This is a genomic window from Ensifer sp. (genome assembly GCF_035999185.1).
In the GTDB taxonomy this organism is placed as follows: Bacteria; Pseudomonadota; Alphaproteobacteria; order Rhizobiales; family Rhizobiaceae; genus Ensifer.
This window is the reverse complement of the sequence record NZ_DASYHB010000124.1, coordinates 1-41,649: the sequence shown is the minus strand read 5'-3', so window position 1 is coordinate 41,649 and position 41,649 is coordinate 1. Positions and strand designations below refer to the sequence as shown.

At 62.9% G+C, this 41,649-nt stretch carries 43 protein-coding genes; 26 read left to right on the top strand and 17 right to left on the bottom strand.

Translation table 11 applies throughout. The annotated features are described in order from the left end of the window. Positions 1 to 117: 117 nt before the first annotated feature. From VGO04_RS16285 to VGO04_RS16265, 5 genes are all read left to right on the top strand, one after another. The gene (locus VGO04_RS16285; protein WP_327497005.1) at positions 118 to 2,055 is read left to right on the top strand and encodes a bifunctional 5-dehydro-2-deoxygluconokinase/5-dehydro-2-deoxyphosphogluconate aldolase; all 1,938 of its coding nucleotides are present in this window, start codon (positions 118 to 120) and stop codon (positions 2,053 to 2,055) included. Positions 2,056 to 2,131: 76 nt separating this feature from the next. Beyond that, positions 2,132 to 3,985: a 3D-(3,5/4)-trihydroxycyclohexane-1,2-dione acylhydrolase (decyclizing) gene (iolD, locus tag VGO04_RS16280; protein WP_327497004.1), complete on the top strand. Its 1,854-nt coding sequence runs from the start codon at positions 2,132 to 2,134 to the stop codon at positions 3,983 to 3,985. Between the two features lie 99 nt (positions 3,986 to 4,084). Beyond that, entirely contained in the window at positions 4,085 to 4,984 is a 900-nt protein-coding gene (iolE, locus tag VGO04_RS16275) for a myo-inosose-2 dehydratase (RefSeq protein WP_327497008.1), read from the top strand. Positions 4,985 to 5,201: 217 nt separating this feature from the next. Further along, positions 5,202 to 6,002 carry a 5-deoxy-glucuronate isomerase gene (iolB, locus tag VGO04_RS16270; protein ID WP_327497003.1) on the top strand — a complete coding sequence of 267 codons (801 nt, stop codon included), beginning with the start codon at positions 5,202 to 5,204 and terminating at the stop codon, positions 6,000 to 6,002. Between the two features lie 138 nt (positions 6,003 to 6,140). Continuing rightward, a complete protein-coding gene (locus VGO04_RS16265) occupies positions 6,141 to 6,560 on the top strand; it encodes a GFA family protein (RefSeq protein WP_327497002.1) in 420 nt (139 codons plus the stop codon). A 33-nt stretch (positions 6,561 to 6,593) separates the two neighbouring features. Here VGO04_RS16265 and VGO04_RS16260 read toward each other — a convergent pair whose 3' ends face one another. After that, positions 6,594 to 7,289, bottom strand: coding sequence for a DUF2268 domain-containing putative Zn-dependent protease (locus VGO04_RS16260; RefSeq protein WP_327497001.1), 696 nt, complete (start codon positions 7,287 to 7,289; stop codon positions 6,594 to 6,596). Between the two features lie 202 nt (positions 7,290 to 7,491). Here VGO04_RS16260 and VGO04_RS16255 point away from each other — a divergent pair, with 202 nt between their 5' ends. The 3 genes from VGO04_RS16255 to VGO04_RS16245 all read left to right on the top strand — a co-directional run bounded on the left by VGO04_RS16255 (position 7,492) and on the right by VGO04_RS16245 (position 10,041). Then, entirely contained in the window at positions 7,492 to 8,298 is an 807-nt protein-coding gene (locus VGO04_RS16255) for an AraC family transcriptional regulator (RefSeq protein ID WP_327497000.1), read from the top strand. Between the two features lie 87 nt (positions 8,299 to 8,385). Next, positions 8,386 to 9,309: a DMT family transporter gene (locus VGO04_RS16250; RefSeq protein WP_327496999.1), complete on the top strand. Its 924-nt coding sequence runs from the start codon at positions 8,386 to 8,388 to the stop codon at positions 9,307 to 9,309. A gap of 33 nt (positions 9,310 to 9,342) precedes the next feature. Continuing rightward, positions 9,343 to 10,041 (top strand): B3/B4 domain-containing protein, encoded by a 699-nt coding sequence (locus VGO04_RS16245; protein WP_327497007.1) that lies wholly within the window; start codon positions 9,343 to 9,345, stop codon positions 10,039 to 10,041. Between the two features lie 85 nt (positions 10,042 to 10,126). Here the strand turns inward: VGO04_RS16245 and VGO04_RS16240 are convergent, their stop codons facing one another. Continuing rightward, on the bottom strand, positions 10,127 to 11,710 hold the full coding sequence (locus tag VGO04_RS16240) for a peptide chain release factor 3 (RefSeq protein ID WP_327496998.1): 1,584 nt from the start codon (positions 11,708 to 11,710) through the stop codon (positions 10,127 to 10,129). Positions 11,711 to 11,801: 91 nt separating this feature from the next. Here VGO04_RS16240 and dut point away from each other — a divergent pair, with 91 nt between their 5' ends. Further along, positions 11,802 to 12,275 carry a dUTP diphosphatase gene (dut, locus tag VGO04_RS16235; protein WP_327496997.1) on the top strand — a complete coding sequence of 158 codons (474 nt, stop codon included), beginning with the start codon at positions 11,802 to 11,804 and terminating at the stop codon, positions 12,273 to 12,275. 13 nt (positions 12,276 to 12,288) lie between these two features. Here the strand turns inward: dut and VGO04_RS16230 are convergent, their stop codons facing one another. Beyond that, positions 12,289 to 12,726, bottom strand: coding sequence for an Lrp/AsnC family transcriptional regulator (locus tag VGO04_RS16230; protein ID WP_327496996.1), 438 nt, complete (start codon positions 12,724 to 12,726; stop codon positions 12,289 to 12,291). A gap of 132 nt (positions 12,727 to 12,858) precedes the next feature. Here VGO04_RS16230 and VGO04_RS16225 point away from each other — a divergent pair, with 132 nt between their 5' ends. Continuing rightward, positions 12,859 to 13,773: a DMT family transporter gene (locus VGO04_RS16225; protein ID WP_327496995.1), complete on the top strand. Its 915-nt coding sequence runs from the start codon at positions 12,859 to 12,861 to the stop codon at positions 13,771 to 13,773. Continuing rightward, a complete protein-coding gene (locus VGO04_RS16220; protein ID WP_327496994.1) occupies positions 13,770 to 14,075 on the top strand; it encodes an NIPSNAP family protein in 306 nt (101 codons plus the stop codon). Before VGO04_RS16225 ends, VGO04_RS16220 begins: the two co-directional genes overlap by 4 nt. A gap of 26 nt (positions 14,076 to 14,101) precedes the next feature. Here VGO04_RS16220 and VGO04_RS16215 read toward each other — a convergent pair whose 3' ends face one another. Then, positions 14,102 to 14,734, bottom strand: a complete 633-nt coding sequence (locus tag VGO04_RS16215) for a LysE family translocator (protein WP_327496993.1) — start codon at positions 14,732 to 14,734, stop codon at positions 14,102 to 14,104. A gap of 271 nt (positions 14,735 to 15,005) precedes the next feature. On the opposite strand from VGO04_RS16215, the gene VGO04_RS16210 reads away from it, so the two are divergent. Next, the gene (locus tag VGO04_RS16210; RefSeq protein ID WP_327496992.1) at positions 15,006 to 15,623 is read left to right on the top strand and encodes a LysE family translocator; all 618 of its coding nucleotides are present in this window, start codon (positions 15,006 to 15,008) and stop codon (positions 15,621 to 15,623) included. A 139-nt stretch (positions 15,624 to 15,762) separates the two neighbouring features. Then, positions 15,763 to 16,731 carry a cysteine synthase A gene (gene cysK / locus VGO04_RS16205; RefSeq protein WP_327496991.1) on the top strand — a complete coding sequence of 323 codons (969 nt, stop codon included), beginning with the start codon at positions 15,763 to 15,765 and terminating at the stop codon, positions 16,729 to 16,731. A 263-nt stretch (positions 16,732 to 16,994) separates the two neighbouring features. Here cysK and VGO04_RS16200 read toward each other — a convergent pair whose 3' ends face one another. Both VGO04_RS16200 and VGO04_RS16195 read right to left on the bottom strand, forming a co-directional pair. Then, the gene (locus VGO04_RS16200) at positions 16,995 to 18,527 is read right to left on the bottom strand and encodes a YifB family Mg chelatase-like AAA ATPase (protein ID WP_327496990.1); all 1,533 of its coding nucleotides are present in this window, start codon (positions 18,525 to 18,527) and stop codon (positions 16,995 to 16,997) included. A gap of 178 nt (positions 18,528 to 18,705) precedes the next feature. After that, complete coding sequence (locus VGO04_RS16195; protein WP_327496989.1) at positions 18,706 to 19,707, bottom strand: zinc-dependent alcohol dehydrogenase family protein; 1,002 nt, start codon at positions 19,705 to 19,707, stop codon at positions 18,706 to 18,708. A 106-nt stretch (positions 19,708 to 19,813) separates the two neighbouring features. On the opposite strand from VGO04_RS16195, the gene VGO04_RS16190 reads away from it, so the two are divergent. Further along, positions 19,814 to 20,671 carry a LysR family transcriptional regulator gene (locus tag VGO04_RS16190; RefSeq protein ID WP_327496988.1) on the top strand — a complete coding sequence of 286 codons (858 nt, stop codon included), beginning with the start codon at positions 19,814 to 19,816 and terminating at the stop codon, positions 20,669 to 20,671. 64 nt (positions 20,672 to 20,735) lie between these two features. Here the strand turns inward: VGO04_RS16190 and gshB are convergent, their stop codons facing one another. The 8 genes from gshB to rsmI form a co-directional block, all read right to left on the bottom strand. After that, the gene (gene gshB / locus VGO04_RS16185) at positions 20,736 to 21,683 is read right to left on the bottom strand and encodes a glutathione synthase (protein WP_327496987.1); all 948 of its coding nucleotides are present in this window, start codon (positions 21,681 to 21,683) and stop codon (positions 20,736 to 20,738) included. 147 nt (positions 21,684 to 21,830) lie between these two features. Further along, positions 21,831 to 22,820 (bottom strand): endonuclease/exonuclease/phosphatase family protein, encoded by a 990-nt coding sequence (locus tag VGO04_RS16180; protein WP_327496986.1) that lies wholly within the window; start codon positions 22,818 to 22,820, stop codon positions 21,831 to 21,833. Beyond that, positions 22,817 to 23,929, bottom strand: coding sequence for a sn-glycerol-3-phosphate import ATP-binding protein UgpC (locus tag VGO04_RS16175; RefSeq protein ID WP_327496985.1), 1,113 nt, complete (start codon positions 23,927 to 23,929; stop codon positions 22,817 to 22,819). Before VGO04_RS16175 ends, VGO04_RS16180 begins: the two co-directional genes overlap by 4 nt. Before the next feature lie 65 nt (positions 23,930 to 23,994). Then, entirely contained in the window at positions 23,995 to 24,837 is an 843-nt protein-coding gene (gene ugpE, locus VGO04_RS16170) for a sn-glycerol-3-phosphate ABC transporter permease UgpE (protein WP_327496984.1), read from the bottom strand. Positions 24,838 to 24,847: 10 nt separating this feature from the next. Further along, a complete protein-coding gene (locus VGO04_RS16165; RefSeq protein WP_327496983.1) occupies positions 24,848 to 25,849 on the bottom strand; it encodes an ABC transporter permease subunit in 1,002 nt (333 codons plus the stop codon). A gap of 5 nt (positions 25,850 to 25,854) precedes the next feature. Further along, the gene (locus VGO04_RS16160; protein WP_327496982.1) at positions 25,855 to 27,153 is read right to left on the bottom strand and encodes an extracellular solute-binding protein; all 1,299 of its coding nucleotides are present in this window, start codon (positions 27,151 to 27,153) and stop codon (positions 25,855 to 25,857) included. A gap of 160 nt (positions 27,154 to 27,313) precedes the next feature. Then, positions 27,314 to 27,682, bottom strand: coding sequence for a YraN family protein (locus VGO04_RS16155; protein WP_327496981.1), 369 nt, complete (start codon positions 27,680 to 27,682; stop codon positions 27,314 to 27,316). Then, positions 27,672 to 28,619 (bottom strand): 16S rRNA (cytidine(1402)-2'-O)-methyltransferase, encoded by a 948-nt coding sequence (gene rsmI / locus VGO04_RS16150; RefSeq protein ID WP_327496980.1) that lies wholly within the window; start codon positions 28,617 to 28,619, stop codon positions 27,672 to 27,674. Before rsmI ends, VGO04_RS16155 begins: the two co-directional genes overlap by 11 nt. A 236-nt stretch (positions 28,620 to 28,855) precedes the next feature. On the opposite strand from rsmI, the gene dnaN reads away from it, so the two are divergent. The 7 genes from dnaN (at position 28,856) to VGO04_RS16115 (ending at position 34,011) form a co-directional block, all read left to right on the top strand. Then, positions 28,856 to 29,974, top strand: a complete 1,119-nt coding sequence (gene dnaN / locus VGO04_RS16145) for a DNA polymerase III subunit beta (RefSeq protein ID WP_327496979.1) — start codon at positions 28,856 to 28,858, stop codon at positions 29,972 to 29,974. A 235-nt stretch (positions 29,975 to 30,209) separates the two neighbouring features. After that, positions 30,210 to 30,812, top strand: coding sequence for a phospholipid N-methyltransferase PmtA (gene pmtA / locus VGO04_RS16140; RefSeq protein WP_327496978.1), 603 nt, complete (start codon positions 30,210 to 30,212; stop codon positions 30,810 to 30,812). Between the two features lie 4 nt (positions 30,813 to 30,816). Further along, positions 30,817 to 31,410 carry a histidine phosphatase family protein gene (locus VGO04_RS16135; protein ID WP_327496977.1) on the top strand — a complete coding sequence of 198 codons (594 nt, stop codon included), beginning with the start codon at positions 30,817 to 30,819 and terminating at the stop codon, positions 31,408 to 31,410. Continuing rightward, positions 31,407 to 32,111, top strand: a complete 705-nt coding sequence (gene pyrF, locus VGO04_RS16130; RefSeq protein ID WP_327496976.1) for an orotidine-5'-phosphate decarboxylase — start codon at positions 31,407 to 31,409, stop codon at positions 32,109 to 32,111. Before VGO04_RS16135 ends, pyrF begins: the two co-directional genes overlap by 4 nt. A gap of 114 nt (positions 32,112 to 32,225) precedes the next feature. Further along, the gene (locus VGO04_RS16125; RefSeq protein WP_327496975.1) at positions 32,226 to 32,513 is read left to right on the top strand and encodes a DUF1330 domain-containing protein; all 288 of its coding nucleotides are present in this window, start codon (positions 32,226 to 32,228) and stop codon (positions 32,511 to 32,513) included. Positions 32,514 to 32,634: 121 nt separating this feature from the next. Then, complete coding sequence (locus VGO04_RS16120) at positions 32,635 to 33,615, top strand: complex I NDUFA9 subunit family protein (protein ID WP_327496974.1); 981 nt, start codon at positions 32,635 to 32,637, stop codon at positions 33,613 to 33,615. 234 nt (positions 33,616 to 33,849) lie between these two features. Continuing rightward, positions 33,850 to 34,011 (top strand): hypothetical protein, encoded by a 162-nt coding sequence (locus tag VGO04_RS16115; RefSeq protein ID WP_104662576.1) that lies wholly within the window; start codon positions 33,850 to 33,852, stop codon positions 34,009 to 34,011. A gap of 204 nt (positions 34,012 to 34,215) precedes the next feature. On the opposite strand, the gene VGO04_RS16110 is transcribed toward VGO04_RS16115, so the two are convergent. Next, positions 34,216 to 34,884: a MarR family winged helix-turn-helix transcriptional regulator gene (locus VGO04_RS16110; RefSeq protein WP_327496973.1), complete on the bottom strand. Its 669-nt coding sequence runs from the start codon at positions 34,882 to 34,884 to the stop codon at positions 34,216 to 34,218. On the opposite strand from VGO04_RS16110, the gene VGO04_RS16105 reads away from it, so the two are divergent. Then, on the top strand, positions 34,838 to 36,064 hold the full coding sequence (locus VGO04_RS16105; RefSeq protein ID WP_327497006.1) for a bifunctional alpha/beta hydrolase/OsmC family protein: 1,227 nt from the start codon (positions 34,838 to 34,840) through the stop codon (positions 36,062 to 36,064). The genes VGO04_RS16110 and VGO04_RS16105 overlap by 47 nt on opposite strands. A gap of 74 nt (positions 36,065 to 36,138) precedes the next feature. Here VGO04_RS16105 and VGO04_RS16100 read toward each other — a convergent pair whose 3' ends face one another. Together VGO04_RS16100 and VGO04_RS16095 are read right to left on the bottom strand one after the other, a co-directional pair. Next, positions 36,139 to 36,633 (bottom strand): DUF417 family protein, encoded by a 495-nt coding sequence (locus tag VGO04_RS16100; RefSeq protein ID WP_327496972.1) that lies wholly within the window; start codon positions 36,631 to 36,633, stop codon positions 36,139 to 36,141. A 258-nt stretch (positions 36,634 to 36,891) separates the two neighbouring features. Further along, positions 36,892 to 37,698 carry an undecaprenyl-diphosphate phosphatase gene (locus VGO04_RS16095; protein ID WP_327496971.1) on the bottom strand — a complete coding sequence of 269 codons (807 nt, stop codon included), beginning with the start codon at positions 37,696 to 37,698 and terminating at the stop codon, positions 36,892 to 36,894. Positions 37,699 to 37,858: 160 nt separating this feature from the next. Here VGO04_RS16095 and VGO04_RS16090 point away from each other — a divergent pair, with 160 nt between their 5' ends. The 4 genes from VGO04_RS16090 (at position 37,859) to VGO04_RS16075 (ending at position 41,430) form a co-directional block, all read left to right on the top strand. Beyond that, on the top strand, positions 37,859 to 38,551 hold the full coding sequence (locus VGO04_RS16090; RefSeq protein ID WP_327496970.1) for a glutathione S-transferase family protein: 693 nt from the start codon (positions 37,859 to 37,861) through the stop codon (positions 38,549 to 38,551). Continuing rightward, positions 38,532 to 39,734, top strand: coding sequence for a tRNA epoxyqueuosine(34) reductase QueG (gene queG / locus VGO04_RS16085; RefSeq protein WP_414650552.1), 1,203 nt, complete (start codon positions 38,532 to 38,534; stop codon positions 39,732 to 39,734). The genes VGO04_RS16090 and queG overlap by 20 nt, the downstream gene beginning before the upstream one ends. Continuing rightward, positions 39,722 to 40,597 carry an SDR family oxidoreductase gene (locus tag VGO04_RS16080; protein ID WP_327496968.1) on the top strand — a complete coding sequence of 292 codons (876 nt, stop codon included), beginning with the start codon at positions 39,722 to 39,724 and terminating at the stop codon, positions 40,595 to 40,597. The genes queG and VGO04_RS16080 overlap by 13 nt, the downstream gene beginning before the upstream one ends. 458 nt (positions 40,598 to 41,055) lie before the next feature. Continuing rightward, on the top strand, positions 41,056 to 41,430 hold the full coding sequence (locus VGO04_RS16075; protein ID WP_327496967.1) for a septal ring lytic transglycosylase RlpA family protein: 375 nt from the start codon (positions 41,056 to 41,058) through the stop codon (positions 41,428 to 41,430). Positions 41,431 to 41,649 lie beyond the last annotated feature (219 nt).

The following is a 41,649-nucleotide window of genomic DNA, read 5'->3' as shown; positions in this document are numbered from 1 at the left end:
GGAACAGATAGAATGAAAATTCCATATTGACGAAACGTCGGAATTTATGTTTCATACCGCCATCACCCACAGTACGAAAATGGTCGGGCCCGCCAAGGTGTCCGCGGGGAGGAAGCAGTGAGCCAGAACGTTTCGGCACAGGGAGCAAAGCCGCTCGACCTGATCACCATCGGCCGGGCCTCGGTCGATCTCTATGGCCAGCAGATCGGCACGCGGCTTGAAGATGTTTCGAGTTTTGCCAAGTCGGTCGGCGGCTGCCCGTGCAACATCTCCGTCGGCACCGCCCGCCTCGGTTTGAAGTCAGCACTTCTGACCCGCGTCGGCGACGAGCAGATGGGCCGCTTCATTCGCGAGCAGCTCACCCGCGAGGGTGTCGAGACGCGCGGTATCGTCACCGACCCAGAACGGCTGACGGCGCTTGCCATCCTCGCCGTCGAAAACGACAGGTCTTTCCCGCTGCTCTTCTACCGCGACAACTGCGCCGACAATGCGCTTTGCGAAGACGACGTATCGGAAGAGTTCATCCGCTCTGCCCGCGCCGTCCTCGTTTCCGGCACCCATTTCTCCAAGCCGAACACCGACGCTGCCCAGCGCAAGGCCATGCGCCTTGCCAAGGAAAACGGCGCCAGGATCGTCTTCGACATCGACTATCGCCCGAACCTCTGGGGGCTCGCAGGCCATGACGCCGGCGAGAGCCGCTACATCGCCTCGGATCGTGTTTCGGCACATCTCAAGACCGTTCTTGCCGACTGCGACTTGATCGTCGGCACCGAAGAAGAGGTGCTGATCGCGTCGGGCGAAAGCGACTTGCTTCAGGCGCTGAAGACGATCCGCGCGCTGTCGAAAGCGACGATCGTTCTGAAGCGCGGCCCGATGGGCTGCATCGTCTATGACGGGCCCATCTCCGACAATCTCGAAGACGGCATCGTCGGCAAGGGTTTTCCGATCGAAGTCTACAACGTGCTCGGCGCCGGCGACGCTTTCATGTCCGGCTTCCTGCGCGGCTGGCTTCGTGACGAACCGCATGCCACCTCCGCCACCTGGGCCAATGCCTGTGGCGCCTTTGCCGTCTCGCGCCTGCTCTGCGCACCTGAAATCCCGACCTGGACGGAACTCAAGTTCTTCCTCGAAAAGGGCAGCAAGGAACGGGCGCTGCGCAAGGACGAGGCGATCAACCACGTGCACTGGGCGACCACCCGCCGCCGCGACATTCCGCTTCTGATGGCTCTTGCGATCGACCACCGCAGCCAGCTCGAAGATATCGCCGCCGGCGACCAGGCGCTGCTTGCCCGTATCCCCGCCTTCAAGGTGCTGGCGGTCAAGGCTGCCGCACAGGTTGCTGCCGGACGGTCCGGTTTCGGCATGCTGATCGACGACAAATACGGCCGGGACGCGCTCTATGCCGCCGGCGCCCACCGCGATTTCTGGATCGGCAAGCCGATAGAGCTTCCGGGCTCGCGGCCGCTGCAGTTCGAGTTCAGCCAGGATCTCGGTAGCCGGCTCATCGACTGGCCGGTCGACCATTGCATCAAGGTGCTCTCCTTCTACCACCCGGACGATCCGGCCGAACTCAAGGCACAGCAGGTGGCAAAGCTGCGTTCGGCCTTCGAGGCGGCCCGCAAGGTCGGCCGTGAAATCCTGATCGAGATCATCGCCGGCAAACACGGCAAGCTCGACGACCAGACCATTCCGCGGGCGCTCACCGAACTCTACGACGCCGGCCTCAAGCCGGACTGGTGGAAGCTCGAGCCGCAGGCAAGCCGCGGCGCCTGGGCAGCGATCGATGCCGTCATCGAGGCACGCGACCCGCTCTGCCGCGGCGTGGTGCTCTTGGGCCTCGAAGCGCCCTATGAGCAGCTGAAGGACGGCTTTGCGGCTGCCCGCACCTCGAAGACCGTCAAGGGCTTCGCCGTCGGCCGCACGATTTTTGCCGATGCCGGCAAGGCCTGGCTCGGTGGCACGATGACAGACGAACAGGCGATCGCCGACATGGCTGGAAAGTTTGGGGCCTTGGTCGATCTCTGGCTGCAACTGGGTGAAACGAAGGCCGCATAGGATCGACGCCAAGCGTCGGACAATGCAGCAAGCAGGGTGGAACGGGACGATTTCGCCCACGAGGAGGAAACAGACAATGAGCCAGAAGACCGTGCGCCTGACCATGGCCCAGGCCGTGGCGCGGTTCCTGACCCGCCAGATGACCGTGATCGACGGCAAGAAGGTACCGATCTTCGGCGGCGTCTTCGCCATCTTCGGCCACGGCAACGTCGCCGGCGTCGGCGAGGCGCTGCACGCAATCAAGGACACGCTGCCGACTTACCGCGCCCAGAACGAGCAGGGCATGGCCAATGCTGCAATCGCCTTTGCCAAGGCGAGCTTCCGCCGCCGCTTCATGGCCTGCACCACCTCCATCGGTCCCGGCGCGCTCAACATGGTCACCTCGGCGGCCCTTGCCCATGTCAATCGCCTGCCGGTCCTGTTCCTGCCCGGCGACGTCTTTGCCAACCGCCGCCCCGATCCGGTGCTGCAGCAGGTCGAAAGCTTTGGCGACGGCACGATCTCGGCGAATGACTGCTTCCGTCCGGTGTCGCGCTACTTCGACCGCATTACCCGCCCCGAACAGATCATCCCGGCGCTCCGCCGCGCCATGCAGGTGCTGACCGATCCGGCCGATTGCGGCCCTGTGACGCTGTCGCTTTGCCAGGACGTCCAGGCGGAAGCCTATGATTATCCGGAAAACTTCTTCGACGAGAAGGTCTGGGTGCCGCGCCGCATCGAGCCCGATCTCGACGAACTGGCAACAGCAATCGCAGCGCTGAAAGCAGCGAAGAAGCCGATCATCATCGCCGGCGGTGGCGTGCTCTATTCGGAAGCGAGCAAGGACCTTGCCGACTTCGCCGAGCGACACGGCATTCCCGTCGTCGAGACGCAGGCCGGCAAGTCGGCGCTGCCGCATTCGCATTCGCTCAACATGGGCTCGGTCGGCGTGACCGGCACGTCAGCCTCCAACGCGCTTGCCGAGGATGCCGACGTGGTTCTCGCCGTCGGCTCGCGTCTGCAGGACTTCATCACTGGCTCGTGGGCGCTGTTCAAAAATGAAGGGCTGAAGATCATTGGCCTCAACGTCCAGCCGTTCGATGCCGGCAAGCACAATGGCCTGCCGCTGATCGCCGACGCCCGCGCCGGCCTCAACCGGATCTCCGGCGGTCTCGGCGGCCACAAGGCCGACCCGAGCTGGACCGCGAAGGCCAAGGCCGGCAAGGCCGAATGGCTGGCGACCGCCGACAAGGCGACGGCGACGACCAATGCTGCCCTTCCCTCCGACGCCCAGGTGATCGGCGCCGTCCAGCGCGCCCGCGGAGCCAAGAACACGACGCTCGTGTGTGCGGCAGGCGGCCTGCCAGGCGAGTTGCACAAGCTCTGGCAAGCGGAAGAGCCCGGCGGCTATCATATGGAATACGGCTTCTCGACCATGGGTTACGAGGTCGCCGGCGGTCTCGGCGTCAAGCTCGCCAGGCCGGAGAGCGACGTGATCGTCATGGTCGGCGACGGCAGCTACATGATGTTGAACTCGGAGATCGCCTCCTCGATCATGCTCGGCGCCAAGTTCACAATCGTGCTGCTCGACAATGCCGGCTACGGCTGCATCAACCGGCTGCAGATGGGCACCGGCGGCGCCAACTTCAACAATCTCCTGAAGGACACGCACCACGTCGAACTGCCGCAGATCGACTTTGCCGCCCATGCCGGCGCCATGGGTGCCGTCACCCGCAAGGTCGGTTCGATCTCCGAGCTCGAAACGGCGCTCAAGGAGACCGCAAGCGAGACGCGAACGACTGTCATCGTCATCGACACCGACCCGCTGATCACCACTCAGGCCGGCGGCCACTGGTGGGACGTGGCGGTGCCCGAGGTGTCGGCCCGCAGCCAGGTCAACGAGGCGCGCAAGGGCTATGAGAAGGCCCTCTCCGCGCAGCGCTTCGGCTAAGATTGCGCCTTCGGCGTCCGCGTTTTCGGCGCGGGCGCTTTTCCCGTTTATGGTCACAGAGCATCCGCCTTCCACGGATGGCATATGAAAGTAAAAGACATGATCCGCTACGGAACCAACCCGATCGCCTGGAGCAACGACGACGATCATACGATCGGCGCGCATCTGACGCTTGAGGACTGCCTGTCCGATTGCCAGAAAATCGGCTTCGACGGCATCGAGAAGGGCCACAAGATGCCAACCGATCCAGAGGCGCTGAAGCAGAAGCTCGGCTCCTACGATCTCGCTTTCGTGTCCGGCTGGCACTCGACCAACCTGCTCACCCATGACGTCGAGGCTGAGAAGAAGGCGATCCAGCCGCATCTCGACCTCCTGAAGCACAATGGCTGCAAGGTGGCGATCGTCTGCGAAACCTCGAACGCCATTCATGGCGACGATGCCAAGTCGGTCGCAAACGACAAGCCGGTGCTGCCGGCCGACCAGTGGAAGAAGTTCGGCGCCGACCTCGAAGCGATGGCTCAGTATTGCGCCGATCAGGGCATCGATCTCGTCTACCACCACCACATGGGCACGATCGTTCAGACCGGCGAGGAGATCGACCTCTTGATGCAGAACACCGGTCCGGCGACCAAGCTGCTTCTCGACACCGGCCACGCCTGGTTCGGCGGCTCCGACCCGGCGGAAGTGGCGAAGAAATACATGCATCGTGTGCGCCACATCCATGCCAAGAACGTGCGGCCCGCTGTGCGCAAGGTCGTCGAAGGCGAAGGCCTCTCCTTCCTCGAAGGTGTACGGCGTGGCGTCTTCACCGTGCCCGGCGACAGCGAGGGCGGCGTCGACTTCCTGCCCGTACTGAAAATTGCCGCCGAACACGGCTATTCCGGCTGGCTGGTGATCGAAGCGGAACAGGATTCGGCGGTGCGCAACCCGTTCGAATACCAGTCGCTCGGACTGAAATCGCTGAAGGCCTTCGCCAAGGAAGCCGGGCTCGACAAGTAAGCAAGCGCTTTCGGTTGCCCGGTGATGGGGATGCCCCTCATCCGGCTGCCGCGACCTTCCGCTGGCGGGGAGAAGGGATGTGCCGCAACCGCTCGACCCTCTCGACGGACGCGGCAGAACGCAAACGGTATCCCCTCTCCCCGCCTGCGGGGACAGGGTCAAGGTGAGGGGCAAGCCACAGGCTCGGCGCCCCCGCGTACTAAGTCAGGAGACCGACATGTCCAAGCTGCTCGTCAAACCGAAGGCCAAATCCGGGCTTATGCAAAACGTGACGCCGGAGAGTGCCGGCTGGACCTATGTCGGCTTCGCGCTCGAACGGCTGAAAGCCGGTGAGACGACAGAAGGTGAGACCGGCGACAAGGAGATCTGCCTGGTGCTGGTTTCCGGCAAGGCGAGAGTGTCCGTCAATGGCGAAGCCTTTGGCGAACTCGGCGAGCGCATGACGCCGTTCGAGGGCCAACCCTACGCCGTCTACGTGCCGAAGGGCAGCCATTGGCAGGCAACAGCCACCTGCGATCTCGACCTTGCCATCTGCTCGGCGCCGGGCGGTGACGGCTTCAAGGCGAAGGTGATTCCGCCGGGTACCCATCCGCAGATGACCCGCGGCAAGGGCACCAACACCCGCTACGTCACCAACATCATGCCGGAAGACGACGGCTCGGCGCAGTCGCTGCTGGTCGTCGAGGTTATCACGCCGGGCGGCCACACCTCCTCCTATCCGCCGCACAAGCACGATCAGGACGACCTGCCGGCGGAAAGCTATCTGGAAGAGACCTATTACCACCGGATCAATCCGCCGCAGGGCTTTGCCATGCAGCGCGTCTATACCGACGACCGGTCGCTCGACGAGACCATGGCGGTCGAGGACGGCGACGTGGCGCTGGTGCCGAGGGGTTATCACCCGGTCGCCGCGGTGCACGGCTACGACGTCTACTACCTGAACGTCATGGCCGGACCGAAGCGGGTCTGGAAATTCCACAATGCCCGCGAACACGAGTGGCTGTTCACGGGCGTGTAAGCCAAGACTTACGACAAGCATCCCCCGCGTGCCTCGGAATTGCAGCTGATATCGCGCCGAAATCGTGATTCGGGGGAGATCCGCCGCATACACATTTTCCCGCCCCGCCCTAGCTTTCCCGCTTTCAGGGAGGCCTTCATGCATATCGATGGGCAATGCCACTGCGGCTTCGTCACCTATGAAGCCGAGATCGATCCGGCGGATATCGGGATCTGCCACTGCACCGACTGTCAGCAGCTGACGGGATCCGCCTATCGTGTGACTGCGGGCACCGAGCGCGAGAACTTCCGCCTGACCGGTGGCGAGCCAAAGCTCTATACGAAGACCGGCGCGAATGGCCGGAAACGGCTGCAGTTCTTCTGCCCGAACTGCGGCTCGCCGATCTACACGACCGGAACGGACGAGGATGCCCTGGAAGTCGGCATCCGGGTCGGCACGATCAACCAGCGCCGGGAGCTGACGCCACGGTCTCAGATCTGGTGCTCCTCGGCGCTCTCCTGGATCGGCGACGTCAGGCGGTTGCCGGGGCGCGATCGCGACGAAGCGCCCGTTGCGTGAGGCACCCGATAAGGTGATGAGCGCTTTGTTCGCTTAGGCCACGGCCAGCAGACGTTTCCGCAACGGCGTCCAGGCGCCACCGATCACCACCGAAGCGGGGGTTGCCGTCATCTGCGACGGCCGCGCCTCGGGGTTCGCGGCGAGATAGGTTTTGACAAGGTGGTAGCCGATCGTGTGGCCGGCCCAGCGTGGAAGAGCGCGATCATACCCGTAGAACCAGCCTTCGTGATCATAGCTGTCCGCCCAAAGCTCCCGTTCGGCGCGCTCCAGCACCTGCGGCCAATCGCCGGCTGCGATCGCATGTCCCCATAGGCGGCCATCGCCGCCGTTGATCTCGTCGTCGAAGGCATCCGCGAGACCTTCCGTGACCAGGGCTTCTCCCAGGCGGATGCCATAGCCGCAGGTCGCATAGCGGAAGGAATGATGCAGCTCATGTGTCAGCGTCTTTAAAAGATCGCCGCCAGCAAGGCTGGCCTCGAAATTGTCGTTGTCGGGGTCGAGTGTCAGCGAGATCAGTCCCCGGCGATAGCAGGCTCCGGTAAGACCCAGTTCGGGGATCACCTCACCCGGCCTTCGTTCGACGACGATATCGATGGGCGCGGCGGCCTCTGCGCTGGAAACCCGGCCGCCGACACGCGCCGCCGTTTCCCGCACCACCCAAAGGATCTGTTCGCGCCAGGGAGCAAGCGGCCCATCCGCCTCAAGGAAATGAACGCGCAAGTCCAGCATGCGAATCTCTCTCGTCGTCAACATTGTTGCGGCAAGTTAAGCATGCGGCTCGTGAATGCAACGGCAGCTGGCCCTAGCCTTCAGGTTGTTTATGCGTTTCCGGCACCGCAATGCGTGCAGGCGCCGCAAGACGCGACAACAATAGGATGGCCGACCGCTAGGCCACGATGTAGAAGTGTGACGGGAAAATATCGGGCGCACGATGGCAAAAGGTCAGTTCAGGATGCTGCGCAGCGCGACCGTCGGCATTGACGCGGTCGAAGCTGAAACGCGCCACAGCTTTGCCCGCCACACGCACGATCAATTCGGCATTGGCCTCATTTACCAGGGTGCCCAGAAATCGCTGAGCGGCCGCGGCATGGTGGAGGCGGGCGCCGGCGACATGATCAGCGTCAATCCCGGCGAGGTGCATGACGGTGCGCCGATCGGCGATGCAGGCCGCAGCTGGCGCATGCTCTACCTCGACCCTTCCGTTGTCGCTGCAGCCGCCGAAGACATCAGCCAGGGGCGTTCGTCGGAAGGCGAATTTAGCACCCCGGCGTTCCGCGACGCAGGAGCCGCACACCAGTTCCACGCCCTCTTCGCGGCGATCACCGCCCCCGTGGCACCGGACGAAGCGATCCGCCGGGAAGAGCTGTTGCTGCTGCTGTTCGGCAGCCTGCTCGTTACCGGCAGGGTGCCGCGAACCGAAAGCCCAGCTGCGGTCGCGTCGGCCAGGACGATGATCGACGACGACCCGACCGTTGCCATCACGCTCGCCGATCTCGCCGCCGAAGCCAGACTCAGCCGTTTCCAGCTCGTGCGTCATTTCGCAAAAGCCATTGGCCTGACGCCACACGCCTATATCATCCAGCGCCGCATCGAGCTTGCGCGTCGCCTGATCGGCAAGGGCGCACCGCTTGCAGAAGCCGCGTTCGCCGCAGGCTTTGCCGACCAGAGCCACATGACCCGTGTCTTCGTCAGCAAGTACGGACTTTCGCCCGGCGCCTATGCCGAGGCTATCAAGTAGCCCTGCAATTCCGTTCAAGACCCGAACGTCTCCCCCGGCGCATTGCTGACGCTCGCTTCCAGGCGCAGCAGTTCGAGAGGGGACGACATGTCGGAAAAGGTTCGGGGCTATCTCTATCTGTCGCTGGCGATGATCCTCGTCGGCAGCACGGTCATCGCCAGCAAGATCATCGCGACGGGCCTGCCGCCATTCGCGGCCACGGCTCTGCGCTTTGCCGTCGCCTTCCCGCTCTTCCTTCTGTTGATGCGCGTAACCAAGGCGTCATGGCCGAAACTCGCAGCACGTGACTGGCTGATCCTCGTCGCGCAGGCGGGCGCTGGCAGCGTCGGCTACACCACCCTGTTGATCGCGGGCCTCGGCTTCACCTCCGCGACCGACGCCGGCGTGGTGATCGGCACCTTGCCGATCGTCTCGGCCGCCATTGCCATCCTCATTCTCGGCGAGCGCCCGGACCGCCGAATGCTTGCGGCAATCGCGCTTGCCGCCTTTGGCGTTTTGACCATCGTCTTCAAGCCCGGCGATGGGGGGGCCCATTCTGCGTTGGGCATCGCTCTGATCTTCGGCGCCGTCATCTGCGAGGGCCTGTTCATCCTGATCAACAAGCGGGTCAAGACACAGATCTCGCCTCTTGCGCTCTCGACGCTGATGGCCGGGCTTGGCTTCGCCGTCGCGCTCGTCCCTGCCCTTTTCGAGACGCCCTGGAACGCAAGCCTTGAACCGGGCGCGCTCACGGCGGTTCTCTATTACGCGCTGGTCCCGACGGTCGCCGGCTTCCTGCTCTGGTATGCAGGATCGGCGCGCGTCAGCGGCACGGAGGCTTCGGTCTTCACGGCGCTGGCGCCGGTCTCGGCCGTCGCTTTCGCTTTTCTGCTTCTGGGCGAGCCGGTCGGGATCTATCAGATTGCAGGCATCGCCTGCGTGCTTGCCGCTGTACTCGGGCTGAGCGTGCCCCAGATACTGTCGAGAAGGAACCCGGCAAACGCCGTGCCGCACCCGGCGCGCAGGACGTGAACGATCATGAACGCACAGGATACGAGGGCTCCCATGCATTTCCAGCACGCCAACGAAATCTGGCACGATTTCCCGGAACTCCGAGCCGGCACGATCTTCATCGACGGCGTGCGCAGCGACGTTTCAGTCGATGACGCGGTCCTGCGTTTCCAGGCGATCGCCAACGACCGGCTCGGCGAAAACTCAGAAAGCGACCTCCCGGAGATACAGGCGTGGCGAAGAACCTTTGCAAAAATGGGGCTGAAGCCGACGCAATACCGCTCGGCCTCCGAAGCACTGCTGCGGCGTTTCCGCAAGGAAGGCGCTCTGCCAGCGATCCACCCGTTGATCGATCTCTGCAACGCCGCTTCGCTCGCCTTCGCGATCCCGATTGCGGTCTTCGATCTGGCGTTTGTTTCTGAACATCTGCATGTCCGGCGCGCGCTCGGCAACGAGACCTATCTGACGTTTTCGGGAGAGGTGGAAAAGCCGGAGCCCGGCGAAGTGATTTTTGCCGATGCGGAAGGCCGGGCGCATGCCCGGCGCTGGACCAACCGGCAGAGCGGCCTTTCAGCGATCCGGCCGCAGACGACACGCGCACTGATCGTTGCTGAAGCGCTGCATGAGATGGCGCGCGAGGATATCGAGCGGCTGGTGACGTCACTTTCACAAACGCTCGAAAGTACCTGGGGCGCTCGCCCAAACTCGGCCCTGCTCGAGCGAGCGTCCGCGCGTTTCGATTTTCTGGTCTAGGGAAGTGGGTTCGGGGCAGCGTACCGGCTGGCGCACCGGAATTCCGGCCGGCGCGTCACGCACCGGCCAGAAGAAGAAAAGTCGATCAGGCCGCCTTGGCGACGTGGTATTCCTTGATCGCGACCATCTTGATCGCCGGATAGCGCTCCGCTTCGTAGCGCAGCGAGAAGCTGTCCTGCGCCAGGAACACCGGGTCGCCGTCGAGATCGCGGGCGATATCGCCGCGGCGGGCCGTCACGAACTTGTCGAGTTCGGCCGGCTGATCGGACGAAATCCAGCGGCAGACCGAGAAGCGCGACATTTCGAAAGAAACCGGCAGGCCGTATTCGGCGCTGAGGCGCTCCTTCAAGACGTCAAGCTGCAGTGCGCCGACAACGCCGACGATCGCCGGTGAGCCGTCCTCGGGCGAAAACAGTTGCACGACGCCCTCTTCGGCCATCTGCTGCAGCGCTTCCTTCAGCTTCTTTGCCTTCATCGCGTCCTCAAGCCGCACGCGGCGCAGGATTTCCGGCGAGAAGTTCGGAACGCCCTGGAACACCAGCGGTTCGCCCTCGGTCAGCGTATCGCCGATACGGAGCGTGCCATGGTTCGGGATGCCGACGACGTCGCCCGCATAGGCGGTGTCGGCGAGCTGGCGCTGCGAGGCAAAGAAGAACTGCGGAGCGCTGAGCCCCAGCTGCTTGCCGGTGCGAGACAGCCGTGCCTTCATGCCGCGCTCGAGCTTGCCGGAGCAGACGCGGGCAAAGGCAATGCGGTCGCGATGGTTGGGGTCCATGTTGGCCTGGATCTTGAAGACGAAGGCGGTCATCTTGTCGTCGGTCGCGTGCACGGTGCGAATATCGGCCACCTGGTCACGCGGCGGCGGCGCGATGTCGCCGAGCGCGTTGATGAGATCGCGCACGCCGAAATTGCGCAGCGCAGAGCCGAAGAAGACCGGCGTCAGGTGACCTTCAAGGAACGCCTTCTTGTCGAAAGGCTTGCAGGCTTCGATCGCCAGCGACAGCTCGTCGGTAAAGGCGTCGCGCTCGTTTTCCGGCAGGCGGTGCGAGGCCATCTCCGGACCGTTGACCTTGGTCGGGATTTCCTGCGTGTCGGAACCGCGCACGGTGTTGTGGGCGAGATGATAGGAGCCGCAGAAGGTCTTCGAGCGGCCGATCGGCCAGGTGACCGGCGCGCAGTCGAGCGCCAGCTTTTCCTCGACTTCATCGAGGATTTCGAAGGGATCGCGGCTTTCGCGGTCCATCTTGTTGACGAAGGTGATGATCGGGATATCGCGCATGCGGCAGACTTCGAACAGCTTCAGCGTGCGCGGTTCGATACCCTTGGCGGCGTCGATGACCATGACGGCCGCATCCACCGCCGTCAGCGTGCGGTAGGTGTCGTCGGCGAAGTCTTCGTGACCGGGCGTGTCGAGGATGTTGAAGACGTTGCCGCCATACTCGAAGGTCATCACCGAGGTGACGACCGAGATGCCGCGCTCGCGCTCGATCTTCATCCAGTCCGAACGGGTCTGGATGCGATCCTTCTTGGCCTTGACTTCACCGGCGAGCTGGATGGCGCCGCCGAACAGCAGCAACTTTTCGGTGAGCGTGGTCTTACCGGCGTCCGGGTGGGCAATGATCGCAAATGTGCGGCGGCGGGAAACCGCCTCGGCGAGAGTTTCGGCCATGTCGTAAAATCCTGTGAGTTGCCGCGTCCTTTACAGGCTCGGGCTTGATTATGCAATTGACCGAGGGGCGGGCCGCCCGGCTTATGGGGCCATGACCACACTGACATCCCAATCCCGCCCGACGCTCAACCTCGTTCGTCTGCCGCATGGCGAAGGCCTGGACCTGCCCGCCTACGAAACTGCAGGCGCCGCCGGCATGGACCTGCGCGCCGCCGTTCCCGCGGATCGCCCGCTCATGCTGATGCCGGGCAGGCGCGCGCTGGTGCCGACGGGCTTTATCTTCGAGGTTCCGGCAGGCTACGAGGCGCAGATCCGGCCGCGTTCCGGCCTTGCCTTCAAGCACGGCATCACCTGCCTCAACACGCCCGGTACGATCGACAGCGACTATCGCGGTGAAGTGAAGGTGCTGCTTGTCAATCTCGGCGATGAGGACTTCATCATCGAGCGCGACATGCGCATCGCCCAGATGGTGATTGCGCCTGTGACCCAGGTGACGGTTCGCGAGAGCGACAATGCCAGCGAGACGACGCGCGGTGCGGGCGGCTTCGGCTCCACCGGGGTCTGAGCCCTATCTCCAGTTAAAGCAACGGCGGCAGGCGGCGCTTCACCGGCGACGATTTCACGATCGAGGTGTTCGTCTGCGCCTTCTCGGCGATCCGGTCGAGGATGGTATCAAGCTGTGTCATGTCGCGCACGTAGAGCTTGGCGATGAAACAATCGTCGCCGGTCACCTTGTCGCATTCGACGATCTCGGGCGTGTCCTGGATCAGCCGCTCGACGATGTGCAGCATGCCCGGCATGGGGCGCACGCGGATGACGGCCTGCAAGGGGTACCCGAGCTTCAGCGGATTAAGCGAGATGGTAAAACCATCGAGAACGCCGCGCTCTTCCAGCTTGCGCAGCCGGTCGGCAGCACTCGGCGATGATAGGCCCGCCTGCTCGGCCAGCTCTTTCAGCGACACCCGCGCATTGGTCGCGAGGATATCGAGGATTCGTCGGTCAATCTCATCCAGCATCACACCACCATAAGCCGAAACACGGAATATAACTTCGAAGATTAGGCATTATCGCACGAACGCCTTTTCCTATCCATGGAAAACACGAGGTCAGGCGCCTATTCTGGCATCACCAACCAGGGAGCGGTGATCATGAATTCGGAACTTAGGCGCGGCAGCATCGAGATGACGGCGGCGATGCTGATCTCAGGCACCATCGGCTGGTTCGTGCTGATGTCCGGCCAGCCGGTAACCAGCGTCGTGTTCTGGCGCTGCGTCTTCGGCGCAATCACGCTCGTTGGCATTGCCTGGTTTCTCGGCCTGCTCGACCGCAAGCACTTCAGCCGCCGCATGCTCGTACTGTCTGTCGTTGGCGGCGTCGCCATCGTCGTCAACTGGCTGCTGCTTTTTGCCGCCTATTCCCACGCGTCGATCTCGATTGCGACCATGGTCTACAACACCCAGCCCTTCATGCTGCTCGGGCTCGGTGCGCTCTTTCTTGGCGAGAAGATCACGGGCACGAAGATCTTCTGGCTCTCCGTCTCCTTCGCCGGCATGCTGGCCATCGTCGTAGCCAAGCCGAGCCATGGCGTCGCGCCGGAAAGCTATCTGATCGGTATCGCCCTTTCGATCGGCGCCGCCTTTTTCTATGCCATCGCTGCAATCGCGACGAAGCTGCTCAAGGGCACGCCGCCGCATTTGATCGCGCTGATCCAGGTAGTTACGGGAACGCTGATGCTGGCGCCAATGGCGCTCGCCGCCCCCGCGCCATCAGGTGCCGCGCAATGGTCGATCCTCATCACGCTTGGCATCGTCCACACCGGCCTCATGTACGTGCTGCTCTATGGCGCGATCCAGCGGCTACCCACGCACATGACCGGCGCGCTTTCCTTCGTCTACCCGATCGCCGCCATCGTCGTCGATCGCATCGCCTTCGGCCATCAGTTGCAGCCGATCCAGATCCTCGGCTCGATCGCGATCCTCTTTGCCGCAGCTGGCATGAATCTCGGCTGGAAACTTCGCTTGCCCTCTTCTATCAAGCGTCAACGCGAAGGGAGAGCCGCATGATTACCTGCTATCTGAAATACGTCATCGACCCCTACCAGGCCGCCGAGTTCGAGCATTACGCCAAGCTCTGGATTCCGCTCGTCAATCGCCTGGGCGGCACCCATCACGGCTATTTCATGCCGCACGAAGGTGCAAACAACATCGCACTCGCGCTCTTCAGCTTCCCGAGCCTTGCCGCCTACGAGGCCTATCGCCAGGAGATGGCGCGCGATCCTGAATGCCTTGAAGCCTTCGCCTATGCCGAAAAGACCCGCTGCATCGTCAGCTACGAGCGCAGCTTCATGCGGCCGGTGTTCGAGTAATCGTCCAAAGATCAGGCTGGCGCGGATTAACGCCGCGCTTCGGCCGCCATGCTGAGCGCGAAACCGAACAGCGCGGTACCCATTGCCCAACGCTGCACCACCATGAACAACGGCCGTCCGGCGAGGAAGGCCGAAATGCCGCTGGCCGCGAGCGCAATCATCGCATTGACGGTAACGCTGGTCACGATCTGGATCGAACCGAAGACCAGCGACTGGCCGAGCACGTTGCCAAGCTCCGGCCGGATGAACTGGGGCAGCAGCGAGAGATAGAGGATCGCCACCTTGGGATTGAGCAGGCTGGTGAGGAACCCCATGACGAAGAGCTTCTTTGGCCCGTCCTTCGGCAGATGCCGAACCTGAAACGGTGAACGCCCGCCCGGCCGGACCGCCTGCCAGGCGAGGTAGAGGAGATAGGCGGCCCCCGCGAAGCGCAGCGCGTCGTAGGCGAAGGGTACAGCAATGAGCAGCGCGGTGATACCGAGCGCTGCCGAGACCATGTAGACGACAAAACCGAGCGCCACGCCACCAAGCGAGATCAACCCCGCCGCCGGCCCTTGGCTGATCGAGCGCGAGATCAGGTAGATCATGTTCGGTCCTGGCGTCAGCACCATGCCCAGGGCCAAGAGAGCAAAGCCGATCATGTCTTTCAATTCGGGCATGGAAACGCCTCCCGCTCTTGCGCCAGTGCAACCTCTACCCGCCAGTTGCCGCAGGACAACGCCAGACTTGTCACCGGATCAATTTTGTCGCACGGCCCCTTGAGTGAACGCGCCCTATGCGCGCATAGGCCATCATACCACTCTGGATGGCTGCATTTCTCCCGGAAATCGGCCAAGATTTAACGAAGCACACGGCACGCCGTCGTTTTGCTACGTTCTCTTTTCCGGCATCTTGCGGTAAAAGCCAGCACCACCATCACAAGGACCGTTCATGACGCTCACGGCTCTCATCGCCTATTGCGGCGCTCTGTTCATTGCTGCGGCCATCCCCGGCCCTGGCGTCACCGCCCTGGTCGCGCGTGCGCTCGGCTCCGGATTCCGCGAAACCTTCTTCATGGGGCTCGGCATTGCGCTTGGCGACATCGTCTACCTGACCGCCGTCATTCTCGGACTGGCGCTGATCGCTCAGACCTTTACCACCGCCTTCCTGGTGGTGAAATTCGCGGGCGTGCTCTATCTCGGCTACATCGCCTGGAAGCTCTGGAGCGCCGGCCTGCTGCCGGAAGAAATCAAGGCGAAGCCGCCGGCGAATGCCGCCATGTCTTTCCTGTCCGGCCTGCTGATTACGCTCGGCAATCCAAAGACCATGCTGTTTTACGTAGCGCTCGTGCCGACGCTGATCGACATCCGCGCGATCGGGCCCGGCGATTACGGCCTGCTTTTGACGGCGACTTTCCTGGTGCTCCTGACGGTGCTCGTGCCCTACATGCTGCTCGCGTCACGCGCACGTCTGCTGTTGAAGCAGCCCACGGCACTTAAAACGCTGAACCGGGTTGCCGCCAGCGTGCTTGCCGGTACCGCGGCCTATATCGCGGTGCGCGCGAGCTGAAAAAACTTTTCCCGAACAACGACTTCGCCGGTGCTTTTTCCTCCGGCGGATCGTCGCGCTGTCGTTGCCGTTCTGGAAGTCGGCGGGCGCAATGCCTATTCTCATGACCAGAACAATTCACGCCCAAGGGAGAAACTTGATGTCCGACACACGCAAGCCCGGCCGCGGCCGCGTCTATTCCTCGATCACCGAAACGATCGGCGACACGCCGATCGTGCGCCTCGACAAGCTTGCCAAGGAAAAGGGCGTCAAGGCGAACTTGCTCGCCAAGCTCGAATTCTTCAACCCGATCGCTTCGGTCAAGGACCGCATCGGCGTGGCGATGATCGAGAGCCTGGAAGCGCAGGGCAAGATCGCACCCGGCCGTACGACGCTGGTCGAGCCGACCTCCGGCAACACCGGCATCGCGCTTGCCTTCGTCGCCGCTGCCAAGGGTTACAAGCTCATCCTGACCATGCCGGAAACCATGTCGGTCGAGCGGCGAAAGATGCTGGCGCTCCTGGGTGCCGAGCTGGTGCTGACGGAAGGCGCCAAGGGCATGAAGGGCGCAATCGCCAAGGCGCAGGAATTGGTCGAGACCCTGCCCGACGCGATCATCCCGCAGCAGTTCGAAAACCCGGCCAACCCGGAAATCCACCGCAAGACCACGGCAGAAGAGATCTGGAACGATACCAACGGCGCCGTCGACATCTTCGTCTCCGGCATCGGCACCGGCGGCACGATCACCGGCGCCGGCCAGGTGCTGAAGGCGCGCAAGCCGTCGATCAAGGTGATTGCGGTCGAGCCGGAAGAATCCCCGGTTCTTTCCGGTGGCGCGCCCGGCCCACACAAGATCCAGGGCATCGGCGCGGGCTTTGCCCCGGCGATCCTCGACACGAAGGTTTATGACGAGATCGTCACCGTCAACAGCGCAGAAGCGATCGAAGCCGCCCGCCTGGTCGCAAAACTTGAGGGCGTTCCGGTCGGCATTTCCTCAGGTGCTGCACTGACGGCAGCAATCGAGATCGGCCAGCGCGAGGAAAACGCCGGCAAGACCATCGTCGTCATCATCCCCTCCTTTGCCGAACGCTACCTTTCGACGGCGCTGTTTGAAGGGCTTGGCGGCTGATTGGCTGTAACCACCTATGATCGGAAGGGCGCCTTCGAGGCGCCCTTTTTTCTTCGAAGACACCCTGAAGCGTGCTCTGTTCGCGGGAAGGAACGAGCTTCGTGTATGCGAAATAGGAATCGATGCGCAGTCCGAAATCCGGTGCGCTTCGTTTCCGACGCCGCGCAGAGCAGACTGATCAGCTCCTTTCATCGCGACGCCGCCTTTCGGCAGCGTCGCGCAAGACTGGCAACCTGGATCGAGCGCCCTCCCACGGGCGCTCGCTAAGCCGCCGCCTGCAGGCGTTCGCCGGCCATGCGGTAGGAAATCGCCTCGGCGAGATGAATGCGGCCAACGGTCGCCGCGCCGTCGAGATCGGCGAGCGTGCGGGCAACCTTCAGCACCCGATGATACCCGCGGGCGGAGAATTTCATCTTCTCGGCAGCGTCCCTCAGAAGCTGCAGGCCCGACGAATCGGGGGCGGCGATCTTCTCGATCAGCGAGGTCGATGCGCGGGCGTTGCTCGTCAGGTCCGGATGACCGAGGGCGGCGAAGCGGTCGATCTGGAGAGCGCGGGCATGCGCGACGCGGCGGGCCACAACCGCGCTGCTTTCGGCTACCGCCGGCTTCAGCAGGTCGGCGGCGCTGACGGCAGGCACGTCGATGCGGATATCGATGCGATCCATCAGCGGACCGGAGATGCGCGCCTGATAGTCCGCCATGCAGCGCGGCCCTCGGGCGCAACTGCGGCCCGGCTCGCCGGCCATGCCACAGCGGCAGGGGTTCATCGCGGCGACGAGCTGGATGGCGGCCGGATAACTGACACGGTGATTGGCCCGCGCAATGATGCATTCCGCCGTTTCGAGCGGCTGGCGCAGCGCATCGAGCACCTGCGGCGAGAATTCCGGGAATTCATCCAGAAACAACACGCCATTGTGGGCGAGCGAAGCTTCACCGGGCTTGGCACGCATGCCGCCGCCGACCATGGCGGCCATGGTGGCGGAATGGTGCGGCGTGCGGAACGGCCGACGATCCGAAAGCTTGCCGCCCGGCAATTGCCCGGCGATCGAATGGATCATCGACACTTCGAGAAGCTCGGCCGGATTGAGCGGCGGCAGGATCGATGGCAGGCGCGCGGCGAGCATCGACTTGCCCGATCCGGGCGGGCCGACCATCAGCAGATTGTGGTTGCCGGCGGCGGCCACTTCGAGCGCACGTTTGGCGCTTTCCTGTCCCTTGATGTCGGCGAGATCGGGCAGGTTGGCAGCGCCGGAGCGGATCGCGGCCTCAGGCCGCGACAGCACCTGCGTGCCGCGAAAGTGGTTGGCGATCGCGATCAGGCTGCGGGGTGCCAGAATGTCGATCTCGGCGCCGGCCCAGGCGGCCTCAGGTCCGCTTTCAGCCGGGCAGATCAGCCCCTTACCGAGCGCATTCGCACCGATCGCCGCCGGCAATGCCCCGGCAACCGCGGCAATGGTGCCATCAAGATTGAGTTCACCGATCACCACATAGGGCGCAAGCGCATCGCCCGGGATGGCGCCGAGGGCCGCCATCAGACCGAGCGCGATCGCCAAATCGAAATGGCTACCTTCCTTCGGCAGATCGGCCGGAGCGAGATTGACGGTGACGCGCTTGGCCGGCAGAGCGAGGCCGGAGGCATGAAGGGCCGCCTGCACCCGCTCGCGGCTTTCGGCGACCGCCTTATCCGGCAGGCCGACGATCTGCATGCCGACCTTGCCGGGCGCGACCATCACCTGCACATCGACCGGCAACCCCTCGATACCCTGAAATGCCACCGTGCTGACGCGTGCGACCATGATTGTCCCCTTGCCCTGGCGGCCCATACTCGCTGGCGCCGCAACCGCTCTGGGTTGCAGGATGGAGCCTTGCACGGTTTACGGACAAAAACAAGAACAATTACAGAACATCGTTGAAATGCGGCCGGCTCCCGCGCGCGCGATATCCTGCCAGATGGCGCGCGCCGGATTGTCGCGCTCAGCCGGCCAAATCCACCACGATCTTGCCACGCGCGCTACGGTCTTCGACCGCATTGTGGGCGGCCGCCACCTCTCCCAACGAAAACGGCCTGGGATCGACGATCGGCACCAGCTTGCCCTCCTCCACCAGTCGGGTTGCCGCAGAAAGAATGGCGCCATGGCGCTCACGACCGATGCCGGTCAGAAGCGGCAGAAGCGTGAAGACGCCGGAATAGGTGCCGGCCCGAAACGACAATGGTGCGAGAGTGTGAGTGCCCCAGCCGAGGCAACTGACCACATGACCGAAACGGTGGATCGCCTTGAAAGATGCATCGAGGATCGTCCCACCACCGGTGTCGTAGACGAGATCAAAGCCTTCACCGCCAGTGTGGGTGGCGACATAGTCCTCGACCGTCTCGTTCCGGTAGTCGATCGCCGTGGCCCCGAGCGCTTCGATCACCTCCCTCTGCCCGGCGTTGCCTGTGGCATAGACCTCTGCTCCGAAAGCCCTGGCGATCTGCACGGCGACGTGACCGACGCCACCGGCCCCGCCCTGGATCAACACCTTTTGCCCGGTCCGCACACCGGCGCGGTCGACAAGGCCCTCCCACGCCGTGATGACGACAAGGGGCAGTGCAGCGGCCTCGCGAAACCCGAGATTGGCCGGTTTCCGCGCCAACAGGCGGGCATCCACGGCAGCAAACTCCGCCAGCGATCCCTGAATGCCGCCGACGCCTCCGGTCATCCCGTAAACCGCGTCACCTGGGCGAAATGCCGTCACATCCGAGCCGACCGCCTCGACGACGCCTGCAAGATCGATGCCCAGAATTGCCGGAAGCGGATGTCTGGCGTGCGCCGCGGCACCGGCGCGGATCTTGATATCCAGCGGATTGACGCCGCTGGCCTTGACCCGCACCAGAACCTCACCTGGCCCTGGTTCCGGCCGGGCGACCTCAGCCAGGCTGAATGGTCCGCCATGGGCCTCAAGAAAGGCCGCCCGCATCGTCTGCTTTTCCGACATCATTCATCTCCGTTGCGCTGTTGACGGTGCGAAGATGGGCGCAGATGATTCCGTTTGAAACTTACGATATCGACCGTAGATCATTCAAAATTGCATGGGCCGAGATATGGACTGGAGCGACGTCAAGATCTTCCTCGCAATCGCCCGCAGTGGCACGCTCGGTGCTGCTGCCCGCACGCTCGGGCAAAGCCAGCCGACCATGGGTCGCCGTCTGAGGGCTTTGGAAGAGGCGGTTGGTCACGCGCTGTTCCAGCGAACGAGTGAAGGCTTCGTGCTGACCGACGAGGGTTCGGCGGTGCTCTCGCATGCCGAGCGGATGGAAGAAGAGGCTCTTTCCTTCGAGAGGGAACTCGATGGCCAGGGCAAGCAGCTCGAGGGCACGCTACGGATTGCCAGCTCCGAGTGGTTCGGAACCTACGTTTTGACGCCGATTCTTGCCAGGCTCGTGGCGGACCACCCGCGGCTGACGATCGAGCTTCTGACCGATGCCCGCATCTTCAGTCTCGCCCGGCGTGAGGCGGACCTGGCGTTCCGGATCACGCCGTTCAGGGAAAGCGGCGTGGTCCAGCGCAAGCTGATCCGGCTCGACTACGGGCTTTATGGCATACCCAGCACGGCCGATCCGAGGTCGATTGCGGGGTCCGACGTCAGGCTGGTGACGATGGACCATGCCTTCGAAACACTGCCCGACGCGACCTGGCTTCGCGAAGCCTTCCCTCAGGCGCGCATCGGCTTTCGCAGCAACAATCGCGAGGTACAGGCAAGGGCGGTTCTTGCCGGCGCCGGCATCGCGGTGCTGCCAAACCTTCTGGCCGAGCAGATCGCCGGTCTGGTTCGCATCGACATGGACCCGGCTCCGCCGGCGCGGGATGTCTGGGTGGGCTATCACGGCGACCTCAAGCGCCTAAGGCGACTAAGGGTCGTGCTCGATGCTGTGATCGACGGCCTCGGATCCCGACGTTGAGTGTCGAACCGCGTTGGCGGGCTTTAAGCGCCCGCCAGCATAGATCAGGGGCGTGTTGTTCGGCTCAGGCGCGCTTGCGCTCGATCGCATCCCAGAGCAGGCTTGCGACGTCGGCGCCGCCGAACTTCTTCACTTCGCGGATGCCGGTCGGCGAGGTCACGTTGATCTCGGTCATGTAGTCGCCGATGACGTCGATGCCGACAAAGAGGAAGCCGCGGGCTTTGAGCGCCGGCGCGATGCGGGCGCAGATTTCCTTTTCGCGCGCCGTCAGCTCGGTCGGCTCGGGGCGGCCGCCGGCGTGCATGTTGGAGCGGGCGTCGTGGTCTGCCGGCACGCGGTTGATGGCGCCGACCGGCTCGCCGTCGACGAGCAGGATGCGCTTGTCGCCCTTGCGCACGGCCGGCAGGTATTCCTGGGCGATGAAGGGCTCGCGGAACATCTGGCCGAACATTTCCAGGAGAGATGACATGTTGCGGTCGTCACGGGTCGAGTGGAACACGCCGGCGCCGCCGTTGCCGTAGAGCGGCTTCAGGATGATGTCGCCCATTTCCTGGCGGAACCGCGCGATCTCTTCCGCGTCACGGGTGATCAGCGTCTTCGGCATCAGGTCGGCAAATTCGGTGACGAAGATCTTTTCTGGCGAATTGCGCACCCAGGCCGGGTCGTTGACGACGAGTGTCTTCGGATGCAGGCGCTCCAAGAGATGCGTCGAGGTGATGTAGGCCATATCGAAAGGTGGGTCCTGGCGGAGCAGGATGACATCCATGGTCGAAAGGTCGACACGCTCAGCTTCGCCGAGCGTGTAGTGGTCGCCCTTGACGTCGCGCAGCGTCATCTGCTGCACGCTCGCATAGACCTTGCCGTCGCGCAGCGAAAGCTTTTCGGGCGTGTAGTGGAAGAGGCGATAGCCGCGCGCCTGTGCCTCGATGCTCATTGCGAAGGTGGAATCACCTGCAATGTTGATGCCCGACACATGGTCCATCTGGACCCCGACATTGACGATTTTCGCCATCTTCCCATCCCCTAAGGATCGCGGTCACGCGCGATCGATTTCAAGTCGCCAGAACGATAGAGGACGAGGAAACCGCTGCCCTCTCCCGCACTGGAAAAGCCCTCGACATGTAGAATGCGGGCGGGCCTTAGGCAAGGAGACGCCCGGCTATTCGAAGCCCTCGACGACACAGGTGATGAGATCGTGATCCGAGAGCGGCCGACCGGACGGGTCGAGCGAGGGAATGATCCTGGTCTCGCCGATCTTCAGGCCGCGGGCAAGGAACCAATCGAGCTTCATCGCGCGCTCCGGCCAACGGGTGATCAGGCTCGGCCGGGTCGTCATCACCTCGAGCGGGCCGCCGTGGCGGGTAAAGCCCCTGATAGCGCTCATGGCAAAGAGCCCCTCGGCCTCGAAGTCGCCGCCGGCATGGTTGCCGGTGTTGAGATCGCCACCGATCAAGACCGGCAGGCCTGGGAAGGCTGCGTCGAGCGCATCGATCAATTCCTTGACCTGGCGCTCGCGATAGGCGGCGGTCGTCGCACTTTCGAGATGGGTGGAGATGGCGACGAAGGGACCGGCCTCGGTCTCGATGACGGCGCCGATCGCGAAGCGTTCGCCGAGCCGCGGCTGCTCGCCATCGGTGAACCAGAGCCGCTCGCCCCAGAGGCGTAGCATGAAGGGTTGACCGACGGGTACCGAGGCCATCAGCGCGTTGCCGTGGAAGCCCTTGGCGTTGAACTCGTCCTCGCAGAATTCGCGCTCCGTGTCGGAGCCGAGGCCGAGTTCGATGAACTCGATGCCATAGGCGTATTGCATGCCGAGCGTATCAGCGACCTCGGCCGTCGGATGACGCTGGCCGGTGCGGGCCATGCCGTTGTCCATCTCCGAAAGCAGCACGACGGGCGCCTGCGTCGCGGCGAGATGCGCCGCACTCTCGGGCGCAAACAGGCAGCGCTCCAGGTTCCAGGCGGCAGCCGTGAAGGGGAAGGCAAGCGGCGCGGTCGACGATGGCGTTCCGCCGATCTCGACACTGTTCAGCTCCGGCCGAGCGGCCATGGCAGCGTCATGGGCCGCAATCGTGCGCACGATATCGGCAATTCCAGCCCGGACTTCAGCTGAAGGAACGGCAAGTTGGTCTACGGTCTCAAGGATCACGATGCCGTCTCCAGTCGGTGGGTCTCGACTGGGGCCTCGCTCGCAAAAGACGTGCCGCGCTCCAGTCGCTTGCCTGTCTCCGGCGAGAAGAAATGCAGGCGATCAACCGCAATCGTCACGGCAAGGTCGCCGGAAAGCGGCGTTTCCGGCGACAGCGCGATCGTCAGCGGCTGTCCCTCAATGCTCCCGTGCACCAGCCGCTGCGCCCCCAGTTCCTCGACATAGTCGACTTGGAACATCATCGCGTCCTCGCCGACGCCGGCAAGCTTCAGGTCCTCGGCGCGAAGCCCAACGGTGACAGGACCCTCGACCGGCGCACGGCCGCCAAGCTCGATCCTGTAGAGGCCTACATGCAGGCTGCCGCCGTCGATCTGGCCCTTGATCAGGTTCATCGCCGGCGAGCCGATGAAGCTCGCAACGAAGGTCGAGGCCGGGCGGTGGTAGACGTCGAGGGGGCGGCCGATCTGCTCGATGCGGCCACCGTTCAAGACCACCAGCCGGTCGGCCAGCGTCATCGCTTCCAGCTGGTCGTGGGTGACGTAGAGCGAGGTCGTGCCGAGGCGCTTCTGCAGCCGCTTGATCTCGCCGCGCATGGAGACGCGCAGCTTGGCGTCGAGGTTGGAGAGCGGCTCGTCGAAGAGGAAGGCCGCTGGCTTGCGCACGATGGCGCGGCCCATGGCGACGCGTTGGCGCTGGCCGCCCGAAAGCGCACGAGGCTTGCGCTGGAGATAGGGCTCGATCTCCAGCATGCGCGCGGCCTCGGCGACGCGAGCGTCGATCTCGGCCTTCGGCGTCTTGCGGTTCTTCAAGCCATAGGCAAGATTTTCGTAGACCGTCATGTGCGGATAGAGCGCGTAGTTCTGGAAGACCATGGCGATGTCTCGCTCGGCCGGATCGACGTCGTTGATGACGCGCGAGCCGATCGTCACCGTGCCCTTCGAAATCGTCTCGAGCCCCGCAACCATGCGCAGCAGCGTGGACTTGCCGCATCCCGAAGGTCCGACAAGCACGATGAATTCGCCGTCTTCGATGTCGATCGAGACGGATTTCACCGCCTCGACATTGCCGTGATAGATCTTCGAGACCTCGGCGATGGTAATGGCCGCCATGGCTGCCTCCGTAATTTGGTGTCATTTCAGGAGCGGGCGGGACCTCTGCCCCGCCGCTGCTCCGCTTACTTGTCGCTTTCGGTCAGGCCCTTGATGAACCAGCGCTGGAAGATGACGACGATCATGACCGGCGGCAGCATGGCGAGGATCGCCAGCGCAAAGGCCTCGTTGTAGTCGGGGATGTTCGAGCCGACCCAGACGAGCAGGATCTGCTTGATGCCACGCACCAGCGTGAAGAAGCCTTCGTCGGTCGTCATCAGGGTGGGCCAGAGATACTGGTTCCAGCCGTAGACGAACATGATGATGAAGATCGCCGCCATCATCGTGCGCGAGAGCGGCACCAGAACGTCGATGAAGAACTTGAACGGGCCGGCGCCATCGATGCGCGCCGCCTCGAGCAACTCGTCGGGTACCGACTTGAAGAACTGGCGGAAGTAGAAAGTGCCGGTGGCGGATGCAAGGAGCGGCACGATCAGGCCGGTGTAGGTGTTCGTCAGCTTCAGCGTGTTCATCACTTCGTAGGAGGGAAGGATGCGCACTTCGAGTGGCAGAAGCAGCGTGGTGAAGATCACCCAGAAGAAGAAGGTAGCGAGCGGAAAGCGGAAATAGACCAGCGCATAGGCCGCCATCATCGACAGAACGATCTTGCCGACGGCAAAGCCGAGGCCAAGGATCATCGAGTTCAGCATCATGTTGAAGCCGGTGATCTTGCCGGTGAAGCCGCCTTCGCGCGTCAGAACCGTCGTGTATGTCTCGACGAAATGGCCGCCCCAGGTGAGGCTGAGGCCATTGCGGTGGATGTCGGCTGCCTCGTGCGTCGAGGTCATGAAGGCGACGACAACCGGCGCCACCATGATGAAGACGCCGAAGAGCAGAATGACGTGGTCGAAAATCTTGGTGCGATACATCGGCCCCACCTCAGTTGTAGTGCACGCGCCGCTCGATGAAGCGGAACTGGAAGATGGTGAGCACGAAGACGATCAGCATCAGGATCACCGACTGGGCCGAGGAGCCGCCGAGATCGTTGCCGCGGAAACCGTCCATGTAGACCTTGTAGACAAGGGTGATGGGGTTGTTGGCAGCCTTGTCCTTCACCATCACGTCGATGACGCCGAAGGTATCGAACAGCGCGTAGGTGACGTTGATGATCAGAAGGAAGAAGGCGGTCGGCGCGAGCAGTGGCAGGATGACGGTCCAGAAGCGACGGAAGCCCGAGCGGCAATCGATCGCCGCCGCCTCGCGCACCGAGACCGGAATGCCCTGCAGCCCCGAGAGGAAGAAGATGAAATTGTAGGGGATCTGTTTCCAGACGGAGACAACGATCATGGAAAAGGCGGTGTCGAAGTAGTTGAGACCAACCTTGATGTCCCAGCCGAACCAGCGGGCGAGCTCGACGATCGGGCCGATATGCTGGTCGAAGAACATCATGCCGATGAGGCCCGCGACCGGCGGCGCGATGGCATAGACCCAGATCAGCAGCGTCTTGTAGGCGGCGTTGCCGCGGATGACACCATCGGCCTTGACGGCGAGCAGCAGGCCGATCGACAGCGCGAAGAAGGTGACGAGCGCCGTGAAGACCGCGGTGAAGCGGGCGATGCCGAGATATTCGCCGGATTTCAGCACGTCCGTATAGTTGGTCATGCCGACGAAGGTCGAGCCGAAGCCGAAGGGGTCTTCCAGATAGAAGGACGACTGGATCGCCTGAACCGACGGCCAGTAGAAGAAGATGAAGATGATCGCGAGCTGCGGCGCGAGAAAGAGGTAAGGCAGGAACGGCGAGGCGAACTGCACGCGCTTGGCAGCACTTTCACCTCCGTTCGACTGGCTACCGAAAAGCCGGAAGGCGCCGGAACGACGCCCCCCGGTCTTGGTTCCGGTCCCTCCCCGCGCTGCGGGGAGGAGATCTGTCGCGGTCGTCATCGAGATCAGCCGGCCGTCTTGGCGAAACGGGCGAGAAGCTCGTTGCCTTCCTTCTCGATCGTGTCGAAAGCGTCCTTCACGGTCGTTTCGCCCGAGAAGATACGGCCGTATTCGCGCTCCATGATTTCGCGGATCTGCGGATAGAAGCCGAGGCGGTAGCCCTTCGACCAGTCACCGGCCGGCAGCAGAAGCTGCTTGATGCCGACTTCGGCAACCGGCTTTTCCTTGTAGTAGCCGTCCTTCTGGGCAAGCTCGTAGGCTGCCTTGGTGATGGCCACATAGCCGGTGGCCTTGTGGTAGAAGTACTGGATCTCAGGCGAGGTCAGGAACTGGAAGAAGTCGGCAACGCACTTGTTTTCTTCGTCCGACTTGCCGGACATGGCAAACAGAGCCGCACCGCCGATGAAGGAGTTGGTGCCAGCGCCCTTGATCGAGCCCCAGTAGGGCAGGAAGGTTGCCGAGAACGGCATCTGTGCGGTCTTCTGCAGGCCGCCGAAGGAGCCCGACGAACCGATCCAGAAGGCGGCCTTGCCTTCTTCGAAGACCTTCTGGTTGTCGTTCCAGCCGGCGCCGTAGAAGGCGAAATAACCTTCGTCCTTCCAGGCCTTGAGCTTGTCGAACATCATGATGAGGTTCGGGTCGGTGACCTTGAGCTCAGTGTCGACGACAGCATCGTAGCCGTTGTTGTTGGTGGCGAACTGGATGTTGTTGCGCGAGAAGAAGTTCTCGGTGAACTGCCAGGTGAGCTGCGACTGGACGAGCGGGATGTAGCCGGCCTCCTTCAGTTTGGGCGCTGCGGCTTCGAACTCTTCCCAGGTCTTCGGCGCTTCGACGCCGGCCTTCTTGAGCGCCTCGTCGTTGATGTACATGATCGGTGCTGACGAATTGAACGGCATGCCGACGAACTTGCCTTCGCTGTCGGCGTAGAAGTAGCGCACGCCATCGATGAAGGCGTTGCGGTCGAAGTTGTGGCCGGCCTTGATGATCAGGTCTTCGGCCGGGATGACCGCGCCCTTGGCGTTGATGATGGTGGCTGCACCGGCGTCGAAGACCTGCAGGATGTTCGGCTGTTCGCCCGAACGGAATGCGGCGATGCCGGAAGCAAGCGCTTCCTCATAGGTGCCCTTGGAAACCGGGGTCAGCGCGCAGGCGCTCTGGGCTTCGTTGAACTTCTTGGAGACTTCGTTGATGACTTCGCCATTGCGGCCGGCCATGCCGTGCCACCAGGTAATGTTGGTTGCGGCAAACGACGAGGTTGCCGAAAAAGCAAAGGTAAGGGCTGCAAGCGAAAACTTCTTGAACATTGACTAATCCTCTCCACCGGGTTGCGGATGGCAGTGGACTAGTGGCCTTCAATGACAGGCCCTTAACGCTTTTGTGTCGGAACGATTACAAATTCGCGAATATGTTCCAATGGGGCGCGCAGGTGGAACACCGCAATCATTTTCCCCGACACGCGTCTGTTCAGAAGGCGTCCGGCAGATGCCGAGGCCAGCCCCACGGCGTCACAGTGACGATGTCGTAACGCACGGAAAGTCTGGTGAAATCCGGCTGCTTGGCCAGCCAGAGGTCGCTCGCAGCGCGAATACGCCGCTGCGCCGTCGCGGTCACGGCAAAGACGCCATCCTCGGCCGAGCGGCGTGCCTTGACCTCGACGCAAGCGATAAGATCGCCGCGCCTTGCGATGATATCGATCTCGCCCAGCTTAGTGCGATGGCGCATGGCGACGATACGGTAGCCTTTCAAAAGCAGGCAGAGAGCCGCGCGATATTCTGCAAGCCGCCCACGCTGCAGGGCTTTCAGTCGCCGCTTGTCGCCGCCATCACTCGCCATGGCGCTCCTTCAGCTGCAGCAGGCGGTCGTAGAGCTCCTTGCGCGAGAGCCCGGTCTGGCGAGCGGCCTCGGTCGCCGCCTTGCCGGCCGGCATGTCGGCAACGAGCCGCAAAAGCAGCGCATCGACGTCGGCGGCTTCTGGTTCGGGGGCTGCGTCCGGCGGGCCGATCACGAGCACGATCTCGCCCTTGACCGGGCCGGCCTGCTCGTAGTGGGCGGCAAGCTCGCCGAGCGTGCCGCGGCGGAATTCCTCGAAGGTCTTGGTGAGTTCGCGACAGACGGACGCGCGCCTGCCCTCCCCCAGCACGTCGGCAGCAGCAGCGACGGTCGCGGCAATCCGATGCGGCGATTCAAAGAACATGATCGTCGCCGGCACCGCCGCGAACTCCCTCAGGCGATCGCGCTTGGCCTTGTCCTTGGTCGGCAGGAAGCCGGCAAAGAGAAAGGCGTCGTTCGGCAGGCCGGAGCCGACGAGGGCTGCAAGGGGTGCAGAGGCACCGGGGATCGGCACGACGCGATACCCCGCTTCGATCGCCAGCTGTCCGAGCCGGTAGCCGGGATCGGAGACCAGCGGCGTGCCGGCATCGGAAACGAGCGCGACAGATCGCCCCTCCGCAAGTGCAGCCAGCAGTCGCGGCCCGGCCTCGTCGGCATTGTGTTCATGGTAGGCGTAGGGACGGTTGGCGATGCCGTAGCGGTCGAGCAGCACGCGCGTCACGCGGGTGTCCTCGCAGGCGAGCACGTCGGCGCCGGCGAGCGTCTCCAGTGCGCGCAGGGTAATGTCACCGAGATTGCCGATCGGCGTCGCCACGAGATAGAGCGCCGCGTCGAGCGGGCGCGCCGGAATGCTCACATTGTGCAAACGGTAGCTGCGTTGCCTTTGCCCGTCGGGGGCTTCGGATGTCTTCTGCTTTTCCAACTGCAACGTCCTGATCATGCTTACAGATGAGCCGTTTCGGCCTTTATGGGCGAGCCGGCATGGCAGGGCAAGGGCAAGGGTGCCGGGCAACGCTCGGCTTCTGGGGACAGAACCCCTTAAACCCCTTGCTTTCCGGGCGATGTTTCTGCCATTTTGCCGGTCCACATCCTTCCGGTCGTCGGCCGGGACACTCGCAGTTGACGCTCAGGCGGGCGCCTCGTCCGCCGGGCAACGGTTGAAAGCGGCAGCATCCCATGCGTATTACTCTCGAGCGGTCCAACCTCCTGAAATCGCTGAATCACGTGCACCGCGTGGTCGAGCGGCGTAACACGATCCCGATCCTCTCGAACGTGCTCCTGCGCTCCGATGGCGCCAGCCTCGAAATGAAGGCGACCGACCTCGACCTCGAAATCACCGAAGCGACACCGGCGCAGGTAGAGCAGGCGGGCGCAACGACGGTTCCGGCACATCTGCTTTACGACATCGTGCGCAAGCTGCCGGACGGCTCCGAGGTTGCGCTTGCGACCAACGCCGAAGGCACGGCGATGACGGTCCAATCCGGCCGCTCGAAGTTCTCGCTGCAGTGCCTGCCGCAATCCGACTTCCCGGATCTGACCGCCGGCAGCTTCTCGCACTCCTTCCGCCTCAAGGCGACGGACCTCAAGATGTTGATCGATCGCACCCAGTTTGCGATCTCGACCGAGGAAACCCGCTACTACCTGAACGGCATCTTCGTGCATACGGTCGAGAGCAAGGGCGACCTGAAGCTGCGCGCCGTGGCCACCGACGGCCACCGGCTTGCGCGCGCCGACGTCGAAGCGCCGTCCGGCTCCGAAGGCATGCCGGGCATCATCATCCCGCGTAAGACCGTCAGCGAGCTGCAGAAGCTGCTCGACAATCCGGACCTCGTCGTCACCGTCGAGGTCTCGGACGCCAAGATCCGCCTGACCATGGGCTCGATCGTCATGACCTCGAAACTGATCGACGGCACCTTCCCGGATTATCAGCGCGTCATCCCCGCCAACAACGACAAGGAACTGCGCGTCGATTGCCAGTCCTTCGCCCAGGCTGTCGACCGCGTATCGACGATCTCGTCCGAGCGGGGCCGCGCCGTCAAGTTGGCGCTGAGCGAAGGCCAGATGACGCTGACGGTCAACAATCCGGATTCCGGCAGCGCGACCGAAGAGCTTCCGGTCGGCTACGAACACGACCCGCTCGAAATCGGCTTCAATGCCAAGTACCTGCTGGACATCACCTCGCAACTGACCGGCACCGAAGCAATCTTCATGCTGGCCGACCCGGGTTCGCCGACGCTCGTGCGCGATCTCGCGGCCGAAGACGCGCTTTATGTGCTCATGCCGATGCGGGTGTAACCGGGCCTCGCGCCGTGCGAAACGCCAACCCGTCACGCCCGCGCGTGGCGGGTTTTTTATTGGCCTCCCCTAGGGGAGGCTGTTGATAAGAGAACGCCTTCAGGCGCGAACAGACTTGTTTTTGCCGCAGATGGGAACACATTATGGTGACCGCCACCCGAGCCGGCTCGAATCACCGAGCCGGACTTTTGCGGGCGGCCCGTGCGAGGAGAGGACAACGGTTTTGAGGGGTTCAATGAATTTGCGCGTCAAGGTGAAGGAACGGCTCGGACGAAAATTCGACGAGGAGATCCGCTTTTTCAAGGGATGGATGAGCAACGCCAAGGCTGTCGGCGCGATCCTGCCGACCTCGACCATCACAGCGCGCCGGATGGCGAGCGTTATCAATCCAGCCTCGGGCCTTCCCGTTCTTGAGCTTGGACCCGGCACGGGCGTCATCACCAAGGCGATCCTGGAACGTGGCCTGCCCGCGTCCAACCTGGTGTCGGTCGAATATTCCACCGACTTCTACAACCAGCTGCGGGCCAACTTCGCCGGCGTCAACTTCGTCAATGGCGACGCGTTCGATCTCGAACGCACCCTCGGTGCATTGAAGGATCAGACCTTCGACAGCGTCGTTTCCGCCGTCCCGCTCCTGAACTTCCCGATGCATCGGCGTGTCGAACTGATCGACGATCTCCTGTCACGCATCCCCGTCGGTCGGCCGGTTGTCCAGATCTCCTACGGACCGCTTTCGCCTGTCGTCGCCATGCCGGATCGCTACAGCATCCAGCATCTGGACTTCGTCGTGCGCAACATTCCGCCGGCACAGCTCTGGGTCTATCGCCGGGCGCACTGACGCTATGTTCGGCATCTATGTCACCCACCCGCAGGTCCGGATCGATCCGGACGTGCCCGTTCCCCAATGGGGACTTTCTGCAATTGGCCGAGAGCGTGCGACCTTGACGGCCGCACTGCCCTGGGTGCGCTCCCTCGGACGCATCGCCTCGAGCGACGAGACCAAGGCGATCGAAACGGCGAACGTTCTGGCCAGTGCCGCCGGCGCGACCGTCGAAGTCCACCACGACATGGGCGAAAACGATCGTTCGGCCACCGGCTTCCTGCCGCCGCCGGAATTTGAAAAGGCGGCCGACTGGTTCTTTGCCAATCCCACCGAGAGCTTCAAGGGGTGGGAGCGAGCCGTCGACGCCCAGGCGCGGATTGCCGATGCGGTCTTCCGCGTGCTCGACAGCCACGATCCGACAATCCCGATCGCCTTCGTCGGCCATGGCGGCGTCGGCACACTCTTGAAGTGCCGGTTGCTCGGTGCGCCGATTTCGCGCGCAGCCGACCAGAAGGGCGGCGGCGGTGGCAATGTCTTTGCTTTCCGCCTTGCAGATCGGACCGTCGCATGCGACTGGACCCCGATGGAACACTGGCAGGGGATCCCGACATGACCGAAACCGCGCGCGACAGACTGATTGTGGGTCTCGACCTTCCGACGATCGCCGACGCCGAGAAGATCGTGTCGACGCTCGGCGACGACGTCTCCTTCTACAAGATCGGCTATCAGCTGGTCTTTGCCGGCGGCCTCGAATTCGCGCGCGAACTTGCTGGAAGCGGCAAGAAGGTCTTCCTCGACATGAAGCTGCTCGACATCGACAACACGGTGGCCAAGGGCGTCGAGAACATCGCCAAGATGGGCATGTCGATGCTGACCCTGCACGCCTATCCGAAGGCGATGAAGGCGGCCGTCGAGGCGGCGAAAGGCTCTGATCTCTGCCTGCTCGGCGTCACCGTGCTGACCTCGATGGACGAGCAGGACGTGATCGATGCCGGCTACGAATACGATCCGCATACGCTGGTGCTGCGCCGCGCCGAACAGGCGCGCGCCGCTGGCATGGGCGGCATCGTCTGCTCGGCGGAAGAATCGGCGGCGGTGCGCAAGATCATCGGGCCCGACATGGCGCTCGTCACTCCGGGCATCCGCCCGGCGGGCGCTGACAAGGGCGACCAGAAGCGGGTGATGACGCCTTCCGAGGCGCTCAAGGCCGGATCCAGCCATCTCGTCGTCGCGCGCCCAATCGTCGCAGCCGCCGAGCCGCTTACGGCCGCCCGTGCCATTCTTGCGGAGATGAACGGCGCGCTTGCACGCTGACGCGGGCAACGCTCCACTTGTGATGGCGGCACGTGCCGATCCGCTTGACCTCAACCAAAATTTGCCGGAAGTAACACTCCCGTCGGTCTTTATTCGAATGACGAGGAGGTCATCATGGCCAAGGGATACTGGATTGCGCGGGTCGATGTCCGCGACCCCGAGCGCTACAAGGACTATGTGACGGCTGCCAAGCCGGCCTTCGAGAAATACGGCGCAAACTTTCTGGCGCGCGGCGGCGAGTACCAGCGGCTGGAAGGCGGCGTGCGCGCCCGCAACGTCGTCATCGAGTTTCCGTCGCTCAAGGATGCGGTCGACTGTTACAACTCGCCCGAATACCAGATTGCCGCAGCCATCCGCCAGCAGGTCGCCGACGCGGAAATGGTGGTCGTCGAGGGCGTCTGATCACCGGCTCCTCTTGCATTCCACCTCATTCGGAGCGCCGCGTGGATTGGCCTTCACCTCTCGCGGCACTTCAGCTATGTAGCAATCAATTCTTCCCTCTGCGATCAGGAGTGCCTTTCCCATGACCTTGTCCAACCTTCCGCCGCTGGTGACTATTTTCGGCGGATCCGGGTTCGTCGGCCGTCATGTGGTGCGCGCGCTCGCCAAGCGCGGCTATCGCATCCGCGTCGCCGTGCGCCGCCCGGATCTGGCCGGCCACCTGCAGCCGCTCGGCAACGTCGGGCAGATCTCGTTCGTCCAGGCCAACCTGCGCTACCGCAAGTCGGTCGACCGTGCCGTCGAAGGCTCCGACCACGTCATCAACTGCGTTGGCGTGCTGTTTGAAAGCGGCCGCAACACCTTCGACGCCGTGCAGGACTTCGGCGCCCGTGCCGTGGCCGAAGCCGCCCGTGGCGTCGGCGCGACGCTGACGCACATCTCGGCGATCGGTGCGGACGCCAACTCGCCTTCCGCCTATGCCCGCAGCAAGGGCCGCGCCGAAGCGGCAATCCAGCAGACGCTGCCCGACGCCATCATCCTGCGCCCGTCGATCGTGTTCGGACCCGAGGACGGCTTCTTCAACAAGTTCGCCGAGATGGCCCGCTTCTCGCCTTTCCTGCCGCTGATCGGCGGTGGCGAGACCAAATTCCAACCGGTCTACGTGACCGACGTTGCCGAAGCCGTGGCGCGTGCCGTCGATGGCAAGGTCGCCAAGGGCAAGATCTATGAACTTGGCGGCCCGGATGTCCTAAGCTTCCGCGACTGTCTCGAGATCATCCTCAATACGATCGACCGCAAGCGCACGCTCGTGTCGCTGCCCTTCGGCGTCGCGTCCTTCATGGGCAGCATCGCGTCGATGGTTCCGTTCGTCGCGCCGCCGATCACCCCCGACCAGGTGGTGTTGCTGAAATCCGACAATATCGTCTCGGCAAAGGCAGTTTCCGAAGGGCGTACGCTCGCGGGCATCGGCATCGACGCGACGATGCTGGAGCCGATCCTGCCGACCTATCTCGTGCGCTACCGTCCGCAGGGCCAGTATACGCGCAGCGGCCGCGCCGCCTGATCCTCTCAAATCCGTCATTTTTTTTAAAAGGCCGCCGGAACCTCCGGCGGCCGTTTTCTGTTGTATCGATGTAACAGCGTTGCAGTTCTGCCGCAGTTGCAAAAGCGAATGGCATTTACCGCAGATTCAACATGTCCTGATATTGATCATGTCATATCCAGCGAATAAACACCGCCTCGCGCCACGATCCCAAGTACGGCGGCGGCAGCATCAATCTCGAAAGGCATAGCGTCCATGGGCAAGTCGATCGCAATCTTTTTTGCGTGTGCGGCACTGATCATTCTGGCTGGCTCATTCATCGCGCCGAACACGGTTGCGAGCAGCGGCAAGGATTGTGCGCCGGCCTATGGCGTCGATCCGTGCACGACCGCATCGATCGACCTTTCCGGCAACTAAGCCGGCGCCCTCTGGATCACGCAACTCCGGTTTTCCTGGAATTGCATTCGAGGGCAAATTCAAAGTTATTGGCGGGGGCCAGTGGCCGCGTGCGTTTCTCCTTGAGACGCACGCGGCTTTGTTTTTGGCCTGTCTTCGTCGCCGCCCCATCGAGGCCAAAGCAGACGATTGGCAATCGAATGACCTGACCTCTGGCGGCATGCGCTACGGAGAAGCGCTTTCCTTGGATTGCAGGCTGCAGACAACAGGACAATCCACGCAGACACTCAGGTCGCAAAGGCGGCAGACAGAGTAAGCGTGATCGACGTCCCGGACGAAGGCTGACAGCAGCTTTTCAGCGAGCATTCGGAACGTCTCGCGTTCGGACGGCTCGAACACGTCGAGTGCGTCCGCAATGCGCCGGTACCGCGATGAGAGGATTGCGTCGCAAGTTGTCTCGCCTGCCTCGGTCAAATGAAGCGCAACAGCGCGCTTGTCTTGCGTGCTTGGCTTTCGCGCGACCAGACCATCCACCGCAAGCCGATCGACCAGTCGCACAGCACCCGGGTGCGACATGCCGAGCGCGCGACGCATCTGCTCGATGGTCATGCCGGGCTCATGGCGCAGCAGCGCGATCGCAGCTGCAGCCTGACCTTTTTCCGGAGCGTGATTTTCTGTTTGCTGGAGGACCGCGTCTGCAAGTCCGAGAACGAGCGCGCCGACCACATTTTCCGTCTTCTTTTCCATTGAGACGAGAATATGTGCTTCGCGCATAGACATCAATGTCAAAATGTCGGACCGTGAATGCGGGGGTATCGAGGGGCTGCGAAACCGGGAGGTAAACATGATGAAGACGGAGAAGGTGGAATTTGCCGGACACGCCGGCGGCCGCATCGCGGCACGTCTCGACCTCCCGGATGCCGAGGTCCGCGCCATTGCACTGTTTGCCCATTGCTTCACGTGTTCGAAGGATCTTCTAGCGGTCAGACGCATCGCTGCAGCCCTTGCCCGTTACGGCATCGGCGTCCTTCGCTTCGACTTTACCGGCCTTGGGGCTTCGGAGGGTGAGTTCGCTTCCACCAACTTCTCCTCCAATATCGAGGATCTCAAGCTGGCGGCCGAATATCTGCGGCAGGCCTACATGGGGCCGCGCCTGCTGATCGGCCACTCGCTGGGCGGGGCGGCAGCGCTTGCTGCGGCCGGCGACATTGCAAGCGTGCAGGCCGTAGTGACCATCGGGGCGCCTGCCGACGTCGAGCATGTGCTTCACAACTTCGGCTCCGATATCGCCGCGATCGAAAAAACCGGTAGCGCCCAAGTCTCCTTGCATGGTCGGGCATTCACCATCGAGCGCCAGTTCATCGAGGACGCACGCGCCGCCAATCTCTCCCGCCGCATCACCGCCCTGCGCAAGCCGCTCCTGATCCTGCATGCGCCCTTGGACGAAACGGTTGGCATCGAGAACGCAGCTGAGATCTTCTCCGCGGCAAGACACCCGAAGAGCTTCGTTTCGCTCGACGGTGCGGACCACCTGCTGACGCGTGCGCAGGATGCCGAATTTGCAGCGAGCGTGATCTCGGGCTGGGCAGCGCGCTACATTAACCCGGCTGATATCGAGCCTCCTGCACTTCAGACGGGCGCCATCCTCGTCACCGAAACCCGAGAGGGGAAGTTCCAGCAAAAGATCGATGCCCACGGCCACAGGCTGTTGGCCGATGAACCGCAGAGCTACGGAGGCACGAACACCGGCCCGACCCCCTATGATTTCCTTGCGATCGGCCTTGGAGCGTGCACGTCGATGACGCTTAGGCTCTATGCCGAGAAGAAGGGGCTGGACCTGGATCAGATCTCCGTCGAGGTCGATCATCAGAAGGTTCATGCGACGGATTGCGCCGAATGCGTCGACAAGCCCGTTCAGGACGGGAGAATCGACCGCTTCGATCGGCGCATTCGCGTCAAGGGCGGGATCTCCGAGGACATCGCGCAGGACCTGTTGCGGATTGCCGATCGCTGCCCCGTGCATCGAACGCTGGAGGCAACGTCAGTCATCGTCACCCATGTCCTGCCGACATGAATGGCGCGACTTATCGATCGCCCGCGCCGGCGCTTGCCGTAAAGGCGGTCGCCGCGCTGATCGCTGTCTGTCGGTCAGGAATTGCGCGCCCCTGACCGCAGAAGGCCTTCGCCGAGAACCACCAGGCTGATGCCAAGAAGAGCGACGTCCTTGATCAGGAACGCGCCGAGACCGTTGAGAAACGGCAATCCGCCGGAAGCGTCTTCCCAGATCGGCAGCGCGACCAGAGTGGAAACCGTGGTTGCAAACGTCAGGGTGCCAAGCGCGCCCGCAGCAATTGCCGCGCGCGGCGACCACACCGCCAGGATGAAGAGCACAGCCGTCACAAGCTCGACAACGCCAAGCAGGTAGCTCGTGCCGGCGAAGCCGAACACGGCGTATAGCCAGGCCAACCAGGGAGTTCCCGAGATCAGCGGCTTCAACGCATCGATCTCGATCTGCGTGAACTTGAGAATGCCGATCAGAAAGAGCGGCAGGAACACGCCTGCAAGCGTGATCGCGCGTCCGGCAACAACCATGGAGGCCAAGGTATCGCCTTTGCTGACCTCTGCAAGTGAAGGCACGCTCATTTTCCGGCTCCTTTGTCGATAGAATTTACATGCGTGACGCACATATTTGCACGCAACGTCTAAAATGTCTATGCGCGACGCATATATCGTGATCCGGATCGACCAAGGGTTCTGCTGTTGCCCTGTCCCGTTGCGGCAATCGTCAGGGCTCGTTGGCGACACAGAGCGCAAAAAGCCTCCAACGCACGCGGTGCTCCAGGCAACGAAAAAGGCGCGTCGGAAACGCGCCTTGGGTCGTTGCGAGCCTGTTGTTCCAGCTCAGCCGAAAAGCAGCAGGGCGATCAGGCCGGCCGTGCCGACGACGATGCGCCAGATGGCGAATGGCGTGAAGCCGCGCCGCGAGACGAAATCGAGCAGAGAGCGCACCACGAAGATACCGGCGACGAAGGCCGCGATGAAACCGACGGCGATCAGGGTGAAATCGTCGAAGGAGAGCGCATCGCGGTTCTTGTAGAGATCGAGCGTAAAGGCGCCGAGCATGGTCGGCATCGCCAGGAAGAAGGAGAACTCCGCGGCCGACCGCTTGTCGGTGCCCATCAGCAACGCTCCGGCGATGGTGGCGCCCGATCGCGAGGTGCCGGGGATCATTGCCAGGCACTGGAACAGGCCGATCTTCAGCGCCAGTGAGGGCGGATAGTCCATCACGTCGGTGTAGCGCGGCTGAAGCGGCAGGCGGTCGATCACATAGAGGATGATGCCACCGACAATCAGCACGATGCAGATCAGGACCGGCGTTTCGAACAGCACCGTCTTGATGAAATCATGCGCGATCGCGCCGATGATGGCCGCCGGCAGGAAGGCAAGCAGCACCGACACCACGAAGCGACGCGCCTTGACGCTTGTCGGCAGCGCCAGCGCGATCGACAGAAGCTTCTGGAAATAGACGAGCAGGATCGCCAGAATGGCGCCGAGCTGGATAAGGACCGCAAACGTATTGCCCGGCGACTTGAAGCCGAGGAAGTGGCCGGCGAGAAGGACGTGCGCCGTCGATGAGACGGGGATGAACTCCGTCAGGCCCTCGATAAGACCGAGGACAAGCGCGCTGATGATCGATTGATCCGCCATATATGAGATTTTCCTGACAAGTTTTGAAGTGGGAGGAAAAGGCTGATTCGCTTGTGTTTGCCACCACAAATTTCTATAGCTCTAACACATGAGCCGTGGCCAGACGCTTGCGCCGCCACGCTGATGACCCCAGCAAAAGCCCTGAGAAGCCAGATCATCGATGCCGACACTGTACCACCACCCCATGTCCGCCGCTTCACGCTTCGTTCGCCTGATCCTGTCGGAGTACGGATACCAGACGGAACTGACCGAGGAGCAGCCGTGGGAGAACCGGCGCGACTTCCTGGCGTTGAACCCGGCCGGCACGCTACCGGTCTATGTTGACGACAGTATGAGAGCGCTCTGTGGTGCCACGATCATCTCGGAATATCTCGACGAGACGAACGGCATCATGAAGCGCGATCGGCGGCTTCTGGCCGAGGACCCCTTCCAGCGCGCGGAAATCCGCCGGCTGGTCGAATGGTTCCTGCAGAAGATGGAAGCGGACGTGACGCGGCCGCTGGTGCGCGAGCGGATTTTCAAGCTTCAGATGACGCCCGACCAGGGCGGCGGCGCACCGGACAGCAAGGTGCTGCGCACGTCGCGCGCCAACATCCGCCAGCATATGAAGTATCTCTCCTGGCTTGCCGGCTCGCGCACCTGGCTTGCCGGCGATCGCATTTCCTATGCGGACCTTGCAGCGGCCGCGACCGTATCGGTGCTCGACTACCTCGGCGAGATCGACTGGTCGGATGCTCCGACCGCCAAGGAATGGTATCAACGGCTGAAGTCCCGTCCCTCCTTCCGCCCGCTGCTGGCCGAACGCGTGCGCGGCGTGACCCCCGTTCCGCACTATGCGGATCTCGACTTCTGAGGCGAAAACCGTGCCCGGCATCGATGCCAAGGCAGACAATAAGGAACGGCGGCGGCTGAAGCTGACGGCGTTCCTGAAAGCGGAGGCAGCCGACAAGGGCTTCGACCTCTGTCGCGTCACTCGGCCGGATGCGATCCCGGAGGCGCCAGCCCGCCTCCGCGACTTCCTCGACGAGGGCTTCCACGGCACGATGGACTGGCTCGCCGAGACCGCTGAGCGCCGTTCCGATCCGCGCACGCTCTGGAGCGAGGTGCGCTCCGTCGTCATGTTCGCGATGAACTACGGGCCGGACGAAGACCCCCGCGGCATCCTTGAACAGACCGATCGCGGCGCGATCTCGGTCTATGCGCAGAACCGCGACTATCACGACATCATCAAGGGCAAGCTCAAGGAAGTGGCGACCCGCTTTGCCGCCCGCGCCGGCGAGGACGTCAAGGTGTTCGTCGATACGGCGCCGGTGATGGAAAAGCCGCTGGCCGAAAAGGCCGGGCTTGGCTGGCAGGGCAAACACACCAACCTCGTCAGCCGCGAATACGGCTCGTGGCTGTTTCTCGGTAGCCTGTTCACGACGGCGGACCTCGCCTTCGACGCACCGGAGCGAGACCGCTGCGGCTCGTGCCGCGCCTGCCTCGACGCCTGCCCGACGGACGCCTTTCCCGCGCCCTATCAGATCGACGCACGCCGCTGCATTTCCTATCTGACGATCGAGCACAAGGGGCCGATCGACCCCAGCCTCCGCCCGAAGATCGGTAACCGTATCTACGGCTGCGACGACTGTCTTGCCGCCTGCCCCTGGAACAAGTTCGCCCAGGCTGCCTCCGAAATGAAGCTGAAGGCGCGCGAGGATCTGAAGGCGCCCTCGCTCGACGCTTTGCTCGACCTTGACGACCCGGCATTTCGCAGCCTGTTTTCCGGCTCTCCCGTCAAACGGATCGGGCGCGAGCGCTTTGTCAGAAACGTGCTGATTGCCGCCGGCAATTCCGACGATGCGGCGCTCGTGCCCGCCGTGCGAGCGCGCCTCGCCGACGGCTCGCCGGAGGTCCGGGCCATGGCAGTCTGGGCCCTGTCGCGATTGGTCGCGCCGGCAGCGCTTGCGCAAATCGCCGAACAATGCGAGCCAGAGGCCGACGACGACGTCCTCAACGAATGGCAGATGGCAGGAGTAAGCCGATGCATGTCCTGATCCTTGGCGCCGGCTACTCCGGCTTGGCAATCGCGCGCGCCATGGCGCCGACGGCGACAACTGTTGTTGGAACCACCCGCACCGCGGAAAAGGCTGCGAAGCTGGAGAAGGCGGGCGTCCGCCCGATTCTCTTTGATGGCGAGGCGATCTCCGATGAACTCGCCACTGCCCTTGGCCAAGCCACCCATCTGATCCAGTCGATTGCGCCGGGACGGGACGGCGACCCGATGTTCCGCACGTCCAGCCCGGACCTGGCTCAGCTGGCGCCGAACCTTCGCTGGATCGGTTACCTCTCGACGGTCGGCGTCTACGGCGATCACGGCGGCCAATGGGTCACCGAGGATATGCTGCGCAAGCCGGTATCGGCCCGCTCTGTCGAGCGGGTTGAGGCGGAGGATGCCTGGATAGCGTTCGGCGCCGAGCGAAACATTCCGGTCGCCGTGCTCCGGCTCGCCGGCATCTACGGTCCTGGGCGCAACGCGTTCTGCAACCTTTCAAACGGGACGGCCCGGCGGCTGATCAAGCCTGGGCAGGTGTTCAACCGCATCCGCGTCGAGGATATCGGCGCTTCGGCGCTGTTCCTCGCCAACAACGGCACAGCGGGCGTCTTTAACATCACCGACAACGAGCCGGCGCCGCCGCAGGATGTGGTTGCCGAAGCCGCGCGACTGATGGGCGTCGAGCCGCCGCCGGAGACCCCTTTCGAACAGGCGGAACTCTCGCCCATGGCCCGCTCTTTCTATGGCGAAAACAAGCGGGTTTCGAACGCCCGCATGCGCGCCACAGGTTTCGAGTTTGCCTATCCGGATTATCGCGTTTCGCTTGCACAGCTCTGGCAGTCCGGCACCTGGCGCGGACAGTGAAACGCAACGCGGGATGCGCCAAATAGCATAACCCATAATGCTTATAGAACGTCGACAGTCAGTCCGTCAGTAAAGGCGGCACCGTCGACGCCTGAATTGTGACATTCTCTGGATATTCGTTCGATACTTGGCGAATTTCTTGCAACCTGTGCGCTAGTAACGAATTTTCGACCATCGCGATTCCGGAAATTTCGTCCAATTCGAAATTTTTAATGATTTTTTTCGTTTACGGGTGCGCTGCGCTCGCGTGCGGAAGGTCTGCCGCGTGCAACCGCTGATTCCAAAGAACTTCCGGGCCATCTTTAAACTATTTCAAACGATCTTCGTTTTTGAATTTTCGTCATTTTTTAATAAACCCTAATAGATCGTAAACGGTTGAAGCACGGTTTTGCCATTTTTCGCCCCAATTAGCGTTTCCCAGGAAATTTTAACCAAGCATTGACCGAGGGGATCGCCAGTTGACACCAGCGAAAATCAAAACTGCTGTTGCCGCAGCACTGTTCACGACCGCCATCGGTTTCGTCTCGGTTTCCGACAGCCATGCAGCCGGCGCTGGCTGCGGCGGCGCGTCCTGGTACGCGCTGACGTCCAAGACTGCTTCCGGCGAGCGCATGAATGCCGCCCACCTGACCGCCGCGCATCGCAGCCTGAAATTCGGCACCAAGGTCCAGGTCACCAACAAGCGCAACGGCAAGACCGTGATCGTTCGCATCAACGATCGTGGACCGTTCATTCGCGGCCGGGTCATGGACCTTTCCAAGGCTGCGGCATCGCAGATCGGAATGGTGCGCTCCGGCACCGCCAGCGTCTGTTATCGCGTCATCAATTCCTGATCTCCGCAATACTGACATCCGGCCAATTGTCGGGTGGGGTTACTTGAGAAAGACCGTTCTTGGCGGTTAATCTTATCCGCCGTCTTGCTCTTCGATGCCATCGCCGTTACCACGGCGAAAAAGGAGTTGATCGAAGATGCGTTTGGGCGGCAGGCTCGCTGGAGCCATTGAGGTTCTTGAGGATATCGAAAAGCGGAAGCGCCCGGTCGCCGACGCGCT

What these genes read in the sequence shown, in the direction of transcription:
- iolD (WP_327497004.1), top strand. Translation starts at nt 2,132, where the DNA reads ATGAGCCAGAAGACCGTGCGCCTGACCATGGCCCAGGCCGTGGCGCGG.
- iolE (WP_327497008.1), top strand. Translation starts at nt 4,085, where the DNA reads ATGATCCGCTACGGAACCAACCCGATCGCCTGGAGCAACGACGACGAT.
- iolB (WP_327497003.1), top strand. Translation starts at nt 5,202, where the DNA reads ATGTCCAAGCTGCTCGTCAAACCGAAGGCCAAATCCGGGCTTATGCAA.
- VGO04_RS16265 (WP_327497002.1), top strand. Translation starts at nt 6,141, where the DNA reads ATGCATATCGATGGGCAATGCCACTGCGGCTTCGTCACCTATGAAGCC.
- VGO04_RS16260 (WP_327497001.1), bottom strand. Translation starts at nt 7,289, where the DNA reads ATGCTGGACTTGCGCGTTCATTTCCTTGAGGCGGATGGGCCGCTTGCT.
- VGO04_RS16255 (WP_327497000.1), top strand. Translation starts at nt 7,492, where the DNA reads ATGGCAAAAGGTCAGTTCAGGATGCTGCGCAGCGCGACCGTCGGCATT.
- VGO04_RS16250 (WP_327496999.1), top strand. Translation starts at nt 8,386, where the DNA reads ATGTCGGAAAAGGTTCGGGGCTATCTCTATCTGTCGCTGGCGATGATC.
- VGO04_RS16245 (WP_327497007.1), top strand. Translation starts at nt 9,343, where the DNA reads ATGCATTTCCAGCACGCCAACGAAATCTGGCACGATTTCCCGGAACTC.
- VGO04_RS16240 (WP_327496998.1), bottom strand. Translation starts at nt 11,710, where the DNA reads ATGGCCGAAACTCTCGCCGAGGCGGTTTCCCGCCGCCGCACATTTGCG.
- dut (WP_327496997.1), top strand. Translation starts at nt 11,802, where the DNA reads ATGACCACACTGACATCCCAATCCCGCCCGACGCTCAACCTCGTTCGT.
- VGO04_RS16230 (WP_327496996.1), bottom strand. Translation starts at nt 12,726, where the DNA reads ATGCTGGATGAGATTGACCGACGAATCCTCGATATCCTCGCGACCAAT.
- VGO04_RS16225 (WP_327496995.1), top strand. Translation starts at nt 12,859, where the DNA reads ATGAATTCGGAACTTAGGCGCGGCAGCATCGAGATGACGGCGGCGATG.
- VGO04_RS16220 (WP_327496994.1), top strand. Translation starts at nt 13,770, where the DNA reads ATGATTACCTGCTATCTGAAATACGTCATCGACCCCTACCAGGCCGCC.
- VGO04_RS16215 (WP_327496993.1), bottom strand. Translation starts at nt 14,734, where the DNA reads ATGCCCGAATTGAAAGACATGATCGGCTTTGCTCTCTTGGCCCTGGGC.
- VGO04_RS16210 (WP_327496992.1), top strand. Translation starts at nt 15,006, where the DNA reads ATGACGCTCACGGCTCTCATCGCCTATTGCGGCGCTCTGTTCATTGCT.
- cysK (WP_327496991.1), top strand. Translation starts at nt 15,763, where the DNA reads ATGTCCGACACACGCAAGCCCGGCCGCGGCCGCGTCTATTCCTCGATC.
- VGO04_RS16200 (WP_327496990.1), bottom strand. Translation starts at nt 18,527, where the DNA reads ATGGTCGCACGCGTCAGCACGGTGGCATTTCAGGGTATCGAGGGGTTG.
- VGO04_RS16195 (WP_327496989.1), bottom strand. Translation starts at nt 19,707, where the DNA reads ATGTCGGAAAAGCAGACGATGCGGGCGGCCTTTCTTGAGGCCCATGGC.
- VGO04_RS16190 (WP_327496988.1), top strand. Translation starts at nt 19,814, where the DNA reads ATGGACTGGAGCGACGTCAAGATCTTCCTCGCAATCGCCCGCAGTGGC.
- gshB (WP_327496987.1), bottom strand. Translation starts at nt 21,683, where the DNA reads ATGGCGAAAATCGTCAATGTCGGGGTCCAGATGGACCATGTGTCGGGC.
- VGO04_RS16175 (WP_327496985.1), bottom strand. Translation starts at nt 23,929, where the DNA reads ATGGCGGCCATTACCATCGCCGAGGTCTCGAAGATCTATCACGGCAAT.
- ugpE (WP_327496984.1), bottom strand. Translation starts at nt 24,837, where the DNA reads ATGTATCGCACCAAGATTTTCGACCACGTCATTCTGCTCTTCGGCGTC.
- VGO04_RS16165 (WP_327496983.1), bottom strand. Translation starts at nt 25,849, where the DNA reads ATGACGACCGCGACAGATCTCCTCCCCGCAGCGCGGGGAGGGACCGGA.
- VGO04_RS16160 (WP_327496982.1), bottom strand. Translation starts at nt 27,153, where the DNA reads ATGTTCAAGAAGTTTTCGCTTGCAGCCCTTACCTTTGCTTTTTCGGCA.
- VGO04_RS16155 (WP_327496981.1), bottom strand. Translation starts at nt 27,682, where the DNA reads ATGGCGAGTGATGGCGGCGACAAGCGGCGACTGAAAGCCCTGCAGCGT.
- rsmI (WP_327496980.1), bottom strand. Translation starts at nt 28,619, where the DNA reads ATGATCAGGACGTTGCAGTTGGAAAAGCAGAAGACATCCGAAGCCCCC.
- dnaN (WP_327496979.1), top strand. Translation starts at nt 28,856, where the DNA reads ATGCGTATTACTCTCGAGCGGTCCAACCTCCTGAAATCGCTGAATCAC.
- pmtA (WP_327496978.1), top strand. Translation starts at nt 30,210, where the DNA reads ATGAATTTGCGCGTCAAGGTGAAGGAACGGCTCGGACGAAAATTCGAC.
- VGO04_RS16135 (WP_327496977.1), top strand. Translation starts at nt 30,817, where the DNA reads ATGTTCGGCATCTATGTCACCCACCCGCAGGTCCGGATCGATCCGGAC.
- pyrF (WP_327496976.1), top strand. Translation starts at nt 31,407, where the DNA reads ATGACCGAAACCGCGCGCGACAGACTGATTGTGGGTCTCGACCTTCCG.
- VGO04_RS16125 (WP_327496975.1), top strand. Translation starts at nt 32,226, where the DNA reads ATGGCCAAGGGATACTGGATTGCGCGGGTCGATGTCCGCGACCCCGAG.
- VGO04_RS16120 (WP_327496974.1), top strand. Translation starts at nt 32,635, where the DNA reads ATGACCTTGTCCAACCTTCCGCCGCTGGTGACTATTTTCGGCGGATCC.
- VGO04_RS16115 (WP_104662576.1), top strand. Translation starts at nt 33,850, where the DNA reads ATGGGCAAGTCGATCGCAATCTTTTTTGCGTGTGCGGCACTGATCATT.
- VGO04_RS16105 (WP_327497006.1), top strand. Translation starts at nt 34,838, where the DNA reads ATGAAGACGGAGAAGGTGGAATTTGCCGGACACGCCGGCGGCCGCATC.
- VGO04_RS16110 (WP_327496973.1), bottom strand. Translation starts at nt 34,884, where the DNA reads ATGCGGCCGCCGGCGTGTCCGGCAAATTCCACCTTCTCCGTCTTCATC.
- VGO04_RS16100 (WP_327496972.1), bottom strand. Translation starts at nt 36,633, where the DNA reads ATGAGCGTGCCTTCACTTGCAGAGGTCAGCAAAGGCGATACCTTGGCC.
- VGO04_RS16095 (WP_327496971.1), bottom strand. Translation starts at nt 37,698, where the DNA reads ATGGCGGATCAATCGATCATCAGCGCGCTTGTCCTCGGTCTTATCGAG.
- VGO04_RS16090 (WP_327496970.1), top strand. Translation starts at nt 37,859, where the DNA reads ATGCCGACACTGTACCACCACCCCATGTCCGCCGCTTCACGCTTCGTT.
- queG (WP_414650552.1), top strand. Translation starts at nt 38,532, where the DNA reads ATGCGGATCTCGACTTCTGAGGCGAAAACCGTGCCCGGCATCGATGCC.
- VGO04_RS16080 (WP_327496968.1), top strand. Translation starts at nt 39,722, where the DNA reads ATGCATGTCCTGATCCTTGGCGCCGGCTACTCCGGCTTGGCAATCGCG.